Here is a 56,146-nt window from a genome sequence, read left to right as displayed (position 1 = left end):
CCGCCGCCAAGTACGGACTGCACGCCACCGCCGGATCCACCCTGATCGCCTCCGGCGAGCCCTGCGCCCTGTGCTACATGGCGTCGCTGTACTTCAGCGTCAGCCACATCGTCAACGTGGTCGACCGCAAGACGGCCGCGCGGTACGGCTTCGACTACACCAGCTCGTACTCGATCTTCGCCGAGGACCCGGAGACCTGGCCGATCAAGGTCACCTCGATCCAGATCCCGGAAGGCACGGCGCCGTTCGAGGACTTCCTCACCATGGAGCGGGGGCGGCCGTGAGCGGAACGGCAACCGGCAGGATCGGCATCAAGGTCTGGTCGGACTACGTCTGTCCCTTCTGCATGCTGGCCGAGGGCCCGCTGCACGAGGCCACCCGCGACCTCGACGTCGACATCGAGTGGATGCCGTTCGAGCTGCGGCCCCACCCCACCCCGACGCTGCGCCCGGAGGACGACTACCTGCCGGCGATCTGGGACCGAGCCGTCTACCCGATGGCCCGCCGCCTCGGCGTGGACATCACCCTCCCGACGGTCTCGCCGCAGCCCTACACCCGGCTGGCCTTCGAGGGCTACCGGTACGCGGCCGAGCACGGCCGGGCCGCGGAGTACACCCCCCGGGTGCTGCGGGCCTTCTTCCAGGAGAACCGGGACATCGGCGAGGTGGCCGTCCTCGCCGACATCGCCGCCGAACTCGGCCTGGACAGCGCCGACTTCGCCGAGGCACTGACCTCCGGCCGGTACACCGAGGCGCACCGGGCGGCGCTGCGGGACGCGGAGGCCAACCGGGTCTCCGTCGCGCCCACGATCATCATCGACGGACGCCACCGCATCGAGGGCGTGCCCTCCGTCGCCCAGATCCGCAAGGCCGTGCTCGACGCCCAGGCCGAGCAGGAGGCCCTCGGGGACGCTGCTCCCGCCTGCGGGATCGACGGCTGCTGAACCGGCCCTGACGCCCGGCTCCCCGCCTTCCCCCCCCGCGTTCCCCCCTGCGTTCCCTCTGCCTTCCCGCGTTCCCCCGCTTCCCCTGATCTACCGCTTCCCCCTGTTCTCCCTGTCTTCTCCCCGCTCCACCTCTCCCCGTCAACGCCGACCTCCCAAGAACGAAAGGACCAGCCATGCAGTGGTTCTACCTCGCGATCGCGGACATCTTCGAGATCGCCGTCGCCATCGCGGCCGGCAAGGCCGAAGGCTTCAAGAACCGTACGTGGACCGCCGTGACCCTGATCACCGGCGCCCTCGGCACCTTCTTCCTCAGCAAGGCACTGCTGACCTTCGACGTCGGTGTCGGCTACGCGATCTGGACCTCCGTCGCCGGCGTCGGCATCACCCTCCTCGGCGCCCTGCTCTTCGGCCAGCGCCTGAACTGGCGCAAGGCCGTCGGCATCGCCGTCATCATCGCCGGCGTCGTCGGCCTCCAGCTCAGCGGCGCTGCCTGATCCTCCCGCCCCCACCCGGCTCCACCTCCCGAAAGGACCCGTGCACATGTCCGACACCGGCCGCAACTCGGTCAACCCGTGGATCATGCTCCTGCTCGCCGGCGGCTTCGAAGTCGGCTACGCGCTCGCCGTCGGTGGAAGCCACGGCTTCACCCGGCTGACCTGGTCACTGGTCGCCGTCGTCTTCTTCCTGCTGACCCTCTGGGCCCTGAGCGCCGCGCTGCGCACCATCGACGTCAGCATCGGCTACGCCGTCTGGGCCGGCATCGGGTCGGTCGGCGCGGCCCTGCTGGGGCCCGTCGTCTTCGACGAGAGCCTCACCCCGGCCAAGGCGGTGTGGCTGGCCGTGATCATCGCCGGCGTGGTCTGGCTCAAGCTCGCCGACCGGCCGCAGAAGTCCGCCGAGACCGCCGCCGCGCCGCGTGAGGTCCAGACCGCGGACGCGTGACGGGCGCGCCGCCCCGGTGCGGGAAGCCGCCGCGCCGCTCGTGAGGCGCACCCCGGCCCGGTCCCGACCGGGTGGGGTGCGGAGCGGCCGGGGTGTGGTTCAGGGCCTCCTGGTGGCCGGTCGGATGTCGGAATCCGATCGGACGGCCAGGAGGCCCTTCTCGCGTTCCTCGTGCCGGGGGGCCGGTGTCAGAACAGCGAGGGGTACATCCCGGCCGTGGCGCCGCCCAGGAGCGGCACCGTCAGCACCAGCCATCCGCGGGTGCTGCGGGTCGGCACGCCCCGCTGCCCGACCATCAGCGCCACGGCCATTCCGGCCGTGGCGGGCAGCAGCACGCCGAGCATCGCCAGCGAGAGCAGGTCGGGAACCTCATGCCGGGTCACCGCCCATCCTGTCCCCAGGCCCAGGGCCGCTGCCGACAGCAGTTCCCTTGTGGGCGCGAGCAGTTCGTGCCGGGCCCGGGTCGCGCCCGCCATGCGGGTACGGTGGCGTACCGCGAGGAGCATCCATCCCACCCCGACGAGGACGAGGGCGGTCTCCGCCACGAGAACGATCTGTGCCAGGTGCATGGAGTCCCTCCTATTCGTCTTCGTCCCGTACCGCGGAGGCGCGGCGCCGCTGCCGCCGTCCGCCGAACCGTCCCGCGAGGCCTTCGTCCGTGACCACGGCCTCGGGGATCCGTTCGCGCGGGCGGCCGTCCGGGGGCAGGAGCCCGAGCCGCCGGCCGGTGCCGGGTGCGAGTACTTTCCGGACTACGGTGACAAAGGGGCGACCCGGCTGGCGGTGCACCGGTACTGCTTCCTCGGTGACCGGCTGGTCGAGGACACCGTGATCCCCACCGACATCCCCGTCCCGAGAGGCCCCGGATCGTGATACGCGTGCTGCTCGCCGACGACCAGGACCTGGTCCGGGCCGGCATCAGGCTCGTGCTCGGGTGCGCGGACGACATGGACGTGGTGGCGCAGGCCCGCGACGGCGACGAGGCGGTCCGGCTGGCCACCCGGATCCCGGTCGACGTGGCGCTGCTCGACATCAGGATGCCGGGCGCGGACGGCCTGACGGCGGCCGAACGGATCGCCGAGCTGGCCCCCGCGGTGAAGGTCGTCATGCTGACGACCTTCGGCAAGGAGGAGAACATCGCCCGGGCGCTCCGGGCGGGCGCGGCGGGCTTCCTGCTCAAGGACAGCCCCCCGGAGGAGCTCATCCAGGCGGTCCGGACGGTGGTGCGCGGTGAGCCGGTGGTGTCCCCGCGGGTCACCCGGCACCTCATCGACCGGTACCTCGCGGCGAGCGCGTCCGGCGACGAACCGGCTCCCGCGCGCCAGGGGGTCGACCGGCTCTCCGGCCTCACCGCCCGGGAACGCGACGTCCTCGCGCTGCTCGGGACCGGCGCCTCCAACGCCGACATCGGGGCGCGGCTGCACCTGGGGGGCGGGCACGGTGAAGACCCACGTGAGCAGCCTGCTGGCCAAGCTGGAGTGCGCCAACCGGGTGCAGGCCGCCGTCGTCGCCCGCGACGCGGGTCTGCTGCGCGGCGTCTGAACCGCCGTCGGGACGACTCCCGGGCCCGTCCCCGGCCGGCCGTCCGGCCGCTCCGGCCTCTGCCGAACGGCACGGTCGTTCCGGCCGGTCGGCCCGCGAAATCCCGTCCCCGCCGAACCTAGGATCGGGTTGGTCCGGATCAAGGCCGCCGTCCGGGTCGCGGGCCGGTGCACATGGTGCAACGAGGGCCGGACTTTTTGAATTGGTGTAGACCTCTGTTCGAATCTCGTGCACCGCGTTCCCCGGAACAGCCGACGCTCCCCGGGGCCGGTCGGTCGCGGCGGGGTGCACACCCCCGCGGTGAGGTGGGCGCGCGCGACTGACGGTCGGTCGTGCGCCGGGGCGGGACGGGGCCACTTCCACCACAGCCGGACCCCCGGCGCCACCTCTTGAGAACAGGAGTTCCCTGACCGTGCACATTCGGTTGAGCGGCGTTGTCATGGCCAGGCCGGAACGGGAGGCCTCCGCCCGGGAGCTGGCCGAACGGGCTTCGCCCGAACCGTACGCCGTGGTGACGGCGCGGGGGATCAACGGATCGAATGCCGCGATCCGCGCCTGGTCCACCCCTCCACCGGGATCCACCCACCACGTGCTGATCGAAGAGGGAGCCGTCCTCGGGAAGGACTTCCACGCGCGGGTCAGCGCGGCCGTGCGGGCCGCGCCGGAGGCCGCGCTCGTCCTGCACGCCCACCCCGACACGCCCGCCGCGGCCGCGGTGCGGATGGCCGCCCTGACGGGGCACCGCTGGGCGCCCGGTGTCGTGGGTGCCGTACCGACCACGGCGCTGGTCCTGCCGACCGGCCGGGCCGAAGGCTTCGTCCGCTACGCCACCCGCCGCACCCACCGGACCGGGCACGGTCCCGTCCTGGCCCGCTACCTGAGGACCTTCGGGGTGCCCACCTACCTGGCCACGGCGGAGCACGTCCGGTTCCCCCTGCCGTTCCACCCGGTCGACGACCCCGCGCCGTCGTCCCGGCCGCAGGACGCGGAGGTCGACACCGGCTGGAGCCGGGCACCAGGGCTCGCCGCACTGGACGCCGTCCCCTTCTTCGTCCGGGGCGGGGTCCACGTCGCGACCCGGATCAGGAGTGGCTGGGCGACCTCCCCGGCGCACCACTACCTCGCCCGGCTCGGCCTCGACCCGGCCCGCTACGACCGGCGGCTGCGACTGCTGTTCGGCCTCAACTCCGACGCCTCCACCGAACTGGTCGAGCGCATCGGCCCGGAACTGTCCACCAGGCACTGGCTGACCGCGTTCCTGATGGGCGTGGTCACCAGCGCCCGTCTCCCCCCGGACGAGTCGTCGCAGCGGAGCACCGACGGCGCCGCCACCGACCGGGGCCTGGCCACGGTGGGAGTCGGAGGCCTGTCCGCCGCCGTCGACTGGCTGACGCTCGCGGAGCTGCGGCCCAGCCTCCTGGAGGTCGCCCGCGAGGCCTACCGGGCCGGTCTCGCCCGCGGGGCCCGGCTGCCCCCGGACACCGGGGGCGGGGGACCGCGGCGCCGACGGCGGGCCCGACGACTGGTCCTCACCGGTGCCGACGAGCCGATCGGCACGGCGCTCGCCAGACGCCTCGCCGACGCCGGTTGGGAGGTCACCGCGGTCGCGCCCCGGCTGCTGGTCCACGACTACCCGGGCGTGCGCGAGTTGGCCGCAGACCCCGTGCGGCGGGAGGCCCTCGACCCGGTGCTCCCGGGCGCGAGCGCGGTCGTCCACCTGCTCTCCCCCGAGACCGCCGACTCCTGCGCCGCGGACATCGGCCGGCTCTGGGCCCGGGTGGAGAACGTCGTGGCGGGCGCGGCGAAGGCCGGGGTGCCGCAGGTGGTCTGCGTCGGCGATCCGACGAGCGTGGACCTGGCCCTGCGCTGGGGACCCGCCGCGGACCGCCCGCTGTGGCCGGCCGCCATGGCCCCGGACGGGGTGCGGACACCCGCCCCCACGGTCCACTGGCTCCGGCTGGGACTGGTCTTCGGCCCGGAGGTGCTCGACGGCTCCGTCGTGGAGCAGGCCCTGCGGCGCACCCTGCCGCCACGGGCCGACCGTACGGGGGACGAGACGACGGAGACCTGGCGGCCGGTCTACATCGACGACGTGGTCGACGCGGTCGACCGCACCCTCCAGGCGCCGCCCGTCCACCGGATCATGAACATCACCGGCGACGAGCGCCTCACCACCGAGGACATCGCCCTCGCCGCGGCGCGGCTCGACAGCGGCCGCCCGGTCATGGCCGCCACCACCGCGGCATCCCGCAACGGCGGACCGCGCCGCGGCGGTACGGCGCTCGGCTGGGCCCCGCGTACGGGCTTCGACCAGGGGCTCGCGGCCCTCGCCGAGTGGATGGAACTCCACGTCGACTGATCGGCACACGCCGCCGGGTACGGGGTCGTCCGGCGGCCCGGAGGCCCGGACGGGTCGTCCACCGGCCGGTGCGGCGGCGGACGACCCGTCCGGGTGCGGGGCGGTCAGTTGCCGAGGCGGAGGCTGCAGAGGGAGTAGCCGTAGGCGGTGCCGCGGTGGATGCCCTGCATCCTGACGTAGCGGGTGTCGGTGGGGGTGAAGGTGAGGGTGTCGGTGCCGGCGGTGGTGCGGCCGCGTTGCTGGGAGACGGTGGTCCAGGTGGTGCCGTCGGTGGAGACCTGGAGGTCGTAGTCCCGGGCGTAGGCGGCCTCCCACACCAGGGTGGCGGCGCTGACGGTGTTCACCGTGCCGAGGTCGACCTGGAGCCACTCCCCGTCGGTGCGCTTGCTCGACCAGCGGGTGTCGGCGAGCCCGTCGGTGGCGTTGGAGGCCTGCCACTTGGCCCCCTCGGTGGAGGACGCTGTGGTGGTGCGGCCGAGGGCGAGGTCGGCGGTGACGTCGTCGGACCCGAGGGTGTCGGGCAGGTAGCCGGTGCCGGGGCCCTGGCCGACGGCGCGGACGGTGTCCAGGAACGCCTGGTAGTCGGTACCGGCCCTGGTGCCGGACCACATCTTCTGGGCGAGGGCGGGCAGGCTCTTCTCGATCAGGCCGTGCACCTGGAGTTCCGTGTAGTCCTCGTGCACCAGGTCGTTCCAGACTCCCGGCATCGCACCGAGCAGGTGGGGGTCCTGCGGGGCGAGGCTCTGGTCGCCGGAGAAGACGTTGGGCTGCCAGCTGTCGAAGATCGCCCGCCCGTCCAGACCCTGGCCGTGGTAGTAGTTCGCGAACGGCACGACGTACAGCAGGTTGTCGTTGGAGTTGATGACCTTGGCGTAGCCGTCGGCGATGGCCTGCTGGGGGCCGTACCAGCCGTTGCTCCAGCTGTCGACGGTGATGTCCTTGTCGTAGCCGGCGCCGCCGCCGGAGATCCCCTTCTGACTGCCCCACATGGTGACCTGCTTGCCCAGGCTCCGGACGTAGGGGGCGATGGTGTTGACGTACCCCTTGAAGTCGGCGGCCGGGCCCTTGTACTCGTCGGCGCCGATGCCGACGGTCGGGCCCCGGAACCACGGGGTGAACTCGGCGTAGACGGACTTCATGAAGTCGGTGGCGGCGGGCTTCGAGAGGTCCAACTCGTCGGAGTCGCCCTTGTTCAGGCCGATCCCCGGTTTGAACCTGGTGAACGCCCGGGCGTGGGCCGGTGCGTCGATCTCCGGGATGATGGTGACGCCGACCGCGGCCGCGGTGTCCTCGAAGGAGTCCCAGTCCGCCTTGGTGTAGGAGCCGTCGGCGGCGGCCAGTCCGGCGAAGGCGGGGTTGTCGCTCCTGAGGCGGAACGCCGCTTGCGCGGTCGACCAGTTCGCCGGGGATATCTCGTTGTCGTTCAGGTGGAGTTGGAGCGTGTTGAGCTTCTGGTAGCCCATCCACTGGATGTACGAGCGGATGAACTCGGGGGTGAAGTAGCGCCGTCCGACGTCGAGCATCAGCCCGCGCAGGGCGTAGTTCGGGTAGTCCACGACGGATCCGACCGGGAGGCTGCGGTGGTCCGCGGAGCCGGCGAGCATCTGGAGCAGGGTCCGGGTGCCCTCGACGGCGCCCTGCTGCGCTGCCCCGGTGACGGTGACCAGTCCGCGGTCGGTGTCGATCCGGTAGGCCTCGGCCCTGAGTCGGGGCAGGGCCGCCCCGAAGTCCGCGTCCGGGTCGACCTGGATGACGATGTCACCGTCACCGCCGGCATCCACCACGGGATCGATCTGATGGTTCGTCATCTCAGCCGCTTCACCGGTGAATTGTCCTACCAGGTGGCGAAGTTCGGGGGAGGAGTCGACGGGGGTGGCGACCCGGGGGTGGTCGGCCAGCACCACCCGCCCCTTGCCGCCCGTCCATTGCTGAACGGCGGGGACGACGGCGGGCGCCGCGTTCACCGGGACGGGATCAGCGGCGGCAGTGGACGCCGTGGGGAGCAGCAGGGCGAGCGCGGAGACCAGTGGCAGGCAGACCGGTCTTCCGACGAGGAGAAGGGCTTTGAGCCGCATGGGGGTGACCTCGGGTGGGGTGGGGGGCGTGCACGGCGCGCGGGTGTGAGCCTCCGGCCGCCGGGTGGCACGATGTGCCGCCATGATGAGGCGCCCCGGCCGGGCCGCCAAGAGAGGTCTGGACCATTCGCTGAGATTTCGCGGTGCAGAACCGCCGGAACCGCCCGGATCGGGTGAGAGTGGACGGCGGGACGGCTCCGGACTCCGGAACGAACACGAAGAGGCCTCCGCCAGGTCAACTGCCTGGCGGAGGCCTGTTCATGGACGAAGTGCCGGGTGGTCGATCCTCCCCGCGTACGGGTCCGATCAGGAACGGCGTCGGCTGAGCCGCAGGGCCCCCACGCCGGCGGCGAGGAACGCGGCGGAGAGGCCGAGGAGGACCGGGGTCTTCGGGGCGCCGGTCTGGGCCAGCTCGCCGTGGTGGTGGTTGTAGTGGTGCTGCTCGCCGCCGCCGTGGTGGGCCGGCGTGTGCGGGTGCGACGGCACCTCCTTGGCGACGAGCTTGATCTTGTTCAGGTTGTACGCGGACTGCTGGTTGGCCTGGCTCTGGTGGTTGGAGAGGTTGTTGGCCTGCGAGGCCGACTGGTTGTTGAGCGCGGAGTTCTGGGCACTGTTGTGCGCGGAGTTGTTCGAATTGCTGGTGGCGCTGTTGTTGGCGCTGTTGTTCAGATTGTTGGCCACGGTGTTCTGCACGACGACGGTCACGGCGACGTGCTGGTCCTGGCCCTGGTTCTGCTGGGCGTTCTGGTCCTGACCCTGGCCCTGGTTCTGGCCTTGGTTCTGGTCCTGGCCCTGACCCTGGTTCTGCTGGCCGTTCTGGCCCTGGTTCTGCTCCGAGCTGCCGTGTTCCCCGTGCTCGCCGTGTTCCCCGTGCTCGCCGTGCTCGCCGTGCTCGCCGTGTTCCCCGTGTTCCCCGTGCTCGCCGTGCTCGCCGTGTTCCCCGTGCTCGCCGTGCTCGCCGTGCTCGCCGTGTTCCCCGTGCTCGCCGTGTTCCCCGTGCTCGCCGTGCTCGCCGTGCGGGGGAGCGCCGGGAGTCTCGGGCACGCAGATGCAGTCGGAGCCGCCGGGGCCGGGAACGTGGCCGTGGGTCTCGTGGCCGGGGGCCTGGTCGCAGGGCTTGCCGCCGTTGTCCCAGGCGCCTTCGGACAGGGCCGAATCCGGGGCCTTTTCCATCGGCTGGCCCTGCGCGCCGGGCCTGGTCGAGTCGTCCGGTTGCGCCGAACCCGGCGCCTGGCCGTCGAGCACGAGTCCCTCGGGCGTGATCCCCTCGGGGGCGATGCCCTCGGGCTCGGTGCCTTCGCCGGCGTCGGCGCGGTGGGCCGGGCGGACGACCTGCATCGACTGGAGGTCGCCGTTACTCCCGCTGCTCCAGGTGCCGTCCGATGGGACACCGCTCTCCTGGGCGAGCCGCAGCATGCTGTCGACCCATTCGCCCTGGGCCTGCGACGAGTCGACGGTCACGCTGTGGTCGATGGCGGGGGAGGCGTGGGCCACACCGCCGGCGCCCCAGAGGAGGGCGGACGACGTCAGGCCCGACAGGACCAGGGTGGTGATTCGAGTTCGCATGACGCTCCTGGATGATCCGCAAAACGGATCTTCTGAATACGCGCTTCTACCATCGGGAGGCGAAATGCGCCGCCGCGAGTTAACCGGCCTGGCCCAATGAATTGCTGAGAACGGGGGACTGCCGCCCGCGCTCCGCGCACCACCGCCCGCGCCGGCGCCCCGTCGCCGTCCCGGCCACGGATGCCCACCGTGACCGCACGGGCCCCGACGGTGACATGCGGGGATCGTGATTTGCCCTGAACATCCCTTACATGAGGATCTCAATCCCGGCAGCAGTCCTCGCCGGCTGCACCGCCACCCTGCTCTTCCAGCCCCCGGCCGTCGCTACGGACAGCTCGGTCGACCCGGCGCCGCGTACCTCCGCCGGAGGCGGCTCGGTCACCTCGGTGGCCCTCACCTCCGGCGGAGCCGTCGCGCCCCGGGCCACCCGCGCGTTCGACCTCCTCGGCGTGGTCTGGGACGGCCCCCCGACCGCCCTGGCCGGCGGCTCCGTACGAGTCCGCACCCGCGATGCCGCCACCGGCCGCTGGGGTGACTGGCACACCTTGGAGACCGGTGCCGACGGGCCCGACTCCGCCCAGCGCGGTTCCACCGCCCCGCTGTGGGTCGGACACAGCAACGGCGTCGCGGTCGACGTGCACCCCGGTCCGGCCGGTCTCCCGCGCGGACTGCGGGTCGACCTGGTCGACCCCGGCCAGGGAGCCGCGGCCGCCGATGACCAGCCCCTCACCGAACACGCGGCCGGGCCCGAGGCCCCCACGGCTCCGCGCCCCGGCATCGTCACCCGGAAGGGCTGGGGTGCGGACGAGTCCATCCGCGAAGCGGGCTTCGTGTACACCGGCTCGGCCCGGGTGGCCTTCGTCCACCACACCGACACCGCCACCGACTACGCCTGCTCCGACGCGCCCAAGGTGATCAGGGGCATCTACCTGTTCCACGTGCAGACCAACAAGTGGCGGGACATCGGCTACAACTTCCTGGTCGACCGCTGCGGCACCATCTACGAGGGCCGGGCCGGCGGCGTCAACCAGCCCGTGCTCGGTGCCCACACCCTCGGCTTCAACACCAACTCCTCCGGCATTGCTGCCATCGGGACGTTCAGCAAGGACGATCCGCCGCAGGAACTGCAGGACGGCATTGCCAAGATCGCCGCCTGGAAGCTCGACCTCGGCGGGTGGAAGGCCGACGGATCGGCCCAGCTCACCTCCGGCTCGGACGGCAGCCTCTACCCCAAGGGCACCGTCGTCGACTTCGCCTCCATCTCCGGCCACCGCGACGGCTTCGCCACCGAATGCCCCGGTGACGCCCTGTACCAGCGACTCCCCGACATCCGCGACACGGCGGCCCGCCTCCAGGGCTGACGAGCCGGCGGCCCGTCGACGCGGCTACCCGTCGGCGGACCGTACCCGTTCCACCAGGAGGACCACGGCGGCACCGTCCGACTCCCTCCCGGTGAAGGCCGTCAGATCCGCACACAGCAGGTCCGCGCGCTCCTCCGTCCCGCCCGCCCGCCACCCGCCTGTTCCGGTGAGTCGCGCCAGGCGTTCCGCGAGCGGGGGCCCGCGCCCCCGCATCCCCGGGCCTCGGCGACACCGTCGGAGCACACCACCAGGGTCTGCCCCAGGACGAAGGGCTCCTGACGCAAGAGCGGCTCGCCCAGGGTCAGTTCGGCCAGGCCCACGGGCGGGCCCGGCTCGCACGCCACGGTCCGCACGCCGTCGTCGTGGGCGACCAGCGGCAACGGCGCATGCCCGTACGACAGGAGCAGCACCTCCGCCGCGCCGGAGAACTCCGCGAACACGGCCGTCACGAGCACACCGGCCGCCACCGCCCGGACACGCACGACTCCGCCCTGGCCGCCACCCCGGCCAGGGACGGCTCGTACTGTGCGGCCTCCCGGATCTCCCCGGCCACCCTGGCGATCACCCGCACCGCCGCCGGCCGGCCGCCACCCCGGACATCGCCCATCACCATCCGGACCCCGAACGGCGTCTCCAGCACCTCGCACAGCACGCCCCGGTCCTGGCCGGGCTCGGCCGTCGACACCCGCCGAACCGTCACGGCCAGGTCCCCCACCCGGCCGGGCGGTCGGAGCACCCCGCGCCGCACCGGACCCACCGTCGGCCCCGGTGCCCGGCGGCGTGCCCTGCGCAGCCGGGCGACGCCCCCGAGGACCACGACGGCCGCCAGGCAGCTGACCGCCGGGCCCGTGAGCAGCCGTCCGCAACCTGCGGCGAGGTCCCGCCGCGGCTCCAGCACCGTCCGCACGGCGATCGATGCCAGATGGAGGACGAAGGCCGCCCACGGGACGGCCTGGAGCACCGATGACTCCAGGGCGGGCGCGAAAATCGCCAGGGCGGCGGAATGCGCCGACCTGCTGAGCAAATCCGTTCCCGCGAGTACCCCGAGCGCCGACACCGTCAGCACCAGGCCGCGTGTGGAGAAAGTCGGAGTCGACATGCCGCGACCTTAGAGGAACGGCGGATCCGATCGCTCCCCGCGCGCATTCGACACCCGGAGTACGGCCGGCCTCACGATCGCCTCGGACGCATCGGGCGCCTTGGACAAAGGGTTCTGAGGGTGAGGAAGAAATTCTCGGGGATATCGTCGATATGACTAGTATCATTTGCTGGGAATGCCCTCGGGCAGGCTCGGTGAGTCCGTCCGGAAAGGCCGCGTCGCGCTACCCTGTGTCAATATTTCCGACCCGACGGGAAAGCGCAGATGACCGCAGAGACATCATGGTTCGACGGCGCCGCGGGGATGCGCTGCGGAACGGCGGCGGAGCGGTGCCAGTACAAGAACCTCCCCCTGTGCGACCTCCCCCCGCTCGGTGTCGTCCGCCGCGCCCGGCTCGCCTTCGAGGACCTGCGCGAGAGCCGGAGCGGTCTTCCCGCACCCGGCCGGCCCTCCCGCTTCTCCGTGGGGGACTGGGTCCGGGTGAAGGACGAGGCGGCGGTGCGTGCCACCCTCGACGCCGAGGACCGGCATCGAGGGCTCTGGTTCACCCGTAGCCAATGGTCGTTCTGCGGTGGGGTCCACCGCGTCGAGCGCGTCGTGCGGCGCATGGTGGACGACCACTACCGCATGCGGCGCCTGGCGGACACCGTCACCCTGGCCGGCGCCACCTGTCACGGCGCCGACGGCACCCAGGGCTGCGGACTGGACTGCGCCCTGCTGTTCCGCGACGCATGGCTGGAGCCGGCCTCCGCGCCGCTCCCGCCCGCCCGGCCGGCCACGCGATGGGCCACCGTGCGGAGTCTCGCGGAGATCAGCGCGACCCTCGGGGCCGACGGCCGCCTGGACGGCGTGCCCTTCCAGCCCGGCATGGAACGCCACGTCGGCACCCGCCACGGAGCCTTCGAGCTGCGCCACCGGTCGCTCGCGTGGTGGCAACGGCCCGCCGGAGGACGGTGGTTCATCCTCCGGGGCCTCCGCTGCGGCGGCGAGCCGGTGGCCAACGGCTGCGACCGCCAGTGCGCACTGCTCTGGCACGAGTCCTGGCTGCGGCTGGAACCCGGCACCGCCGATTCCTGATCGCGTCGCGAGCTCCGGCTCCGCGGACACCCGTGGGCCGTCAACTGTGCGTTTTCAGCAGTGAGTTGTCAGCGCTGCCAGCGGTCGCGCGCCAGCTTGGCGATCATGCGCAGCGGCCCGTCCCGGTCGCCGATGTAGGCACGGGGAATCGCGTACCGCCCGCCGTGGGCTCCGGGGCTGACCGCGCACCCGTAGCTGTAGCCGGCTCCCGCCACCGCCGCCACGGCAGCGGCGTCGAGCGAGCCGTAGGGGTAGCAGAACCCCGCGACCTCCTGCCCCGTGAGGTCTTCCAGCGCACGGCGGCTGCCGGTGACCTGGGCCGCCAGATCCCGGGCGCCGAGGCCCGCCAGGCGCTGGTGCGTCAGTCCGTGCGAGCCGATCTCCAGTCCGGCGGCGACGACCTCACGGACCTGGAGTGCCGTCATCAGTGGTTTGCGCGGGCCCAGTTGGTCCCAGTCGTTGTACCCGCCCAGTCGGCTGGCCACCACGTAGACCGTCGCGGTGAAGCCGTACTCCACCAGTGCGGGCATGACCTCCTCGGTGAAGTCGCGGTACCCGTCGTCGAAACTGAGCCCGACCAACCCCCGAGCGGTGCCCTCCCGATGGCAGCGCAGCAGGGTTTCCACCGCCACCCCGCGCAGGCCCCACGAGGACAACCAGCGCAGCTGGCGACGAAAGCGCGCGGGGGAAACGGTGATCATATAGGGGTCGTCGCGTGCGATCGCCACGGAGTGGTACATCAGCGTCCACGGAAAATGCCCCGCCATTGTGCCGGTCGCCTGACCTGGAATGCTGCGTGGTCGGATGAATCGCACGTTCTGCTCCAGCTCCTGGGCGGCACCGCGTGTATCGGATGGAGTTCAAGGAAAATGAGATTCTGACAGCGATGGACCGGCTGTCCATCCGCGCCCGGCCAACCCGGAGCTTTTCACCCGAATGGCAGACCGGCCGGGGCGCTGTCGACCGCTGGGGGGCAGGGGCCCCCGGAGCTGTGGGGTGTGTCCTGCCCCGGGCCTGTCCGCGGGGGGTGCGGGCAGGCCCGGGGTTGGTGGGCGGTGGGGGCGGGTCAGGTGCGGGTGGCGCTGAGGAGGTGGTAGTCGAGGAGGCCGTGGCGCCAGGCGGGGAGGAAGTTGCGGGTCCAGTGGTCGTTGGGGACGGTGTCGGCGAGGTAGCGGTCGAGGCCGGGCCAGACGTCGGGGCCGATGGACTCGGTGCCGATGTCGGTGAAGCCGGCGTCGGTGAGGTCGCCGGTGAAGCCGTCGAGGGTGTGGGCGACGTCGAGTCCGTCGGCGAAGCTGGCGAGGAGGATCTTGAGGCGTTCGGCGATCTCGGGGCCGGGGGCGGCGAAGAAGGTGGTGACGACCAGGCGGCCGCCGGGGCGCAGCACCCGGGCGGCTTCGCGGGCGAAACCGCCGAGTTCGCGGAAGTGCTGGGCGGCCTCGACGGAGTAGACGCCGTCCAGGGTGGCGTCGGCGAAGGGGAGTTGGGCGGCGGAGCCGAGGGTGTAGGCGAGCCGGTCAGGGTAGGTGGCCAGGGCGCGGGCGTTGACGGCGCGGGCGCGCTCGATCTGGTCGGGGTGGATGTCGACACCGGTGACGGAGACGAAGCGGAACTCCCGTAGCGCGAGCGCCGCACCGAGGCCGCGGCCGCAGCCGACCTCCGCCAGGCGCAGCTGTCCGCGTGGCTCCGGGAAGGCGTTCAGCACCCGGCGGTAGAGCTGCTCCTGGCTGTGCACCCGGTCCTCGGCGGACGGGGCGGTCAGGTCGATGCCGTGCCAGTCACCGAAGTTGATGAATCCGCCCGCGAAGGACGGCGCGGTGCTGAGGTCGTCGGCACCGTAGGTGCGGCGCACTGTCGGGGGGATGTGGTTGTGGTCCATGGGCCGTCGGGTCTCCTGCTCGTGGGCGCCCGGCGGTCGGGCGCGCCGAGGTACGTACCCAAACCTGTGGTGGTCCGAACACGGTACGTGACGGGGCGGGTTCGGGGTTGACGGGGCGTGGAAACCCGGTGTCCGAGGGGGTGTGGGTTCGCTACAGTCCGCCGGTGGCCGATCGGACCGGCCCGATCCACCGGACACGCCCCAGGGCCAGAGCGCGAGGAGCACGACCCCGCATGAGCACCGACGACCGACCCGTACCCTCGTTGACCGGTGGCGAGCGCCAGATGCTGCGCGAGTTCCTGGACTTCCACCGGGCGACCCTCGCCATGAAGTGCGAGGGCCTGACCGACGAACAGCTGCGGCAGCGCTCCAGTCCGCCGTCCGAGCTGAGCCTGCTCGGGCTGGTGCGGCACATGGCCGAGGTGGAGCGCACCTGGTTCCGCCGGGTGATCGACGGCGAGGACGTCCCGCTGGTCTGGTCCCCCGACGGGGACTACCAGGTGGCCTACGACCCGACCGGGGCCACCCGTGCCGAGGCCTTCGCCGCCTGGCGGGCCGAGGTCGAGCACTCGCGCCGGATCGAGCTGGCGGCGCCCTCGCTGGACGTCACCGGCTACCAGGCGCGGTGGGGGGCCGAGGTGTCGCTGCGGCTGGTGATGCTGCACCTGATCCACGAGTACGCCCGGCACAACGGGCACGCGGACTTCCTGCGGGAGGCCATCGACGGCACGGTCGGGGCGTAGGCCCTGGGGGCGTAGGGGCCTGGGGCCGGGGTGGCGGGCTACCAGCCGAGCAGGTGGGTGCGGGCGGTGAGGGCCGCCAGCACCGACTTGGCGGTGGTCTCCGGCGTGAGGTCGGTGGTGTCCAGCTCGTGCGGGGTGGCGGGGGCCGCGCCGGTGAGGACGACGTAGTGCAGGGCCGCGCCGGTGGTGCGGCTCTCGCGGCGGAAGGTGTCCAGGGCCGCCGGGGCGTCGGCGCACTCGACGACGACCTGGTAGCCGCCGGTGGCGTAGGCGAAGGCGGCCTGGGCGGTGGCCGCGAGCGCGGTGGCCTGCTGCCGGTCGGCCCCGGGCAGCTGCGGCGGGACCTGGCCGTTGCGGATGACCCGGAGGAAGTCGTCCGTCCGCAGGTGGACGCTCGGGCGCAGCTCCTGGACGAGCAGCCCCGCGACCGGGCTGCCGCCCCCTGCTCCACCGGCGGCCCCGGCGGGATCGGCGGCCCCGGCGGGGTCGACGAGGACGAGGACGCCTCCGGCGCCCCGGCCGCCCCCGAGCTCCGGCCCACCTACGGTCGTACGGTTCACAGCTGCTGATCCCTTCGCGGGCCGGGGACGGGACGGGTACGGACGGGCAGCCGGGGCGAGACGGTGGGCGTGCGGAGGAGCCGGTCGCCCCGGATACGGACAGCCGACCGCCTCGTCCCTACGACTGATGCGTTTCGGGGATCAACCTAGTCCAAACGGGTGCCCCGAGTCGTCCCCCTCCCGGCCGGTGGGCGGGTCGCCGGACCCGTTCAGCGCTCCTCGGCGCGCAGCACGATCGGGTTGGTGAGGGCCGCCATCGGCCCCCACGGCAGGTCCGGACCCATCGCGTTGCCCTTGCCGGGCGTCCCGTCCGCCCTCGGGTGGCGCACCTCGGCGCGGACGTAGGCGGCCAGCGAGGCCGTGGTGCGCCAGACGACCGTGCCGGAGCCGTCGGCGGGCAGCGACTCCTGGTGCAGCTGCCCCTCGTCGGTGATCAGCCGGACGGTGCCGCCGGGCACGCCGGAGACGGCGAGCCGGACGTCCACCGGGGCGTCGGCCGGGACGGTCAGCTCCTCACCGATGCCCGCCCGGCGGCCGTGGCCGGTGGCGGTGAGGTCGAGCCGGACGGCGGCGGACTCGGCCAGCCAGCTGCGCCCGGCGCGCAGCCCGTCGAGGACGGCGTCGCGGGTGAGGTCCTCGGCGAGGACGACGTTGTGCGGCAGGCCGATGACCTGGGGCGCGCTGTGGGCGTCGCTGTTGCCCATCGCGGGCCGCCAGGAGCGGCCGCCCCGCAGGGCCACCGCGAGCTCGGAGTCCCAGGTGTCGACGGCCGACTCGTCGTCGTAGGTCCACGGCCCGTTCCACACCTCGACGGCGTCGGCCTGCTCGTAGCCGAACTTCCACTGGCAGGCGACGTACGGGCAGTACGGGTGCGCGGGCACCACCAGGCCGCCGGAGCGGTGGACCTGGCGGACGAAGCGCGGGAACTCCTCGTCGCGCGAGCGGTAGCGCCAGTCGACGAACTGGCCGGCCTCCAGGCCCAGGGCCAGCCAGTGGCCGTTGCGGGTGGTGACCTCCTCGCCGGGCACGATCAGCAGGTCCGGGCCGGCCAGCGGACCCCAGACGGCGTGCGAGGAGCTGGTGTTGTGGTCGGTGGAGACGATGAAGTCCAGGCCCGCGGCGCGGGCCCCGGCGGCCACCTCCTCGGGCAGGCGGCGGCCGTCGGAGTGCACGGTGTGCAGGTGGCAGTCGCCCCGGTACCAGGCCCGGCCGCGGCCGCGGGCCCGCTCCGGCGGGTAGTGCGGGGTGAACTCCGGCCCCGGCTCGCCGAACCGGAGGGTCACCTCGACGTGGTACTCCAGGCCCTGCGGGGCGACCTGGTACGGGCCCAGGACGAGGTGCCAGGTGCCCGGGTTGATCGGGCCGGGGAGGTAGCCGGGGGTGGCGGAGCCGCGGGCGAGCGCGAACTCGGTGCGGAAGCCGCCGGACCAGCCGCGGAAGCCGTCGCCGCCGAGGTCGGTGCCGCGCTCGTCGAAGATGCCGATGTCGCAGGAGTTGCCGGGGGTGCCGGCCGGGACCGGCGGCTTGTCGTAGCCGTAGGAGACGGCGATCTCGCGGACGCCCTCGGGGACTTCGAGCGGGAGGTAGACGAAGTCGGGGCAGCCGGTGGGGAGGTGGCCGGTGAGGGTGAGGGTGCGGTCGGTCCGGTCCGCGTCCTGGTTCGTGTCGCGGTTCGGGGCGGCCGAGGCGGTGCCCGCGGCACCGGTCGTGGCGGCCAGGCCGAGGGCGGTGGCGGCGCCGGTGGCGAGGCCGGTGCGGAGCAGGTCGCGGCGGGCGGGGTGCGGGGGAGCGGCGGGGTGCGCGGGCCGGGCGGGGGGTGTCGGGTCGGCGGGAGGTGTGGGGTCGGCGGGCATCGGGGCCTCCGGGCTGGGGTGGGCTGGTCCGTCCGTTCGCCTACCCCCGGGGGTGAACCCGGGGTGAGGCGGGACCCACCGGGGTGGGGCGGGCCGGTGAAAGAGGGGCCCGGCCAGGGCGGGGCGAGTTGCGGGGAGTGACGGATGACCGGTTCATAGTCATGTGGTGGTTCGTACGGAAGGTGACGACGGGGCGGTCGGGAGGCAGGCGTGGCACTGAGTCGGCGGACGCTGCTGGCGGCGGTGGTGGGCGGCGGTGCGCTGGCGGGGTGCGGGTCGGGGCGCGGCGCGGAGGGGGGCAGGGCGGCCGTCGGCTCGACGGGGACTCCGGCGGGGACCTCTTCGCCGAGTCCTTCGGCGACCTCTACGCCGAGCCCTTCGGCGGCGCCCTCGGGGAGTCCCGCGGGCACGGCGTCGGCCGCACCCTCCGCTGCCGCGACCCCCCGGGAGCCGGGCCGGGCCGAGCTGGTCCAGCGCTACGCGGCCGTGGCGCCGACCGCCTGGGGCCTGGACCTCCCCGGGGTGGTCACCGGGCTGCCGGAGGGTCAGCAGGCCACGGCGCTCACCTTCGACGCCTGCGGGGGGCCCGGCGGGAGCCGCTACGACGCCGAGCTGATCGACTTCCTGCGCGCCCACGAGGTCCCGGCCACGCTGTTCCTGAACGCCCGCTGGATCGACGCCAATCCGCGCACCTTCGAACAGCTCGCCGCCGACCCGCTGTTCGAGATCGGCAACCACGGCACCGTGCACCGCCCGCTCTCCGTGACCGGCCGTTCGGCCGAGGGGATCGCCGGCACGGGCGGGGTCGGCGAGGTGTACGACGAGGTGGCGGGCAACGCCCACAAGCTGACCGAGCTGCTCGGGCACCCGCCGCGGTTCTTCCGCTCCGGCACCGCGTACTACGACGACGTCGCCGTCCGGGTGGTCGCCGACCTGGGCGAACGGATCGCCGGGTTCACCGTGAACGCGGACGGCGGGGCGACCCTCCCGGCCGCTGAGGTGCGGCAGGAGGTGGCGTCGGCGCCGCCGGGGGCGATCGTCATCGGGCACATGAACCAGCCCGGTCACGGCACCGCCCGCGGGGTGGCGGCGGCGCTGCCGGGGCTGCTGGCGGCGGGGCGGCGGTTCGTCCGGTTGTCCGACGTGCTGTGAGCCCGAGGGTCAGGCCAGGCGGAGGCCGCCCGGGTGCCGCTCCTCGATGATGTCGACCAGCCAGTCGAAGACCGTCGGGCCCTTGCCCGCCCGGGCGGCGGCCAGCTCGGCCGCGACCCGTTCGCGGTTGGTGGGGTGGACCCGGGGGAGCTGCCGCTCCAGCTGGCGGACCGTCTCCGGGTAGCCGAGGGCGCGGCGGGAGGCCTCGTGGTCGCGCCACTCGATGACGTAGTCGTCGTCGTCCGGCGTGCCGAAGCCGCCGCTGAGGCAGTCGGCGAAGGCGTCCAGGTTGCGGCCGAAGTAGCCGTCGGCGCCGATCTTCCGACCGACCTCCGCCCAGAAGTCCTCCAGATTGCCGATCTTCCCGCCGTCGAGCACATAGGTCACCGTCACGGGGACGAGGATATGCCCGGGCGGCGAACCGCCGGGTGGCGGCCGGTTACGGGTGGACGGCGATCGCGGTGGCGAGCAGGCCGTCGCGCACCGCCCAGCGGCCCTCGAAGCCGTCCAGGCGGCGGCCGCCGACCACCGGGCCGGGGACCAGCAGCCGGGCGGTGAAGGTGCCGTCGGGGGAGAGGTCGAGCTCGGCCTCGTGGAAGTCCAGCCACAGCCGGGTGAGCGGGAACCAGGCCTTGTAGACCGACTCCTTGGCGCTGAACAGGATGCGGTCCCACGGCGTGTCCGGGTGTTCGGCGGCGAGCTTCGCCAGCCGTTCCTGCTCGACCGGCAGGGCGACGGAGTCCAGCACGCCCTCGGGGAGCGGCAGTGCCGGCTCGGCGTCGATGCCCACCGAGGCCAGGGTGCCGGCCCGGGTGACGGCGGCCGCGCGGAAGCCGTCGCAGTGGGTGAGGCTGCCGATCACGCCGTCCGGCCAGCTCGGCGCCCCGCGCAGGCCCGGGACGAGCGGGCGGTACGGGACACCGAGGCGGGCCAGCGCGGTGCGGGCGCAGTGGCGGACGGTGGTGAACTCGCGCCGGCGCTTGTCCACGGCGCGGGCGACGGCGGCCTCCTCGGCGGGCTCCAGCCGGGCCTCGGGCGGGTCGTCGTAGGCCACCTCGGTCACCACGACGTCCGGCAGCAGGTCCCCGATCATGCGTTCCCCCCTGGGTCGGCGAGCGCGGGCGGCGGGCCGCGCGGAGCGAGCCTAACGTGGGCGGGCGGGCCCGGTCCGTGATCTTCGGCAAATCGGGGCCGCTCGCGCAGCGGCGGGAGCCCGGACCGGGGCCGCCCGCCCGGCGGCGGTCATTGGAAGGCCGTCACTGGGGGCGGCGGTCACTCGAAGGCGGCCGCCGCCTCGCGCAGGGCCCGGGCGATCGTCTCCGGGTCGTACGGCGGTGAAGGAGCGGAGGGAGATCAGCCGGGAGGAGCGGTAGCGTTCCAGCTCGGGGGTGCCGGGCAGCAGGGTGACCGGGCGGCGGGGTGGCGGTCCGATGGCGGGAGTGCGGCTGTCGGGGTCGGGTGCTGCCCGGGTGCGGGGCGGTGGTGACTGCCCGTCACTGTCCGAGCAGGTGGGCGAAGTCCAGTCCGAGGCTGCCGAGGACGGGCAGTGCGCCGAGGTCGGTCACGCCGCCGACCGGGATGCTGTAGCCCTGGTTCACCTCGCGGGTCGCGGGTGCGGCGGCGGGCGAGGGGGCGGCGAGGGCCGGTGCGGCGAGGGCCGGGGTCAGGGCGGCGCCGAGGAGCAGGGCGGCGAGGGCGGTGCGCATGGGGGCGGGCCTCCGGGGCGGGCGGTCGTGACGGCCTGTCAACACCCTGTGTGGTGAGGCGGTCACGCATCTTCGCCCCTTCGGCCGCATTGGTAAAGATCCTTGCCTTGTGTTCATGGCAACACCGGGGAGGTCTGGACCATGCCGAGGACGGGCACATACGTTCCTTTCACCGGGTGGGCATCGGATCGTCGGATCGTTCGCCGAACTGCACTGTGGCCTCGGTGACTTCTGGCTGTCATGCCCATGACCTTTCCCGGGATCGTCGAACCGGAGGGAACGAACCATGCGCGCCATCGGCAAGAACCTCAGGATCCTCGCGGGCGTCCCGCTCGCCGCCGCCGCCCTCATCGCCCTGACGGCCGGCTCCGCCAGCGCCGCGATACCGATCAACAAGCCGATGACCGGCAAGGCCACGTACTACACCGACGCGGGCTACGGCGCCTGCGGCACCCAGATCAACGCCTCCAACCAGATGCTGGTCGCCGTCTCGCACACCTGGTGGACCACCGCGAACCCCAACAACGACCCGGTGTGCAAGGGCATCTCGGTCAAGGTCACGTACCAGGGCAAGACCATCACCGTCCCGGTGAAGGACCAGTGTCCGTCCTGCGACTCCACCCACATCGACCTCAGCCAGCCCGCCTTCGCCAAGCTGGCCCCGCTCGACAAGGGCGTGATCAGCGGCCTCACCTGGCAGTTCGTCAAGGCCGGGCTGAACGGCAGGACCGTCGAGCTGTCCGAGCCCGTCACCGGCTCGACCATCGGCTGACGGCCGCCCACCCCGCCGGGCCCACCTCGGCCGCTCGCGCGCGTGCCCACGGGCTCGTGCGCGTGCGTACGGGGGTGGGCCCGGCGGTCTCAACTGCCAGGCGGGGAAGCCGCTGTGGCGCCGAGCCGTGGGGCCATGGCGAGCAGCAGCTGGACCGCCGGGGAGGCCGTCCGGGGGTTGTGGGCCAGGCCCAGTGAGACCGTCGGCACCGGGCGGGCCAGGCGGCGCAGGCTGACACCGGGGATCCGGAAGACCCGGGCCCGGCCCTCCGGGATCGGCGCGATGCCGTGGCCCGCCGCCACCGCGAGCAGCAGCTGCTCGTCGTCCGGCTCCTCGCGGACGATCCGGGGCGGCCGGTCGGGCCAGAGCTGGCCGGTGATCGACGCGTGCATCCCGGGCCCGTTGTCGCGCGGCCACAGCACCACCGGCTCGTCCCGGATCGCGCCCCGGTCGAGCCGGCCGCGGCCCCGGGCGAGCGGGTGGCCGCTCGGCACCGCGAGCAGCAGTTCCTCCTCGGCGATGACCCGGCAGGCCAGCTCGGGGACGTCCAGCGGCGGACGGACGAAGGCCGCGTCCAGCCGCCCGGCGAGCAGCTCGTCGACGTTGAGGGCGGTCCAGCCGGTCTGCAGGGCGACGTCCACCCGGGGGTAGCGACTGCGGAACTCGCCCATCAGGGTGTCCGAGACGCCGCCGCGGGCCGAGCGGGTGTACGCCACCCTCAGGCTGCCCTGCTGCCCCCGGGCCACCGCCGCGATCCGCCGGTCGGCCTCGGCCACCCGGTGCAGCAGCTGCCGGGCCTCCTCGGCGACCGCGCCGCCGATCGGGGTCAACGTGCATCCCCTGCTGGTGCGTTCGACCAGCTGCACGCCGAGCTGCCGCTCCAGCGCCTTGATCTGCTGGCTCAGTGCGGGCTGGGCCACCCGCAGTCGGCGGGCGGCCCGGGTGAAGTTCAACTCCTCGGCCAGGACCGCGAAGTAACGCATGCGACGGAGGTCCACCGGGCGATGATAGGCCCGCCGCGGTGGACCGGCGCCGGGCCCGCGCACCGCCCACCGGCGGCGATAAGGGCGCCTTATCGCCGGAGGACGCAACCGGTCTTGGACGCCTCGCCGCCCGCCCCGCTTTCCTGGAGTCCGGACGCCGCGGCCGGATCGGCCGGCGGGGAGTCGGTGGGAGGGGGGCACCGTGGGTGTGGGCGTTGCTACGGGTGTTGGTACGGGTGTTGGTACGGGCGTGGATGCGGATGCGGACCTGGGCGTGGGCCTGGACGTGGTCGTGATCGGCAGCGGGATCATCGGGCTCACCACGGCCCTGCGCCTCCAGGAGCGGGGCCTGCGGGTCGGGGTGGTGACGGCGGACGGGCTGCTGTCCACGGTCTCGGCCGTGGCCGCAGCCGTCTGGTACCCGGTGGGTGTGGAGGCGGGCGGGCAGGTGGCCGCCTGGTCGGCCGCCACCTACGCCGAACTCGCCCGGCAGGCCCGGGCCGGCGTGCCCGGCGTCGTCCTGCGCGACACCTGGATGCCCGCGCTCCGGCGTCAGGACGGCGGCACCCCCTGGTGGGGCGCCGGCGTCCCCGACCTGCGCCGACTGGAGCCGGCCGACCTCGCCCCGGCCTACGCGGACGGCTGGCGGTTCACCGCCCCCACGGTCGAGATGCCGCGCTACCTGCCCTGGCTGCTCGGCCGCTTCCGCGAGGGCGGCGGCAAGGTGCTCCACCGGCGGCTCGACACCCTCCGGCAGGCCGGCGCCTGGGCGCCCGTGGTGGTCAACGCGGCCGGCCTCGGCGCCCGGCTGCTGTGCGGCGACGACGCGGTGCGGCCGGTGCGGGGACAGCTCGCCCTGGTGCGCAACCCCGGTCTGCGGGCCTCGCTGCGGATCCAGGACGAACCGGCCGGGTACACCTACGTCCACCCGCGCAGCCGGGACGTCGTCCTCGGCGGCACCTTCGAGGAGGGCAGCTGGGACCTCCGCGGCGACCGGGCGGCGGCCGAGGCGATCCTGGCCCGGTGCGCGGTGCACGTCCCCGAGCTGCGCGGAGCCGAACTCATCGGCTGCCCGGTCGGCCTGCGGCCCGACCGCAGGGGCGGGGTGCGGCTGGCGGTCGAGGAGTCGGCCGATGGGGAAGCGGTGGGCGGGGAGGCGGCGGCCGGGCTCCGGATCGTGCACAACTACGGGCACGGCGGCGCGGGCGTGACGCTGAGCTGGGGGTGTGCGGACGCGGTGGTGGAGCTGGTCGGGGCGGGTGCCCGGATCCGATGATTCGTCCTGCGGGGTGCGGCCGTCGGTGACTAGAATCCCGGTCCGTCGTGCGGTCGTTCCGCCCCGAAGTCCATTCCTGCGGAGGAGTCTTGGCCTCGATCACCCTCGACGCCGAGCGCCGCGTCCGCGCCGACGCCGGACGCGTCCGGATCGCCGCCGTCGACGCGCTGCGCTCGCTCGGCTTCCAGGTCACCTCGGAGCAGGCCACCGTGGTGGAGGCCCGGCGCGGCTCGGTCGTGCGCTCCGCCATGCTGCTGCCCGACGAAGTCCCGCTCGCGGCGCGGCTCCAGTTCGCCGCCGCTGCCGCGGCCGACGGGAACGGCACCACGGTTGCGGTGCACCTCACCGACCGGGCCGTCTCGGTGGTCGCCCTCGGTGTGCAGTCCCCGTACGTGACGGCGTACCAGAACGCGCTGTTCGCCCTCGACCGGGCGCTGACCGCCCTCGACCCCGACGCGGCGACGGACTTCCCGCAGCCCCGCTGGTGGACCAGCGCACCCCAGGCCGAGACGCTGGCCCGGCACCACCAGACCGGGCAACGGGTGGTCGGCGGTGTCACCGCCATGATCAACGACCGGCTCTCCGGCACCCCCCGGCGCACCGGGCCCTCGCTCTGGAGCGGGGTGCAGGGCGCCGTCTTCCACTCCCGCGCGGGCGTACTCGGCCTGGACCACTCCGCCCTGGCCGCCCTGCTGGCGATACCGGTGATGATGAGCAGCCGGCCGGACGGCGTACCGGAACAACTCGGCGCCGGAGTGGCCCGGTTGGCCGCCGAGGTGGAGGGCTGCCTGGCGGCGGTCGGGTTCGGTGTGGTGGACGTGCGGATCGGCAGCGAACAGCGCCCCGTCTTCGAGTTCCTGTACCGCCAGTTCGGCATCCGCTCCCAGTTGCCGGTCCGCACCCTGTGCACCTGCCGGGACTGCCGGCAGACCAAGGTGGTGAACCTGGACCTCCAGCGGATGCGGGAACGGCGGAGGCGGCTCAAGCTCATCACCACCGTCGTCCGGGCCGGCCACGGCAAGAACGGTGAGATCAACCCCTTCGCGATGATCGGGGCGTTCCTCCAACAGGGCAAGGTCGAGCCCGACTTCATCTGCTCGCGCTGCGAGAGCACGGCGGCCGACGAACACCCGGTGACCTTCTGCCCGGGCTGCGGGGACATGCGTACGGAGGGGGCGCTGATCAGCTGCGGCGAGTGCGGGTACGACTTCGAGGCGCTGGTGGCGGGGCTGGCGGTGTGGGGCGCGGCGCCGCCTCCGGTGCCGCCGGTGGCGCCGGTCGCGCCCCCACCACCGGTGGCGCCGCCGCGCCCGGCCGTGCCGCCGATGCCGGCCGTGGCCCCGATGCCGGCGCCGCCCACGGAGCCGCCCGTTGCCCCGCCCGTTGCCCCGCCCGCCGCGTCGCCCGCCGCGCCGCCCGGCTTCGGCCCGCCGCCCGAGGGCTTCACCCCGCCGCCGCCCCCGACCTGCGGCATCTGCGGCGGCAGCTACCCCGTGTTGTGGTCCGTCCAGGTCCTGGACGGCGCCAACCCCCGTCCGCTCACCGTCTGCCGCACCTCCCCGCACTGCTCCCCGCCCTCGGTGATCGCCCCGGTGCGGATGCCGTCCTGAGGCGGGTGGTGCGACCCGCGTTCCGCGCAGGGCTGATACCGGGCCACGGCCGCCACCGAGTGCTCTCGGTGGCGGCCTTGGCGGTTCTCCGGGCAGGTGGGGATGCCGTCAGTGGGCGGTTCCGTGGGTCAGGAAGGGAGCGATCCTCGGCGTTCCGGTGCCGATCCCGTTGACGATGTCGCTGATGCTGCTGTAGTTACGGCCGTCGATCCTGACGGTGGGGCGCTGGGAGTCACCGTTCTGCTCCCGGTAGACGAGGCGCGACAGCTCGTCCCAGCTGTTCTCCAGGCCGGCTCCGAAGGGGCCCAGGTTGTCGTAGCGCTGGGCGCCGTCCTGCTGTCCGCCGGTCTCGATCGAGGCGGCGATGCGGTTCTCGATCCAACCGAAACGGGCCGCCCCGGAGGTCGCTCCGATCATGGCGGCGAGTGGGGCGCGGGCTTGGTCCCGGGAGCCTTCGGAGACCCCGAAGAGCGTGCTGAGGAAGCCGTAGAAGGCCGCTCCGCTGTAGCGCTGGGCACCGCGGGCCTCGGGGCTGGCGAGGTCGGAGTAGTGGGAGGAGTACCGGAGGTTCTCGAGGAGGCCGTCCCGCGGGTAGGCGGCGGCGAACCGGGTGCTGAGGTACGTCGGAGCGTCGCTGAACCGCCAGTTCCGCCCCGAGGCGGTGAAGCCGTCGAGGTACAGGTTGTCGAGGCGCAGGTAGAGCGAGAGCCGGTGCGTGTTGATCGGGTCGCTGTAGTCGTTCACGCTGATCTCGATGTACCGCCCGGTGGCCGTGGTGGTCCGTGCCAGGCGGGGGCGATGCTGGTTCCGGAGAGCTCCCTGAGCTGCCTGATCATGCTCCGGTAGCTCGCCGCGGGACGGCTGCCCCCAGCGGCGAGTCCGGTGATGTCCCAGGTGACGACCGACCAGTAGTTGCTGGTGTCGGCCTTGGCGGTCGGGGCGGCCTTGAACTGGGCCACGGAGAACAGGGCGACGAGTGAGAGCAGGAGCGCCGTCAGGCGCTTCGAGCCGCCGAGGGAGCGGTTTGCTGCGGGCATGGACCAGGGGGCCTTTCTGGGCGTGCATGACATGGTGTGCTGCGGTGGTGCTTCGGGCAGGGCCTGACGCGTACGGCGATGCATACTCCGTATGTACGGAACCATGGGCCGACGATGCCCGCGGGTTCAGCTGGTGGACAACGGCTTCGGAGGCCTCCCCGCCGGGGTGTCCTGGGTGGGACCGCCGAGCTGTCCGACCCGGACATCGCTGCGGTCAAGGCCATGGACAAGTAGCCTGACCAGTGGCGCAACGGTGCAACGGCGCAACGGGTTCGAGGCGGGGGACGGGCAGGGTGCAGGGGATCAGCTTCCGGGCATGGCGGGGTCGGCACTACGTCACGTTGGCCGAACTGCTCGGGCACCTGGGCGACTTCGGGAAGGGCCTGCGCTGGCGGGTCGAGTGCGAGGAGCACTGGGAGCTCACGGCGGAGCTGGAGCGCCGCTCGGCCGGCGAGGGCATGGACACCGCGACGCTGCTCGCCCTGGTCTCCCCGGCCGTGCAGTTCGTCGACGCCGAGGCGACCGGCTCGGCCGACAGCGCGCCGGTGGTGGTGCTCACGGAGTTCGACAGCTCGCTGTGGGAGGTCAGGTCCGTCGACGAGCGTGTGCTCGGTGAGTTCCGGCGACACTATCCGGACGCCGTCGGCCTCTGACCGGACTTGACGTCCAGTGGGCCCGGCCCCGGCGTGGTGGTACTGGGTTCACCAGGGATGCGGATACAAGATCCATAGCGGGCCCGTGTCGGGGTGCTCTAACGTCGAGCCATGACGATTCCACCCCGGTTGGGGCGCCTGGCGCGGCGGGCGCGGCGGGACACCGGCTTCCTGGCCACGGGTGTCCCGCTGCACCTGGCGCTGGTGCCCGTGTGGGCCTGGAGCGCGGCGACCATTGCCAGGACGGGGGACTGGGCGCTCGTGCTCCCGGTGTCCGTCGCCCTGGTCCTGAGCGGCGTCCCGGTGCTGACGATGGTTCAGCGGTACCGGCACCGGGCGCTGCTCGGGGTGGACATCCGTCGCCCGGCGCCCGTGCCGCAGCGGTGGTCGCCCGCCACGGCCCTGCGGTGGCTCGCCTCGCCGCGCGCCTGGCGACAGGTCGGGTACCACCTGGTGCTGGGCCCGCCGGCGGCCCTGGCGGAGCTGTTGGTGCTGGTGGCGGCGGCGGTGGGTCTGGCGGGCGCCACCGGGTACGGCTGGGTGTGGGCGCTGCCGGTCGGGGCGCGGCGCGTATGGTTCGGCTGGGCGACGCTGATGCCGTGCTACACCGTGCTCGGCCTCCTGCTGCTGTCCCTCCTGCCCTGGCTCGCCGGGGTGGTGGCCCGGGCGGAGTCGCGCTCCGCCGCGGCGCTGCTCGGACCCAGCCGGGCCGATCGGCTCCAGGAGCGGGTCGCGTACCTGGCGACCAGCCGCACCGATCTGATCGAGGCGGTCGATGCCGAGCGCCGCCGGATCGAGCGCGACCTGCACGACGGCACCCAGCAGCGGCTGGTCTCGCTGGCGGTCAACCTGGGACTGGCCATGGCCACCAGCCCCGACCTGCCGGGCGAGACCCGTGCGATGCTGGCGGAAGCGCACCTGGAGGCGAAGGCGGCGATCGCCGAACTCGGCGATATGGTACGCGGGTTGCATCCGGCGGTGCTCGAGGACCGGGGCCTGGATGCGGCGTTGTCCGGACTGGCCGCCCGCGTTCCGCTGCCGGTGCGCCTGCGGGTCGAGCTGCCGGAACGGGCGGCGCCCGCCGTGGAGTCGGTTGCGTACTTCGTGATCTCCGAGGCGCTGGCGAACGTGACCAAGCACGCCGGCGCCTCGCGGGTCGAGGTGACGGTCCGACGGGTCGGGACGGTCCTGCGGTTGAACGTCACCGACGACGGGCTGGGCGGCGCCGACCCCTCCGGTGGTACGGGGTTGAGCGGGCTGGCCAAGCGGGTGGGCTCCGTCGACGGCGTCCTCCGGCTCAGCAGCCCCGTCGGGGGACCGACGACCGTGACGGTGGAGCTGCCGTGCGCGCGGTGATCGCCGAGGACTCGGTGCTGTTGCGGGTCGGCCTGGTCAAGGTACTGGAGATGGGCGGCTTCCAGGTCGTCGCCGAAGTCGGCGATGCGGAGGCGCTGTTGGCCGCCGTCGAGGAGCACCGGCCCGAACTCGCCCTGGTGGACGTCCGGATGCCGCCCACCTTCACCGACGAGGGCGTGCGGGCGGCCACGGCGATCCGCCGCAGCCGGCCGCGCACGGCGGTGGTCCTGCTCTCGCAGTACGTGGAGGAGCGGTACGCCGCTGACCTGTTGGCGAACAACACGAGCGGAGTGGGCTACCTGCTCAAGCAACGCGTGGCCGATGTCCAGGACTTCGCGGCAGCGGTACGGCGGGTGGCCGAAGGGGGGACGGCGCTGGACCCCCAGGTCGTCGCCCAACTCCTGCTCCGCCGCGGCGACCCGCTGGCCGCCCTGACCCCGCGCGAGCGGGAGGTGCTGGCCCTGATGGCGGAGGGCCGGTCCAATGCCGGCATCGCCGAGGCGCTGACGGTCGGTGAGAGCGCGGTGGCCAAGCACATCAACAACATCCTCGCCAAACTCGACCTGCCGGTGGCCGATGCGGACCACCGCCGGGTGCTCGCCGTGCTGCGCTTCCTGGGCGCGTCCAGGGACTGAGCCCCGGGAGCGGGGGCGGGCCCCCTGGTGCGCGTCCAGTCCCGTCGTGGTCCTCGGGCACCCGTGCGGCCGCGCGCACGGTGGCGTCAGGCGTGGATCGGACGCAGCACCGCGTAGTACGCGAACGGCGGACCGTACAGCCGGGCGACCCGCAGCCCGGCTCCCTCCGCCAGGCTGATCAGCGAGGACGGCCGGATCTGGTGCCGGTCGAAGAACTCGCCGACCACCAACCGCCCGAACGGCTTCAACGTCCGGCGCAGCTCGGCCAGCGTGCGCGCCGGATCCGGGATCTCGCCCAGCGCCGTCACCAGGTAGGCCGCATCGAACGAGCCGTCCGCAAAAGGAAGTTCATGTGCGTCGGCGCAGGTCGGCACGATGGTGCCGACACCCTGCTCCTTGGCCCGGCGGCCCACGTGGTCGAGCATCTCCTGCTGGATGTCCACGATGTCCAGCTGCCCGTCCGGGCCCAGCTGCGGTGCGACGTGCAGCGACTGCAGGCCGGTTCCGGGGCCGATCTCCAGGATCCTCTCGCCCTCCCGGGCCTGCAGCACGTGGTCCAGACGCTTCAAGGTCAGGAACGGCAGTGGCAGGTCGAGCAGCCAGTGCTGGGAGTACGGGTACGGCGCGGAGTCGGTGAACCACCAGGTGGCGACGGCGGCGGCAGCGCCCGCGCCGATCAATGCTCGTGAATTCCTCATCATTCCTCCATAAATGTCCGACTAGGGCCATCGAGAGCAGTTCTGATGGTTAGTCAGGTGTGTTTGTGTGCACTCGGCTTGCGCCGGCGCTGCGGACCGGACCGCAGGCGCGCCGATCACGTCACGAGCTGTTCCGCTCAGCGGCCCGGCCGAGGGAAGGTCCGGGTCGCGAGAACCGCGCAGGCCAGCGCCAGCGGCACCTCGGCGAAGGCCGCCATGAGCGCCGCCTGCGTGAAGTCCGAACCCGGGGCGGCCGTCATGGTGTCGAACCAGGCGTCGACCAGCAGCAGGGCCGAGGTCGCGGCGGAGGCCAGGCAGGCCCGGCGGTCGCCGCGCCTGAGGAGCAGTCCGGTGGAGAGCAGGCCGAGCGCCTCAAGGCCGTCCAGACCCGTCCACGTCCAGGCCCAGTGCGAGGCCCGAGCGGTGGCCGGCAGTCCGGTGTGCAGGAAGACCAGCCAGGGAATCATCGCCAGCCCGAGCGCGGTGAGGACCGTGGCCCCCCGGCGAAGCAGCAGGGGGAGCGCCGAAGCGGCCGCGGCCTTCGGAAGGATCCGCCGGGCACCGGCGTCCGAACCGGCGTCCCCGCCGACCGGACGGAGCGAATGAACGCCGGTCGGCTGAGTGCTCGCCATGACACCTGACTCCCTCCCGTGCCCGTTCCTCGGGCACGGCATCAGCATGTCGTTCGCGCGCGCCGGAGGCAGTAGCGCTCCTATCCGAGTTGATGGTGGTGCTAGGTACCGTCCGTCAGGGCGGCCATGACCGACTTCGCGGCGACCGCTTCTCGCGCGGCGGCCGCGCGACCAACTCCGGCGACGCGGCGCGGGTCTGCGCCCGCGCCCGCGCCTGCGGACTCGCAGGCGCGGGCGGGAGGGTCAGAGGTGGCGTTCGACGGCCTCGAAGATGTCGGCGTCGGTCTCCTGCTGCCACTTGGGGAGGTCGTCCCAGTCGGCGGTGTAGGCGGGTTTGGGGGCGGCGATGTGGTGGTGGATCTGGGCGATCCAGCAGAGGGCGACGAAGCGGCCCTTCTGCTCGCGGGTGAGCTTCGAGGTGCTCCCGCCGCTGACGGTGATGAAATCGCGGACCTGGCCGAACACGGCGGCTGCGGCAGCCCGTTCCCAGTCGGGCGTCTCCTCCCAGGGGGAGACGTAGCCGGGCTTGGGATCGCCGGGGAAGTGCTTGCGCACCCCGGCGATCCAGGCCTCGCGGAAGATCCGGCCGTCCTCGGTCATGGGGGATTCCTTCTCGGTGGTGGGATCAATCCCGTTGTGCAGGTACCGGGTTCGGCCGTCGGCGAGCGAGTGCAGGGCGGCCTGGAACCGGCGGCGTTGACGGGGGCGGAGCCTGGCGGCGGCCTCGGCGGCGGGGAGGAAGATGGCCTCGGAGAGTTCGTCGTCGTGCGGGCGCACGGCGGCGGCGAGGGCGGGAGCGAGGACGCCGGCGTCGAAGACGAAGGCGAGTTGATCGTCCCAGGGGCCGTGCGGGGCGACCCAGTCGACGACGAGGAGGCGGTGGACGGTGATGTTCAGGCCGAGTTCCTCCCGCAGTTCCCGGACGGCTGCACGGTCGGGCGGCTCGTTGGCCTCCGCCATGCCACCGGGCAGGTCCCAGGCCGGTTTGTAGGTCGGGTTGACGGTGAGGATCCGGCCGACGTCGTCGCGCAGGATGACGTCCGCCGAGACGCGCTTGCGCGCCTGTCGCGCGTTGCCCTCGGCGAGGTGGGCGTTCCAGGCCTCGGTGTCGGTGGTGGTCGGCCTCATGATGGACCTCTCCGGGGCGACGGGATGATGTCGGCGAGCAGGAGGAGTCTGATTCTGCTCGCCCTTCGATGACTTCGCTCGGGTCTGGTTGACGCGCCACCGCTCGCTCTCCTGAAGGCTGGGCCAATAGTACGGCTACGGAGAGTGTGGTGACTCCGACTCGGAGTCATGGGATCGGAGGGGCGCCGGGGGCGGGCGTTGGGGGGCCTCGGTGGAGGTGTGCGGGAAGATCGTGCATGCGGATCTGGTGGTGGGCTGCTAGGTAAGAGAGGGGCGTGCGGGTGATGCCGATGCTCTATGTGGTGGTGTGTGCGGCCGGAGTGGCCAATGGCGTGCCGGAGTTGGTCTCCGCCGCGCAGGGGCGGGGGTGGTCCGTCGGGGTGGTGGCGACTCCGTTGGCGATGGGGTTCATCGACGTGGAAGGGCTTGAGGAGCAGGCGGGTTTCCCGATCCGGTCCGCCTGGCGGAAGCCCGGGGATCCCCGTCCGCTGCCCGACCCGGACGCGCTGGTGGTCTCGCCGGCCACCTTCAACACGATCAACAAGTGGAGCGCCGGGATCTCGGACACCCTCGCGCTGGGCATCCTCTGCGAGTCCTACGGCTGGGGCATCCCCGTCGCCGTCCAGCCCTGTCTGAGCGCGGCCCAGGCGGCGCACCCGGCGTACGGGGAGAGCCTGGAGCGGCTGCGGCGGATGGGCGTGCGGATCGCGGAGTTCACGCCCGGGTCGTACAGCTGGACCCGGGCGCTGGACCTGCTGGGGGACTGACAGGGTGGCTGGTCCGGCGGCCCGATCCTGGCAGTGTGCGGGTGTTGCCCCGTGAGCGGCCCGGAGTAGCGTCCGGGCAGGTCGGCGACGGTGTGGGAGGTTCCGGTGGCAGCGGTCAACGGCGAGGTGTCGTTCTGGTACGCGGCGGAGGGGGTTCCGCTGTCGGGCCCTGCCCTGCCGGGAGACCGGGACGTGGACGTCTGCGTCGTCGGCGGCGGGTACACCGGACTGTGGACCGCCTACTACGTGAAGAAGGCCGAACCCGCTCTGAGGGTAGCCCTGTTGGAGCGCCGATTCTGCGGCTACGGCGCCTCGGGGCGCAACGGCGGGTGGCTGTACAACGGCTTCGCCGGCCGCGGGGCCTTCGCCAGGACGTACGGCCGGGGCCGGGCGGCGGCGATGCAGCGGGTGATGGACGCAGCGGTCGGCGAGGTCGTGGAGACCGCGGCCGCGGAGGGGATCGAGGCGGACGTCGTCCGGGGCGGGGTGCTCGAAGTGGCCCGGAGCGGGCCGCAGTTGGAGCGGTTGAAGGCCTTCGTCGAAACCGAGCGGGGCTACGGAGAGGGCCGGGTGGAAGAGCTCTCCGCGAAGGAGGCCGGCGGGCGCGTCAATGCCGCGGGCGTCCTCGGCGGGGCGTGGTCCCCGTACGGGGCCCGGATCCAGCCGGCCAAGCTCGTGCGCGGCCTGGCGCGGGTGGTACGGGAGTTGGGGGTCGAGGTGTACGAGGGCACACCCGTCACCGGGATCGTCCCCGGCGGCGACGGCCGCCGTCCGCGCGCCGTGACGCCGTACGGCACCGTCACCGCCGACCGCGTGCTGCGCGCCACCGAGGGGTTCACCGCCGGGCTGCGCGGCGAGCGGCGGACCTGGCTGCCGATGAACTCGGCGATGGTGGCCACCGAGCCGCTGCCCGCGGAGTTCTGGGCGGAGGCCGGCTGGCAGGGCCGGGAGGTGCTCGGGGACTTCGCGCATGCCTACATGTACGCCCAGCGGACCGCCGACGACCGGATCGCCCTCGGCGGGCGGGGCGTGCCGTACCGCTTCGGCTCGCGGACGGACTCGGACGGCAGTACCCAGGTGGAGACGGTGCGCCAGCTGCGCCGGATCCTGAACGACTTCTTCCCCGCCGCCGCGCACGCCCGGATCGACCACGCCTGGGCCGGGGTGCTGGGCGTCCCCCGGGACTGGTGCGCGACGGTGGAGCTGGACCGGGCGAGCGGGCTCGGCTGGGCGGGCGGGTACGTCGGCAGCGGGGTGACCACCACCAACCTGGCCGGCCGCACCCTGCGCGACCTGGTGCTGGGGCGGGACACCGAACTCACCGCGCTGCCCTGGGTGGGGCACACCGTGCGGCGCTGGGAGCCGGAGCCGCTGCGCTGGCTGGGGGTGCAGGCGATGTACGCCGCGTACCACGCCGCCGACCGGCAGGAGGCGGCCGGACGGGCCACCACCTCGCCGATCGCCCGGGTCGCGGACCTGGTCTCCGGGCGAATCTGACGGGCCGTTCGGCCGAGGCGCGCGGCTGGTCCGCCGGGTGCCGCGCCGTGCGCCGTGCACCGTTGGGGCGTGCTGAGGAGAACCCTGCCGGCCCTGTGCCTCGCCCTGCTGCTCTGCGTGCCCGCGGGCCGCGCGTATGCCGCCCGTGCCGCGTCCGTTGCCCATGGCGCGTCCGTCACCCGCGCCGCGTCCGCCGCACCGGACACCGCGCAGGACGGGGAGGTGGCCGCCGTGGACCAGGCGTCCCGCCGCGTCCTCGTGCTGCGGGGGGTCGAGGAGCTGACGGGGTACCAGGGCGTCGACCGTCCGCCCGTGGTGTGGTCCTGGGCGGCCGACCGGGCGTCCGACCTCGGCGACCTGGACCCCGAGCAGAGCTGGACCGACCCGGACGAGGCGAAGGGCCGGACCCTGGAGGGCCGGCACTACCTGCTGACCACGGCCTCCGGCGGGCTCGTCGCCGTCGTCGACACCGCCACCGGCGCCAGCCGCTGGGCGGCGGACCTCGGCGGGGACGTCAATCCGCACAGCATCGAGCTGCTCCCGGACGGCAACGTCGCGGTCGCCGCGAGCGCCGGCGGGTGGGTACGGCTGTACGCCGCCTCGCAGGGCTCCCGGGCCACCGCCCATGCGACGTTCCGGCTCTCCGGCGCGCACGGGGTGCACTGGGACGAGCGGTCCGGCCTGCTCTGGGTGCTCGGCGACGGAGAGCTGACCGGGCTGCGGGTCGGCGGGGACCCGGACGCGCCCGCCCTGACGGCGGTCCGCAGCGCCCCGCTGCCCGACCAGGGCGGTCATGACCTCGCGCCCGTCCTGGGCTCGCCGGGCCGGTTCTGGGTGAGCACCCTGAACGGCCTCTGGCAGTACGACCCCGCCGCCGACGGGTTCACCGCCGTCCATCTGGCCGATCCCGCCGATCCCGCCCGTTCCGCAGATCCGGCCGAGGAGCGGGACGTCAAGAGCATCGGTGACGAGCCCGGCACCGGGCGGCTGCTCACGGTGGTCCCGGACCACTCCCCGGCCTGCGACTGGTGCACCTCGGTGATCCGCCTGCACCGCCCCGAGAGGACGTGGAAGTTGACCGGCACGCAGCTGTACAAGGCGCGCTGGTGGGGTGGCTGGTAGCAGATCCGTGACGGACAGTAGTCGATCTTGGTCGGCGGGTCGGCGATACCACCCGTTCTGCTTACCGCGTTCGGCTGATGGGGCATATTGTGTACCCCGGCAAACTACTCCAATGGAAGTCAGTTTCCCCTCAGCGTCCGAAAACCATCTGCGGACCTGCGCCGACTGGGATAGCGTCGAAGCCGTCGGGGGGCCGACACCGATCGGGTGTATTCGAACGTCAGCTACCGGGCCGTAACGGCCCGAATTGGTCCTGGAGAAAAGCATGCGGAATTCCCCGGAGGAAAGCCGGTCGGACGTCATCGACGATCTGCAGCTCGCGGTCGACTCGCTGGCGGCATTTCCGGCCCGGAATGCGGCCGGAACGGCGGACGTGACCGAGCGACTCGCGGCGGTCGCCGCACTCTGCCGGTCGGTCGACACGGTGCTCGACAGCCTGGTCGTGCAGGCCGCCGCGGAGGCGGCCGAGGAGGGCTGGACCGCGGCCCGGATGGCGGCCGAACAGTCCGGCTACTACGCCAGGTTGCAGCGGGCGCTGCTCCCCACCGTCGCCGGCGCCGGGCTGACGGAGCAGTGAGCGCCCTGCGTCCGGGCGTGCACGTGCTGTCCTGCCCCACCCGGTGGAGCGACGTCGACGAGAACGGGCACATCAACAACGCCCGGCTGGTCGGCTACGTCCAGGAGGGGATTTACGACCTGTTCCGCCACCACGCGACCGCCGTCCGGCAATCGCTGTTCCCGTCCGGATTCATTATCGCCCGGCACGAGATCGATTACCTGGAACAGTTGCACCACCGCCCCGAGCCTTTGTCGGTGCGGCTGACGGTGGAACACCTCGGGCGGAGTTCCGCGCACGTCGAGGTGAATGTCTGCCGGGAACCGCTCACGTTTATGCGGGCGCGGACCGTGGTGGTCGCACGGGACCCGGAATCCGGGCGTTCGCGCAAACTCAGCCAGAACGAGCGGCGCTTTCTGGCGGCGTTTATGTCGGTCTCGGCGGCCGGCCCGGCGCCGGACACGGCGCGTGGCGACCGCCGGGCGGGCGGCCTTCCCGCTGCCGCTGCCGCTGGTGCCGCTGCGGCGGCCCGGGCGCAGGCGTCGGTGCAGGCGCCGGTCCCGGCCTCGGAGTCGGACCCGGTGCGCTGGGCGCCGGCCCGGCTGGGTGGCGGGGTGGGCTCGCCGCGCGGTCCGCGTCGGCGGTGTCGTACCTCGGCGGGCTGAACCGCCCGCCGAACCGCCCGCTGAGCCGCCCGGCGACTGAGCCGCCCGGCGACCGTGGGCTCCCGTGCCGGTGACGGCGCGGGCCGGCGGCGTGATCGACAACGGCGTCGATCCGTCGGTCCGGCCCCTCCCGTCCGGCCCCTCCCGGACCGCTTCCGCCGCACCGCAAGGGCACGGCGTCAGGGTTCCGTTCAGGACCGCCGCCCCACCCGCAGCGGCGGGTCCGCCCGGTCCGGAGCGCAGTACGCTGAGCAGCACGGGAACCGGTACGTCCCCCGGCGGTGACGGGCTGCGACCAGCAGCCTCCCTGGACCATCGGCCGCCGACCCGGCCCGGTCCCGCCGACCGGAAGGAGGACGCGATGACCATCTCCTGGGAGGACTTCCTCGCCCGTGTCGTGGAGCGCGGCGAGTACCGGGGCGAGGCGGAGGCGGACCACGCCGTCCGGGTCGTGCTCTGCCTGCTGGGTGAGCACTTGGTGGGTTCGGAGCGCGGCGAACTCGCCGGGGCGCTGCCCGCCACGTACGCGACGCTGCTCCGGGACGCCTGGCCCGCCGCCGAGCCGCTGACCGCCGAGCGCTTCGTCGAGGCCGTGGTGGGCTGGATCGACGGCGCCACGACCGCGACCGCGCAGTGGGACATCGGGGCGGTGCTGAGCACCCTGGCCGAGCTCGTCCCGGGGGAGCTGGTCGACCGGGTGGTCGAGCAGCTGCCGGACGGCTACGACCTGCTCTTCGGCCACCCGCTGCCCGCGTGAACAACCCCGCGTGAACAACCCCGCGTGCACAACCCTGCGGGTCAGGGCGCCCAGGACGCGCCCCAGCGGCCGGTGGTGGCCCGGAACAGCTCCGCGCCCGGCCCGGTCAGCTTGACCGGCCCGGCGCCCGGGGGCAGGTACGCCGAGGCGCCCCGGGGCAGGTCGAGGCCGGGGTGTCCGGGGGCGTGCAGCCGGGCGCTGCCCGCGGTGCAGAGCAGGATCTGCGGGGTGGGCAGCTCGATCCGGACGGGGGCGGCCGACGGGTGCAGTCGGGAGAGCCGGAACTCTTCGGCAGGGGACGGGAATTCGGCCTCGACGGCGGTCAGTGGGCGGGCTTCGAGGACGGCGGGCGCGGCCGCCCGGAAGTCGGTGACGGCCAGCAGTCCGGCCACGTCGACGTGCTTGCCGGTGAGCCCGCCGCGCAGCACGTTGTCCGAGTTGGCCATCAACTCGACGCCCACGCCCCGGAGGTACGCGTGCGGCACCCCGGCGGCGAGGTAGAGCGCCTGGCCGGCGGTGAGCCGGACGTGGTTGAGCAGCAGCGCGGCGAGCAGGCCAGGGTCGCCGGGGTACTCCTCGGCGAGCCGGGCGTAGGCCGCGCAGGTGTCCGCGTGGGGGCCGCCGGAGGCGGCGGTGCGGCGCAGCGCCCCGGCCACGGTGGTGAGTTGGGGAGCGTCGGCGGCCAGTGCCCGGCGCAGCAGTGCGGGCAGTGCCTCGGCGGCGGGCCGCTCGCGCAGGGTGGCCGCCCAGGGGGCGAGCACGCCGAGGGCGTCCAGCAGCCGGGCCGTGGCGGCGGTCGGGCGGAAGCCGCAGAGGGCCTCGAAGTCACCGAGGGCGCCCAGCAGTTCGGGCTTGTGGGAGCGGTCCTTGTACACCCGCTCCGGGGCGGTGGGCGGGATGCCCCGGGCCTCTTCGGCGGCGTACCCGGCCTCGGCCTGGGCGCGGGTGGGGTGGACCTGCAGGGAGAGCGCCCGGTCGGCGGCCAGCACCTTGAACAGGAAGGGCAGTTCCGGGCCGAACCGCCGTACGGTGTCCGGCCCGAGCAGGCCGTCCGGGTCGGCGGCGATCAGTGCGTCGAGCGCCCGGCCGCCGGCCCGGGAGGGCGCGGAGGGGTGGGCGCCCATCCACAGTTCGGCCTGCGGGGTGCCGTCGGGGGCGGTGCCGGTGAGGGCGGGGATGGCGGTGGGGGAGCCCCAGGGGTAGTGGCGGACCGGGTTGTCGAGCAGGGTGTAGGGCGGCATGCCAGGGGTCTCCCGGGGCTGTCAGCGGCAGAGCGCGGCGGCGCCGATCAGCCCGGCGTCGGTGCCGAGCTCGGCGCGGCGCACGTCCAGGCCTCGGACGTAGGACAGGGCGGCGTAGCGGTCCAGGTGGCGGGCGAGCGGGGCGAACAGCACCTCCCCGGCGGTGGCGACGCCGCCGCCGACCACCACCCGGTGGAGGTCGACCAGGGCGGCGGTGGCGGCGATCCCGGCGGCCAGGGCCTGGGCGGCCCGGTCGAAGGAGGCCAGCGCGACCGGGTCGCCCGCGGCGGCGGAGGCGGCCACGGCGCGGGCGGTGGCGTCCTCGCCGGGCGGGCGCCAGCCCTCGGCGAGGGCCCGGCGGGCGATCGCGGTGCCGCTGGCGAGGCCCTCCAGGCAGCCGCGGGAGCCGCACGGGCAGGGCTCGCCGTCCAGGTCGACGGTGATGTGCCCGAGGTGGCCGGCGTTGCCGCTGGGGCCGGGGCGCACGGCGCCGTCCAGCACCAGTCCGGCGCCGACGCCGGTGGACACCACGAGGCAGAGCGCGTTGGCGGCGCCCCGGGCGGCGCCCTGCCAGTGCTCGGCGGCGGCCATCGCGACGCCGTCGCCCGCCAGGCGGACCGGGAGTCCGGCCACCGCCGGGTGCGCGGCGACCTCGGCGACCAGCGGGAAGCCCCGCCAGCCGGGGATGTTGACCGGGCTGACGGTGCCGTCGGCGAGGTCGACCGGGCCGGCGCTGCCGATGCCGACGGCCGTCACGGCGGCCCAGTCGGGGGTGCCGGCCAGCTGGTCCAGCACCTTGTGCACGACGGCGAGCACGGCCGGGCCCGGCTCCCGGGCGGGGGTGGGCAGTTGCAGCCGGTGCCGCAGCCGGCCGGTGCCGTCGACCAGGGCGCCGGCGATCTTGGTGCCGCCGACGTCGACGGCGGCGAACAGGGGGGTGAGCGGCATGGCGGGCTCCAGGAGGGGTCGGCGGCGCCCCGGCCGGGCGGGCCGGGGCGCCTTCACCGTACGTCGGTCAGCGGGCGGGGGTGAGGCGCAGCGTGACGAGTTCGAACGGGCGCAGCGCGAGGTGCACCGCGCCGTCCTCGACCGTCACCTCGCCGCGGGTGCCGTCCCAGGGCCGTTCCAGCAGGTCGCAGGGGACGGCGCCGGCCAGCGGGAAGGAGGTGCTGAGCCGGCCCCGGGCGCGGCCGCCGCCGGCCTCGTAGACCCGGACGACCAGGTCGCCGCTGCGGTCGTCGGCGAGCTTGACGGCGCTGACCACCAGGGCGTCGTGGTCCACCTCGACCAGCGGCGCGACCCGCTCGGCGGTGCCGGTGACCCGCCGCTCGGGCAGGCCGATCCGGTAGCCCTCGCGGACGGCGTCGCCGATCGCGGCGCCGGGGACCAGCGCGTGCCGGAAGCGGTGCAGCCCCTGGTCGGTCTTCGGGTCGGGGAAGCGCGGGGCGCGCAGCAGCGAGAAGCGGACCGTGGTGGTGGTGCCGCCGTCGTCGGCGCGCACGGTGCGGGTGACGTCGTGGCCGTAGGTGGAGGCGGTCACCAGCGCGACGCCCCAGCCGGGCTCGTCCAGGTGGACGAAGCGGTGGTTGCAGGCCTCGAACTTGGCGGCGTCCCAGCTGGTGTTGGTGTGGGTGGGCCGGTAGAGGTGGCCGAACTGGGTCTCGGCGGCGTACCGCTCGGTGTGGACGTCCAGCGGGAAGGCGGCCTTGAGGAACTTCTCGGTCTCGTGCCAGTCGACCTCGGTGTCGATGTCGAGCCGCTGCTCGCCCGGGTGCAGGGTGAGGGTCTGGACGACGGTGGAGGAGCCGAAGGAGCGGGCGATCCTGACCTCGGCCCGGCCGTCGGCGGCCGTGGCGGTGAGGGAGTCGACGCCGGTCAGGTCGGTGACGGTGTTGCGGTAGAACTGGTCCACGTCCCAGGCGTCCCACATGTTGGGGAAGTCGGGGTGCAGCTGGAGCAGGTTGGCCCGGCTGCCGGGGGCGACGGTCTCCCGGCCGGTGGCGAGCTCGACGGCCGAGCCGATCAGGCCGTCGGCGTCGACCACCACCTCCAGCAGGCCGTTGCGCAGCGTGAACCCGCCGCCGTCGAGCGCAGTGACGGTGGCGGCCGGGGCGTCCGTGGTGGCGACGGCCGCGCCGCCCGCCGGGACGGCCGAACGGGCGTGCGGAGCGGAGTTGAACACCAACTCCCGCCCGCCGTCGGCGGATCCGGCCAGTGCCTGCTGGGCCGCGTCGATCAGCTCCGCCAGCTCCCGGGCCAGCGCCGCGTAGGTGGCCTCGGCCTCGCGGTGCACCCAGGCGATCGAGGAGCCGGGCAGGATGTCGTGGAACTGGTGCAGCAGCACCGTCTTCCAGATCCGGTCCAACTGCTCGTACGGGTACGCGTACGGCTGCTCGGCGCCCGCGCGCAACGCGGCGGTGGAGCACCAGAGTTCGGCCTCGCGCAGCAGGTTCTCGCTGCGCCGGTTGCCCTGCTTGGTCTTCGCCTGGCTGGTCAGGGTGGCCCGGTGCAGCTCCAGGTAGAGCTCGCCGACCCAGACCGGCGGGTCGGGGTACTCGGCCTCGGCCTTGGCGAAGAACTCGGCGGGGTTCTCCCAGCGGACGGTGGCCGAGCCCTCCAAGTCCCGCATCCGGGCGGCCTTGCCGACCATCTCGCGGGTCGTCCCGCCGCCGCCGTCGCCCCAGCCGGTCGGGGCGATCGAGTGCCGGGCCACCCCCTTGTCCTTGAAGTTCCGTGCCGCGTGGGCGATCTCGCTGCCCTTCATGGAGCAGTTGTAGGTGTCCACGGGCGGGAAGTGGGTGAAGATGCGGGTCCCGTCGATGCCCTCCCAGAGGAAGGTGTGGTGCGGGAACCTGTTCACCTGGCTCCAGGAGATCTTCTGGGTCAGCAGCCACTTGGAGCCGGCGTTGCGGATGATCTGCGGCAGGCCGCCGGTGAAGCCGAAGGTGTCGGGCAGCCAGGCCTCGTGGTTCTCGACCCCGAACTCCTCCAGGAAGAACCGCTTGCCGTGCACGAACTGCCGGGCCATCGCCTCCGAGCTCGGCATGTTGGTGTCGGACTCCACCCACATGCCGCCCGCCGGGACGAACCGGCCCTCGGCGACGGCCTTGCGCACCCGGGCGTACACCTCCGGGCGGTGCTCCTTGATCCAGGCGTACTGCTGCGCCTGGGACATGGTGTAGCGGAACTCCGGCTCGTCCTCCAGCAGGGCGGTCATGTTGGCGGTGGTCCGGGCCACCTTGCGCACCGTCTCGCGCAGCGGCCACAGCCAGGCGGAGTCGATGTGGGCGTGGCCGATCGCGCTGATCCGGTGCGCGGACGGCACGGCGGGCGCGGCCAGGACGGCGGTCAGCTCCGAACGGGCCGCGGCGGCCGTGCCGTTGACGTCCTGGAGGTCGATCGCGTCCAGTGCGCGCTCGACCGCGCGCAGCACCTCCCAGCGGCGGGCGCCGTCCACCGGGAGCTCGGCCATCAGCTCGCCGAGCACCTCCAGGTCCAGCGACAGCTGCCAGACGGTGTCGTCGAAGACGGCGAGGTCCATCCGGGCGAGCTTGTACTGCGGACGGTCCCCGGCCGTCTCCTTGTCGCCCAACTCGGTCGGCAGGAAGGGGTGGTAGTCCAGGATCACCGGGTTGGCGGCGGCCTCGACGTGCAGCAGCACCTGCTCGCCGCCGGCCGCCGGGGCGGCGATCCGCACCCACTGGTTGCGCGGGTTGAGGCCCTTCACCGGGCTGCCGTCCGGGCGGTAGACCAGGCCCTCGCACTGGAAGCCGGGCATGTTGGCGTCGAAGCCGAGGTCGATCAGTGCCTCGACCGTCCGTCCGGCCCAGGCCTGCGGCACCGTGCCGGACACCGTCAGCCAACTGGTGCCCCAGGGCGCGCCCCAGGCGTCGCCGACGGCGATCGGGGTGCGCGGCGCGGCCAGGCCCTCGGCGACCGGGACGGGCTCGCCGGGGGCGGTCCAGATGCCGACCTCCAGCGGGACGGACTCCGGGTACACGGCCGGGAGGATGCGCTCCTCCAGGACGCGCTTGAGGCGGGACTCGACGAGGGTGCGGTCATCGTGCATGGCGGCAGGCTCCGTTGCGTGCGGGAGGGCAGTTGCTGGGGGAGGGTGGCTTCAAGCGGGGACGGCTTCAAGGGGGGACGGCTACAGCGGGGTACGGCTACAGAGAACCTACGTCGGCGGGGTGGACCACCTCGGTGATACCGCGCGCCGCCAGGTGCGCCGCGTCCCCGGCGCGTTCGGCGAGCACGGTGGTCGGGCGGGCGCCGGCCTCGGCGAGGCGCATGAAGGCCTCGTACACCGGGCCGCCGGGGCCGCAGTCCGCGCGGCGCGGGGAGGTGACCTCGTCACCGGTGGCGACCACCACGGCGGTGCCGCGCGGCTTGGGCGGCTGCCAGCTGCGGCGGGCGTCGGCTGCGGCCTCGGCGAGCCGGGCGCCGGCCGGTTTGACCGTCCGGTCGGTGGTCAACAGGCCGAGGCTGTACTCCAGTTCGGGGAAGTCGACGAGCGAGCGGTCCACATCGTGGGAGCACCACCAGGTGACGCCCCAGAGGTCCGGGCAGTCCAGCACGGCCTCGACGGTGGCGCCGGTGAACCGGGCCGCGTCCGCGGCGGTGATGTGCGGGGCGGGCGCGCCGACCTCCTGCAGCCAGACCGGGCGGGCCGGGTCGTCCGCCCAGGCCTTGGACAGCTCGACCAGGTACGCGGCGTGCTGGGCGGTGGCGGTGGAGTGGGCGCCGTAGCGCTGGGCGGTGCCGTTGAAGACCCAGGAGTGCACGGCGGTGGCGCCGCCGAGGCGGGCCGAGTGCCAGGGTGTGAAGGGGTGTTCGTCCAGGTACCAGGCCGCGTCGTAGGAGGCGTGCAGGTGCAGCCGCCCGGGCGCGCCGTCCTCGCAGGCGGTGAGCATCCGGCGCAGCCAGGCCTCCGCCTCGGCGGGGGTGCAGCGGTCGGGGTCGGGGTGCGGGGCGCCGGAGAACTGGTTGATCTCGTTGCCGAGCGTCATCCCGAGGAAGTTCGGGCGTTCGCGCAGGGCCCCGGCGAGGGTGCGCAGGTAGGCGGCCTGGCCGTCCAGGACCCCGGGGTCGGTGAACAGGTTGCGGCGGTGCCAGGTCTGCGTCCAGGCGGGCAGGAAGTCGAAGCTGGACAGGTGGCCCTGGAGGCCGTCCACCGCGACGTCCAGGCCGCGTTCGCCGGCCGCGTCCACGAGTGCGGTCAGCTGTTCGACGGCGCGCGGGCGGATCAGGGTGCGGTTGGGCTGGAACAGCGGCCAGAGCGGGAAGACCCGGACGTGGTCCAGGCCGAGGGCGGCGACGGAGTCGAAGTCGGCGCGCACGGCGTCCAGGTCGAAGTCGAGCCAGTGGTGGAACCAGCCCTTGCTGGGGGTGTAGTTGACGCCGAAGCGCGGGGCCTTCGGAGTGGTGGAAGCGGTGGAAGCGGCGGAATCGGTGGTCACGGGGGTCACGGGTGGGCTACCTCAACTGGGTCGGGGCGTACGGACGGTGTTCTCGTCCTCGGGGGCTCAGCCCTTGACGGCTCCCTCCTCGACGCCCTGGAAGAAGAAGCGCTGGCAGACGGCGAACACCACGACGATCGGCAGGAACGCGATCATGGTGCCGGCCGCGATCAGCCGGGGATTGGCGGAGAAGGTGCCGTTGAGGTACTGGAGCCCGACGGTCAGGGTGTACTTCTGCGGGTCGTTGAGCACGATCAGCGGCCAGAGGAAGTCGTCCCAGGCACCGATGAAGGTGAAGATGACGATCACGCTGAGCATGCCGCGCACGTTCGGCAGACCGATGTACCACAGCCGCTGCCAGACGTTGGCGCCGTCCACCAGCGCCGCCTGGTCGAGCTCGGCCGGTACGGCGGCGAAGGCGGTGCGCATCAGCAGCACGTTGAGCATCGCGATCGCCCCGGGCAGGGCCACCCCGGCCAGGCTGTCGGCCAGGCCGAGGCCGCGCACCAGCACGTACTGGGAGACGATGGTGACCTCGCCGGGCAGCACCAGGGTGGCCAGGAAGAGGCCGAGGAGCAGCCGGGCGCCGCGGAAGCGCAGTCGGGCCAGGGCGTAGCCGGCCAGAGTGCAGCCGACCACGTTGCCGGCGATGCAGACGGCCGCGACGGTCAGCGAGTTGAGGGCGTACGTCCACACCGGGATGGTGTCGGCGACCTTGCCGAAGTTGCCTAGGGTGGGCTGGTCGGGCAGGAAGCTCGGGGTGCGGGTGTAGACGTCCTCGGTGGGGCCCTTGAGGGCGGTGGACAGCTGCCAGAGGAAGGGGCCGATCACCAGCAGCAGGACGAGCAGCAGGAGCAGGTAACGGGAGGCGGTCCGGGCGCGGGAGGGGGTGTTGAAGCCGCGGGCGCCGCCCTTGGCCTCCTTGGCCCCCTTGGTCCTCCTGCCCCCCTCGGCGCTCGGGTCGGGCTTGCGGCGGGGGTCGGTGGTCGCGGTGGTCACGGGTTCAGGCCGCCTTCCGGTTCAGCCGCAGCAGGAACAGCATCGGGCCGAGGGTGACGACGAACAGCAGCAGGCTGAGCGCGGAGGCGTAGCCCAGGTGGCCGTTGAAGCCGCGGCTGTACATCTGGATCAGCATCACCACCGACATGTCGCGGCCGCCGGGGCCGCCCAGTCCGTTGGAGAGCACGTACAACTCGGAGAAGACGCGCAGCGAACTCACCGAGATGAGCGCGGAGATGAGCACCATGGTCGGGCGCACCCCCGGCAGGGTGATGTGCCAGAAGCGGCGCAGCGGGCTCGCGCCGTCCACGGCCGCCGCCTCGTGCAGCTCGTGCGGGACGTTGGCGAGGGCGGAGAGGTAGATCACCATGTAGTAGCCGAGCCCCTTCCAGACGGTCAGGGCGATCGCGCTGAACAGCAGCAGCCAGCGGTCGGTGAGGAAGGGGACCGGGGAGTCGGCCAGGCCGCCCTCCTGGAGCAGGCCGTTGACCAGGCCCCGGTCGTCCAGCACCCAGCCCCAGATCAGTGCCACCACGACGGCGGAGGCGATCACCGGGGTGTAGAAGGCGGTGCGGAAGAAGGTGATGCCGGGGATCCGGCGCTGCACCAGCAGGGCGAGCAGCAGCGGCAGGACGGTCAGCAGGGGGAGGCAGACCAGCATGAACACGATGCTGTTGAGCAGGGCGTCGGCGAGCTGGGCGTCGTCCAGCAGCCGGCCGTAGTTCTCCAGGCCGGTGAACCGGCCGCCGCCGATGGGCTTGGCGTTGGTGAAGGAGAGGATCACCGTGTTGACGGCCGGCCAGAGGTTGAAGACGGCCAGCCAGAGTATCGCGGGGCCGGCGAGCAGCCAGGGAGTGAACCAGCGCCGGTGGGTCATGCGGATGCCTTCCTGGGGCTGGGCCTTCCGGGGCCCGGGGTGGTACAGGCCCCGGGGGTGTGCGAGGCCCGGGGCGGCGGGTGTGGGGGAGGACCCGCCGCTTCGCCGGTAGGGGGTACGGGACTGCGGTTCGTCGGGACGTCGGGACGGTGAGGCCGCGGCTGCGGGGGATCAGCCCTTGAGCAGCTTGTTGCACTGCTCCACGGCGGTGTCCAGGGCCTGCTGGGAGCTGCTCTGGCCGCTGATGGCGAGGGCGAACTGCTGCTTGACGACGGTGCCCATCGCGTCGTCCACCTCGACCGGCTGGATCAGCTCGGCCTTGGCGAGCGAGGTGAAGGCGATCACCTTGGCGTCGCCCGCGTTGGTGCCGTCGCTCTTGCTGAAGAACGGGTCGCTCGCGGAGGCCTTGGTGGACGGGAAGACGCTGGTCAGGTGGGCGAAGGCGGCCTGGTTCTCCGGGCTGGTGACCCAGCGGGCCAGGGCGACCGCGGCGGCCGGGTTCTTGGTGTTCTTCGGGATGGACAGGCCCTGGACGTACAGCGGCGGGGTGCCCATCGCGGGGGACGGGACGACCTTCGGCGCCAGGGTGGGGTTGTCGGTGGCGAGGCTGGTGATGAAGTTGCCGCCGCCGGTGGTCCAGGCCGCGGTCCCGGCGCTGAACAGCTTGGAGTTGCCGGCGTAGGTGTCGGTGAGCACCCCGTTCGGCATCAGGCCCTCCTTGAAGGCGTCGCGGTACTTGTCGAGCAGTGCAGCGGCCTCCGGGGTGTTGAAGGTGAAGGACTTGCCGTCGTCGGCCATGATCTTGACGCCGATGTTGTAGAGGTCGCCGAGGCCGGGCTTGCGGCTCATCAGGTAGGCCTGGCCGCCGGACTTCTCCTTCATCACCCGGGCCTGGGCGATCAGCTCGTCCAGGGTGGTCGGGGGCTTCTTCGGGTCCAGCCCGTCCTTCGTCAGGAGGTCGGAACTCCAGTAGTTCACATCGGTGTTGAGGTACCAGGGGTAGCCGAAGGTGCCCTGGTAGCCGCGGTAGCGGTAGGCGCTCACGCCGCCGGCCACGTACTCGTCCGCGAGCTTCGGGTCGGCCTTGGCGACGTCCAGCAGGACGTCCTTCTTGGCCAGCGGGAAGGCGAAGTCCGGCGGGAGGTTGACCACGTCGGGCAGGGTGCCGGAGGCGGCCTGGCTGAGCACCTTGTCGGAGTAGCCCTCGCCGGGCTGGTCCAGCCAGTCGACCTCGACGCCGGGGTACTTCTTCTTGAAGCCGTCGATCACGCCCTGCATGTAGTCGGTGAACTTCGGCTTGAGCGCCCAGGTCTGGATCGAGACCTTGCCCTTGACCTCACCGGTGGCGGCCGCACTCGCCACGTTGTCGCTGCTCTTGGTGTCTCCGGAGCCGAGTCCGCAGCCGGTGAGGGCCGCCGCGGTGAGGGCCGTGGTGGTCAGTGCCGCCCAGATTCTTCGCATGAGGGTCTCCCGGTGGTCCTGGGGTTCTGGGATGGGTGGTGGTGTGTCAGAACCTGCTTAACTAAACCGGTCTAGCTCTGGCAGGGACTATGCTCCCGCCTAAACTTGACTGTCAAGAGAGGAGTCGGATCCTGTGGGCAGACCGACGATCGCCGACATCGCGCGCCAGGCCGGCGTCTCCAAGGGCGCGGTCTCCTTCGCGCTCAACGGCCGCCCCGGTGTCAGCGAGGCGACCAGGGACCGGATCCTGCGGGTCGCCGAGGAGATGAACTGGCGCCCGCACAGCGCCGCCCGCGCCCTCGGCGGCGCCCGCTCCGACGCCGTCGGCCTGGTGATCGCCCGCCCGGCCCGCACCATCGGCGTCGAGCCGTTCTTCAGCCAACTGCTCTCCGGCCTCCAGGCCGTGCTCTCGGCCAGCTCGGTCGCCCTGCACCTGATGGTGGTCGAGGACACCGCCGCCGAGATCGGGGTCTACCGGCGCTGGGCCTCCGAGCACCGGGTGGACGGGTTCATCGTGGTGGACCTCCAGGTCAAGGACCCGCGGCTGCCCGTCCTGGACGAACTCGGGCTGCCCGCCGTCGTCCTGGGCGGGCCCGGCAAGGGCGGCAACCAGCTGCGGATCTGGGCCGACGACCGGGAGGCGATGCTCTCCATCGTCGACTACCTGGCCGCCATCGGGCACCGCCGGATCGCCCACCTCGCCGGGCTGCCGCACTTCCAGCACACCCAGCGCCGGATCCGCGCGCTGCGCGACGCCTCGCGCCGGCTCGGACTGGAGGAGGCGCTGTCGGTGCCCACCGACTTCAGCGACGCCGAGGGCGCGGCGGCCACCCGCACCCTGCTCTCCCGGCCCGGGCGGCCCACCGCGATCGTCTACGACAGCGACGTGATGGCCGTCGCCGGGCTGGGCGTGGCGGGGGAGATGGGCGTCTCGGTGCCCGGGGAGCTGTCCATCGTCTCCTTCGACGACTCGGTGCTCGCCCGGATCGTCCACCCGCCGCTGACCGCGCTCAGCCGGGACACCTTCGCGCTCGGCGAGCAGGTCGCGCGCAGCCTGCTGGAGGCCCTGGACGGCGCCGGGCCCGACCGCGACCTCCAGATGCCGACGCCCCGGCTGACGGTGCGGGAGTCCACCTCCCCGCCGGGCAGCGGTTCCTGACTCCCTCGGTGCCGGGCCCTGACTCCTCCGGGCGCCGGGCCCTGACTCCTCCGGGTGCCGGTTCCTGACTCCGTCGGGTGGTTGTTGTCCGGGTCGTTGACACCCGTTCTGAACCGGTTTAGCCTCGCTGCGCCGAGAGGGTCCGCTCCTGCTGCCCGTTCCTGTGGCCTCCGGCTCCCCTCGGTTCAGCACCGGCACGCCCGCATGCGGCCGGCCCCCGTCCGCGACGGCGGGCCCGCCCCCACCCCTCCGCCCGATCGGAGCCCCCGCATGTCACGACGCCTACCCCTGCTGCTCAGCGCAGTCCTCGCGACGGCCGCACTCACCGCCACGCCCTCCGCCTGGGCCGCACCCGTGACGGCCGCCGCGCCGCCGCCCACGGCTGCCGCGCCGCTGCCCACGGCACCCGCCGGCCCGGGCAGCCAGCCGTACGCCTCCTACTGGTACCCCAGCACGATCCTCAGCTGGGATCCGGCCACCGACCCGGATGCCCGGTTCAACCGCTCCCGCGTCCCGCTCCAGCCCCGCACCAGCGACCCTGCCCTGGCCGCCAACCCCAACGCCCGCGCCGGCGAAGGGAAGATCGCCTCACTGGTCTCCTTCGGCCCCACCTCCAACAACCCCTCCCAGGGCTCCGCCGACCCCAACTACTACGCCTTCGGCTACTGGCAGTACGTCGACAAGCTGGTGTTCTGGGGCGGCTCGGCCGGGGAAGGCCTGATCCTCGCGCCCAACCCGACGGTGATCGACGCCGCCCACCGCAACGGCGTCAAGGTCTACGGCACCGTCTTCTTCCCGCCCGCCGCGTACGGCGGCCAGCTCCAGTGGGTGCGCGACTTCGTCCAGAAGTCCGGCAACCGCTACCCCGTCGCCGACAAGCTCGCCCAGGCCGCCCAGTACTACGGCTTCGACGGCTGGTTCATCAACCAGGAGACCGGCGGCGGGGATTCGGGCCTGGCCGGCGAGGTGCGCAACCTGATGCAGTACACCAAGGCGCAGAGCGGTACCGACTTCATGTGGTACGACGCGATGACCACCTCCGGTGCGGTCGACTGGCAGAACGCCCTCACCTCCGCCAACTCACCCTTCCTGCAAGACGGTTCGAAGAGAACCTCGGACTCGATGTTCCTCAACTTCGGCTGGAGCCAGGACGGCCTGGAATCCTCCCGCACCCTGGCCCGGCAACTCGGCCGCAGCGAGTACGAGTTGTACTCGGGCATCGACACCGAGGCGAACGGCTACAACACCTCCGTCGACTGGAACACCCTCTTCCCGTCCGGGCAGCCGCACACCACCTCGCTCGGCCTCTACCGCCCCGAGTGGACCTGGAAGTCCGCCACCGACCGGGCCGACTTCTACGCCAAGGACGCCCGCTACTGGGTCGGCGCCAACAACGACCCGTCCAAGGTCGACCTCTCGTCCGGATGGCCCGGCCTGGCGGGCTACGTCGCCGAGTCCTCGCCGATCACCGCCAAGCCCTTCGTCACCAACTTCGACACCGGCCAGGGCGACTTCTACAACGCGGCCGGCACCCGGGTCGCCACCGGAGGGTGGAACAACCTCTCGCTGCAGGACGTCCCGCCGACCTACCGCTGGGTGGTCGACTCCACCGGCAGCAGGCTCAGCCCGTCCGTCGACTTCACCGACGCCTACCAGGGCGGCTCCTCGCTGCGGCTGACCGGCACCCTGGACGCCACCAACACCGTCCGGCTCTACCAGACCCGGCTGCCGGTCGCCGCGAACACCAAGCTCGACCTGGTGGTCAAGACCCCGGCCGCCGGCCCGACCAAGCTCAAGGCCGCCGTCTCCTTCACCGACGCCCCGGGCAGCTTCACCACCGTGGACGTCGGGAGCAACACCGGGACGGGCTGGGAGCGGCACACCCTCGACCTCTCCCGGTACGCCGGCCGCACCATCGCCCAGCTCGCCCTCCAGGTCACCGGCAACGACCCGGCCTACGACCTGCGGGTCGGCCAAGTCGCCCTCTACGACGGCACGGTGGAGAGCCCGGCCGCGCCGAGCGGGCTGACCGTGCTCGGCGCGAGCGACGTGACGGCCGGCGCGAGCCAGTCGCTGCGACTGTCCTGGACGGCGGCCCCCGGCGGCAACGTCCACCACTACGAGGTGTACCGGCGCAACCCGGACGGCAGCCGGACCTTCCTGGGGGCCACCCCCAACGATGCCTACTACGTCGGGCGGTTGGACCGGGCCGGCACCGAGGCCGCCACCACGCTGGACGTGGAGGCGGTGTCCACCACCTACGGGCACTCGGCCGTCGCCTCGACCACCGTGGGCTGGAACGCCACCCCGCCGACCGGCTCGACCGACCTCGCGCTCAACCGCCCCGCCACCGCCTCCGGCCAGTGCAACGCCAACGAGGGCCCGGCCAAAGCCGTCAACGGCAGCGTCAACGGCGGCACGAGTGACAAGTGGTGCACGCTGACGGCCGCCAAGTGGCTGGAGGTGGACCTCGGTTCGGGGAAGAAGCTGAACAGGTTCGTGGTCCGGCACGCCCAGGCGGGCGGGGAGAGCGCCGCGTACAACACCCGGGACTTCTCCCTCCAGACCCGCGTGAAGAGCACCGACCCGTGGACGACCGTCGCCACCGTGACCGGCAACACCGCGGGCACCACCACCCATCCGGTGGACACCACCGCCCGCTACGTCCGGCTGGTCGTCACCAAGCCCACCCAGAACGGCGATCCGGCCGCCCGGATCTACGAGTTCGAGGCCTGGGGCCAGTAGGCGTCCGCACCGCATCTCCGTACCGGGTAGGCCTCCGTCACCGCGTAGGCCTCCGTACCGAAAGGACCACCCCCCGTGCCGGTCACCACCATCACCGCCGTCGAGAGCACCGACCTGTTCGTCGGCCCCGAGGACGCCCCGCGCCAGATCCTGCGGGTGACGGTCGAGGGGCCGGCCGCCCCGATCACCGTCAGCGGGACGGGCGTCCGCGGCGAGGCGACCGGCACGGGGCTGGTCGACGTCCCCCTGGAGATCACCGGAGCGTCCGTCGGCGCGCAACTTCCCGTCACCGTAAGGGCCGAGGGCAGCGAGGCGGCCGGTGTCGTGGAGGTCGCCGAGCCCGGCTGGACGATGTTCCTGGTCTCCCACTTCCACTACGACCCGGTCTGGTGGAACACCCAGGCCGCCTACACCTCGCCGTGGGAACTGCTCGGCGCCGACGCCACCACCCGGCCGCTCTGGGAGCGCAACGGCTTCGCCCTCGTCGACGCCCACCTCGACCTGGCCCTGCGGGACCCGGTGTACAAGTTCGTGCTGGCCGAGGTCGACTACCTGAAACCGTACTTCGACCAGCACCCGGAGCGGCGCGCGGTGCTCCGCACGCTGCTGGAGCGTGGGCAGGTCGAGCTCGTCGGCGGCACCTACAACGAGCCCAACACCAACCTCACCGGCGCCGAGACGACCATCCGCAACATCGTCCACGGCATCGGCTACCAGCGCGACATCCTCGGCGGCGACCCGCAGACCGCCTGGCAGCTCGACGTGTTCGGCCACGACCCGCAGTTCCCCGGCCACCTCGCCGCGGCCGGCCTCACCGGCAGCGCGTGGGCCCGCGGGCCGTTCCACCAGTGGGGCCCGATCCAGAAGAACTTCCGCCAGGGCAAGGACGACGCCCGGGTGATGCAGTTCCCCAGCGAGTTCGAGTGGATCGCGCCCGGCGGGGAGGGCGTGCTCACCCACTACATGCCGCACCACTACTCGGCCGGCTGGTGGATGGACTCCTCGCCCGACCTCCCCGCCGCCGAACAAGCGGTGTACGAGCTGTACCGCAAGCTCAAGCCGGTCGGCGCGACCAGGAACCTGCTGCTGCCGGTCGGCACGGACTACACCCCGCCGAACAAGTGGGTCACCGCGATCCACCGCTCCTGGCCCGAGAAGTACCTGTGGCCGCGCTTCGTCTGCGCCACCCCCCGCGACTTCCTGGACGCCGTCCGGGCCGAACTCGCCGCCACCGGGCGCCGGCCCAGCCCGCAGACCCGCGACATGAACCCGGTGTACACCGGCAAGGACGTCTCCTACATCGACACCAAGCAGGCCCAGCGGGCGGGCGAGGTCGCGGCGGTGGACGCGGAGAAGCTCGCCGCGCTGGCCGTCGTCAACGGGCTCGGCGCCTACCCGGCCGCCGCGCTCGACAAGGTGTGGCGCCAACTCGCCTACGGGGCCCACCACGACGCGATCACCGGCTCGGAGTCGGACCAGGTGTACCTGGACCTGCTGGGCGGCTGGCGGGAGGCGTACGACCTGGCCTCGGCGGTCCGGGACGCGGCGCTGGACGCGCTGACGGCGCGGATCTCCACGGTGGGCATCTCCACGGTGGGCGTCGGCTCGGCGGGCACCTCCACGGCGGGCGTCGGCTCGGCTCTGGTGGTGACCAACACGCTGTCCTTCGACCGGACGGATCTGGTCTCGGTCGAACTCCCGTCCGGTGAAAGGTCGGTGCGGGTCGTGGACGAAACCGGCGCGGCCGTGCCGAGCGCCGTGGACCGGGGCGTGCTGCGGTTCCTGGCCGCCGACGTGCCCGCGCTCGGCTGGCGCACCTGGCGGTTGCTGCCCGGGGAGCCCTCGGCCCCGGCGTGGGCCGAGGCCGAGGGCGTGGTGATCGCCAACGAGCGGTACCGGGTGACGGCCGACCCGGCGCGCGGCGGCGGGCTCGGATCGGTGTACGACCTGCTGCACGAGCGGGAGTTGATCCAGGAGGGTCGGATCGGCAACGAACTGCGGGTGTACGAGGAGTACCCGCAGCACCCCGACTTCGGCGAGGGCCCGTGGCACCTGGTGCCGAGCGGGCCGGTGGTCGGCTCCGGGGACGGCGCCGGTTCCGTGCGCCGCGAGACCGGGCCGCTCGGCGAGCGGCTGGTGATCGCGGGGACGGTCGACGGCCTGCGCTACGAGCAGACGGTCACGCTGTGGCGCGGGCTGGACCGGGTCGACTGCCGCACCAGGGCGGTCGACTACTCCGGCGCCGACCGGCTGCTGCGACTGCGCTACCCGGTGGACGTCCCCGGCGGGCTGCCGGTCAGCGAGGTCGCCGGCGCGGTCGTCGGGCGCGGCTTCGCGATGCCGGACGTGGACTCGGCGGAGGCGCCGTGGACGCTGGACAACCCGGCCAACACCTGGTTCGGGCTGGGCGCCACCGCGCGGGCGGAGCTCACCTCGGCCTCCGGCGAGGTCATCGGCTCGCGCGCGCTCGGCGTCGCCGAGGTGGTCGTCCCGACCCTGGACGACGCCGCCGACGCCCGTCCGCTGCTGGTCGCGCTGGCCCGGGTCGGCGTCACCGCCACCACCTCGGGGGCGGACTGGGCGCGGTACGGCTGGCTGGACGTCGACTCCAACCTGCCGGACTTCCGGATCGTCGTCGGCGGCCCGGAAGTCAACGACGCGGCAAAGGAGTTGATCGACCGGACGGGCGAGGAGTACGCGGCCGCGCTCAAGGCGCACGGCGCGGTGTGGGTGCCCGCGCTGACACCGCTGGCCGAGGTGTGGCGGCCCGACGCGGACCTGCGGGACCTGCGCTCCCTGCCCGCCCTGGTGGTCGCCGATGTGCCGGCCCTGGTGGACGACCTCGCCGACGCCCGGATCACCGCCGTCTGCCCGATGACGGTGTCGGAGCCGGTGTCGGAGTCGGTGTCGGTGTCGGTGTCGGTGCCGGTGTCGGTGCCTGTGCCGGAGTCGGAGGAACTCGCCGACCACACCGTGGCCTTGCTCAGCTTCGGCCTGCCAGGCTTCGCGGTGGACGCCACCGGCGCGCTGCACCTGTCGCTGATGCGCTCCTGCACCGGCTGGCCGTCCGGGGTGTGGATCGACCCGCCCCGGCGCACCCTGCCCGACGGCGCCGCCTTCCAACTCCAGCACTGGACCCACGAGTTCGGCTATGCCCTGGTCGGCGGTGACGGTGACTGGCGGGCGCAGGCACTGCCCGCGCGGGGGCAGGAGTTCAACCACCCGCTGTACGCGCGGATCCTGGCCGCGCCGCAGGACGGCCCGCTGCCCGCCACGCTGTCCTGGCTGCGGGTCGAACCGCAGCGCGAGGTGCTGCTCGGCGCACTCAAGCCGGCCGGGAACCCGATCGCCCACGGCTCGGCGGCGCCCGTCGGACCCGAGCTGACCGTGCGGCTGGTCGAATCCACCGGCCTCGGCCGGACGGCGGCACTCGGCGGTGCGCTCGGGCTGACCGACCTGCGGGCGGCCGACCTGCTGGAGCGCCCCCTCGGCCCGGCCGAGCTGGACCTGCCCGGCTCGTCGATCACCACCCTGCTCGCCGCGCCCGGCGTCTCGGCCCGGCCCGGGGGCACGGCCGGGGGTACGGTACTCGGCCCGGTCGCCGAACCCGCCCAGCCCGTCCATGCCCGCTACTGGCTGCACAACCGGGGCCCGGCGCCGCTCGGCTACCTGCCGGTGTCGGTCGGCGCCTCGCCCGGGCTGCTGCGGACGGCGGGGGAGCCGGTGACGCTCTCGGTCGCCCTCTCCTCCCAGCTGCGGGACGCCGCCGTCGAGGGCACGGCCGTCGTGCTGCCGCCGGAGGGCTGGGCGACCAGCCTCGGCAGCCGCCCGTACCGGCTCGCCCCCGACGGCCACCTGCGCTTCCCGGTCACCCTCACCCCGCCGGCCGACGCCCGGCCCGGGCTGCACTTCGCCGCCGTCCGGATCGAGCACGACGGACAGGCGGTCGAGGACGTGGTCACCATCGCCGTCGGCGACCTCCCCGCGCTGCTGCCGGTCCCCGGCGAGGCCCCGGAGGACTGGACGGCCGCCCAGGGCACCAAGGCGACGACCGGCCGCGACACCGGGCTGTCCGTGGACGTCTGTGCCGAGACCCTGCGGGTGGCGCCCGGCGGCCGGGCCACCCTCGGGCTCACCCTCACCAATCGCACCAGCGGCGAGATCCGCGGCGAGCTGCAACTGGTCTCCCCGTGGGGGACGTGGGAGGCCGTCGCCGACCCGGTGCGCGGCTTCGCCGTCCCCGCCGACTCGGCCCTCACCGTCGACTTCGCCGTCACCGCCCCCGAGTCCCTCGACCCCGGCGCGTACTGGGCCCTCGCCAAGGTCATGTGGTTCGGCCGCTGCCAGTACGCCCCCACCGTCGCCCTGGTGGTGGAGGCATGACCCTCGGCCTGCTCGACGGACGCCCCCTCCCGCGCACCGCCCTCGACGCCCGCCTCGCCGCCCTGCGCGGCGGCCCGCGATCCACCGCCCTCCCCCTGCCCGGCAGTTCGGAGGACCGCCAGCTCACCCGGTGGGTCGCCCAGGTGCTGCTGACCGAGGCCCTCTGCGAGACGGTCGCCGCCGAACGCGGCCTCCCGGTCGTCGCCCCCGGCCCGTCCCGCCTCGACCAACAGGCCGCCGTCGAACTCGGCTCCATCACGGCGGCCGCCTACGAGGGCAGCGCGGCCGTCCGTGCCGTCTACGCATCCGTGACCGCCGGCATCGAGCCGTCCGCCGCCGACGTCGCCCACTACCGCGCCGTGACCGCCCGCCCACCGACCACCCGCTGGCACCTCGCCCTCCCCGACGGCGGCTTCGAAGCCGACCCCGACACCCTCCCGGAGGCCCTCGCCGAGGCGCTTCGGGAGGCCCCACCGGGTGAGTGGGTCACCGTCGGCCCCTGGACGGCGATGCTCCTCGCCACCCTGGCCGTCCCCCGGAACCCCGACCCCACCCCGGCCCTCCGGGAGGCCGCGCGAAGGGCGGAGTTCGTCCGCTGGCTGGACCACGAGCGGGCCCAACGCCTCACCCTGGTCGAAGGATTGGAACACCCCGGCGACCCGGCCCAACCCGACAACCACCACCGCCACTGAGCGGCCCCGGCGTGCCCGCCACGCTCGCCCCGAGCACCCCGGGCCCGCCCGCGGCGGGGAGTTTTTGGCGTGGCTGAAATGCGGGTGTTTCAGGCTTTAGGCGGAGGTGTGCGCGGTGGGTGTTTT

General features: G+C 73.3%; 51 protein-coding genes and 2 pseudogenes (1 of these 53 running past the window's edge). 27 read left to right on the top strand and 26 right to left on the bottom strand.

Annotated features, from left to right (window positions below):
- The 4 genes from ACFXPX_RS10665 to ACFXPX_RS10650 form a co-directional block, all read left to right on the top strand.
- On the top strand, positions 1-284 hold the 3' portion of the coding sequence (locus tag ACFXPX_RS10665; protein WP_375894890.1) for a nucleoside deaminase. Its footprint begins 205 nt before the window's first position; 284 of the gene's 489 nt are visible here — the last part of the coding sequence; the start codon falls outside the window, past its left edge; the stop codon is at positions 282-284.
- On the top strand, positions 281-943 hold the full coding sequence (locus ACFXPX_RS10660; RefSeq protein ID WP_380640570.1) for a DsbA family protein: 663 nt from the start codon (positions 281-283) through the stop codon (positions 941-943). The genes ACFXPX_RS10665 and ACFXPX_RS10660 overlap by 4 nt, the downstream gene beginning before the upstream one ends.
- Before the next feature lie 176 nt (positions 944-1,119).
- Positions 1,120-1,440 (top strand): SMR family transporter, encoded by a 321-nt coding sequence (locus ACFXPX_RS10655; RefSeq protein WP_360235350.1) that lies wholly within the window; start codon positions 1,120-1,122, stop codon positions 1,438-1,440.
- Between the two features lie 46 nt (positions 1,441-1,486).
- Positions 1,487-1,888, top strand: a complete 402-nt coding sequence (locus ACFXPX_RS10650; protein WP_375894884.1) for a DMT family transporter — start codon at positions 1,487-1,489, stop codon at positions 1,886-1,888.
- Between the two features lie 188 nt (positions 1,889-2,076).
- Here ACFXPX_RS10650 and ACFXPX_RS10645 read toward each other — a convergent pair whose 3' ends face one another.
- A complete protein-coding gene (locus ACFXPX_RS10645; RefSeq protein WP_380588982.1) occupies positions 2,077-2,457 on the bottom strand; it encodes a hypothetical protein in 381 nt (126 codons plus the stop codon).
- Between ACFXPX_RS10645 and ACFXPX_RS10640 the strand changes: the two genes are divergently transcribed.
- The 3 genes and pseudogenes from ACFXPX_RS10640 (at position 2,456) to ACFXPX_RS10630 (ending at position 5,789) form a co-directional block, all read left to right on the top strand.
- Positions 2,456-2,761: a hypothetical protein gene (locus tag ACFXPX_RS10640; RefSeq protein WP_380640568.1), complete on the top strand. Its 306-nt coding sequence runs from the start codon at positions 2,456-2,458 to the stop codon at positions 2,759-2,761. The two genes, ACFXPX_RS10645 and ACFXPX_RS10640, sit on opposite strands and share 2 nt — an antisense overlap.
- Positions 2,758-3,430 (top strand): annotated as a pseudogene (locus tag ACFXPX_RS10635) (response regulator). The gene ACFXPX_RS10640 and the pseudogene ACFXPX_RS10635 overlap by 4 nt, the downstream one beginning before the upstream one ends.
- A 439-nt stretch (positions 3,431-3,869) precedes the next feature.
- Positions 3,870-5,789, top strand: coding sequence for an NAD-dependent epimerase/dehydratase family protein (locus tag ACFXPX_RS10630; RefSeq protein WP_380640566.1), 1,920 nt, complete (start codon positions 3,870-3,872; stop codon positions 5,787-5,789).
- Positions 5,790-5,893: 104 nt separating this feature from the next.
- Here the strand turns inward: ACFXPX_RS10630 and ACFXPX_RS10625 are convergent, their stop codons facing one another.
- Together ACFXPX_RS10625 and ACFXPX_RS10620 are read right to left on the bottom strand one after the other, a co-directional pair.
- Positions 5,894-7,864 carry a family 20 glycosylhydrolase gene (locus ACFXPX_RS10625; RefSeq protein WP_380640564.1) on the bottom strand — a complete coding sequence of 657 codons (1,971 nt, stop codon included), beginning with the start codon at positions 7,862-7,864 and terminating at the stop codon, positions 5,894-5,896.
- 306 nt (positions 7,865-8,170) lie between these two features.
- Entirely contained in the window at positions 8,171-9,430 is a 1,260-nt protein-coding gene (locus tag ACFXPX_RS10620) for a hypothetical protein (protein WP_380640562.1), read from the bottom strand.
- A 251-nt stretch (positions 9,431-9,681) separates the two neighbouring features.
- On the opposite strand from ACFXPX_RS10620, the gene ACFXPX_RS10615 reads away from it, so the two are divergent.
- The gene (locus ACFXPX_RS10615; RefSeq protein WP_380525418.1) at positions 9,682-10,791 is read left to right on the top strand and encodes a peptidoglycan recognition protein; all 1,110 of its coding nucleotides are present in this window, start codon (positions 9,682-9,684) and stop codon (positions 10,789-10,791) included.
- Between the two features lie 101 nt (positions 10,792-10,892).
- On the opposite strand, the gene ACFXPX_RS10610 is transcribed toward ACFXPX_RS10615, so the two are convergent.
- Entirely contained in the window at positions 10,893-11,240 is a 348-nt protein-coding gene (locus ACFXPX_RS10610; protein WP_380640560.1) for a SpoIIE family protein phosphatase, read from the bottom strand.
- Positions 11,237-11,890: a hypothetical protein gene (locus ACFXPX_RS10605; RefSeq protein WP_380640558.1), complete on the bottom strand. Its 654-nt coding sequence runs from the start codon at positions 11,888-11,890 to the stop codon at positions 11,237-11,239. Before ACFXPX_RS10605 ends, ACFXPX_RS10610 begins: the two co-directional genes overlap by 4 nt.
- Before the next feature lie 264 nt (positions 11,891-12,154).
- Between ACFXPX_RS10605 and ACFXPX_RS10600 the strand changes: the two genes are divergently transcribed.
- Positions 12,155-12,967 carry a hypothetical protein gene (locus tag ACFXPX_RS10600; protein WP_380640556.1) on the top strand — a complete coding sequence of 271 codons (813 nt, stop codon included), beginning with the start codon at positions 12,155-12,157 and terminating at the stop codon, positions 12,965-12,967.
- 68 nt (positions 12,968-13,035) lie between these two features.
- On the opposite strand, the gene ACFXPX_RS10595 is transcribed toward ACFXPX_RS10600, so the two are convergent.
- On the bottom strand, positions 13,036-13,668 hold the full coding sequence (locus tag ACFXPX_RS10595) for a polysaccharide deacetylase family protein (protein ID WP_380640554.1): 633 nt from the start codon (positions 13,666-13,668) through the stop codon (positions 13,036-13,038).
- A 365-nt stretch (positions 13,669-14,033) separates the two neighbouring features.
- Positions 14,034-14,846, bottom strand: a complete 813-nt coding sequence (locus ACFXPX_RS10590; protein ID WP_380640552.1) for a class I SAM-dependent methyltransferase — start codon at positions 14,844-14,846, stop codon at positions 14,034-14,036.
- Between the two features lie 233 nt (positions 14,847-15,079).
- On the opposite strand from ACFXPX_RS10590, the gene ACFXPX_RS10585 reads away from it, so the two are divergent.
- Positions 15,080-15,589 (top strand): DinB family protein, encoded by a 510-nt coding sequence (locus ACFXPX_RS10585; RefSeq protein WP_380525413.1) that lies wholly within the window; start codon positions 15,080-15,082, stop codon positions 15,587-15,589.
- A gap of 38 nt (positions 15,590-15,627) precedes the next feature.
- Here the strand turns inward: ACFXPX_RS10585 and ACFXPX_RS10580 are convergent, their stop codons facing one another.
- Positions 15,628-16,149, bottom strand: coding sequence for a hypothetical protein (locus ACFXPX_RS10580; RefSeq protein ID WP_380525412.1), 522 nt, complete (start codon positions 16,147-16,149; stop codon positions 15,628-15,630).
- A 209-nt stretch (positions 16,150-16,358) separates the two neighbouring features.
- On the bottom strand, positions 16,359-18,002 hold the full coding sequence (locus tag ACFXPX_RS10575) for a CehA/McbA family metallohydrolase (RefSeq protein ID WP_380640550.1): 1,644 nt from the start codon (positions 18,000-18,002) through the stop codon (positions 16,359-16,361).
- 486 nt (positions 18,003-18,488) lie between these two features.
- On the opposite strand from ACFXPX_RS10575, the gene ACFXPX_RS10570 reads away from it, so the two are divergent.
- A complete protein-coding gene (locus ACFXPX_RS10570) occupies positions 18,489-19,154 on the top strand; it encodes a polysaccharide deacetylase family protein (protein WP_375894848.1) in 666 nt (221 codons plus the stop codon).
- A 9-nt stretch (positions 19,155-19,163) separates the two neighbouring features.
- Here the strand turns inward: ACFXPX_RS10570 and ACFXPX_RS10565 are convergent, their stop codons facing one another.
- From ACFXPX_RS10565 to ACFXPX_RS10555, 3 genes are all read right to left on the bottom strand, one after another.
- Positions 19,164-19,547, bottom strand: a complete 384-nt coding sequence (locus ACFXPX_RS10565) for a barstar family protein (RefSeq protein ID WP_375894846.1) — start codon at positions 19,545-19,547, stop codon at positions 19,164-19,166.
- A 46-nt stretch (positions 19,548-19,593) separates the two neighbouring features.
- Positions 19,594-20,247 (bottom strand): 4'-phosphopantetheinyl transferase, encoded by a 654-nt coding sequence (locus ACFXPX_RS10560; RefSeq protein WP_375894844.1) that lies wholly within the window; start codon positions 20,245-20,247, stop codon positions 19,594-19,596.
- A gap of 400 nt (positions 20,248-20,647) precedes the next feature.
- A complete protein-coding gene (locus tag ACFXPX_RS10555) occupies positions 20,648-20,860 on the bottom strand; it encodes a hypothetical protein (RefSeq protein WP_380589014.1) in 213 nt (70 codons plus the stop codon).
- 286 nt (positions 20,861-21,146) lie between these two features.
- On the opposite strand from ACFXPX_RS10555, the gene ACFXPX_RS10550 reads away from it, so the two are divergent.
- Positions 21,147-21,632, top strand: coding sequence for a cysteine/serine endopeptidase inhibitor (locus ACFXPX_RS10550; RefSeq protein WP_380640548.1), 486 nt, complete (start codon positions 21,147-21,149; stop codon positions 21,630-21,632).
- 89 nt (positions 21,633-21,721) lie between these two features.
- Here the strand turns inward: ACFXPX_RS10550 and ACFXPX_RS10545 are convergent, their stop codons facing one another.
- Positions 21,722-22,630 (bottom strand): LysR family transcriptional regulator, encoded by a 909-nt coding sequence (locus ACFXPX_RS10545; RefSeq protein ID WP_380640546.1) that lies wholly within the window; start codon positions 22,628-22,630, stop codon positions 21,722-21,724.
- Positions 22,631-22,865: 235 nt separating this feature from the next.
- Here ACFXPX_RS10545 and ACFXPX_RS10540 point away from each other — a divergent pair, with 235 nt between their 5' ends.
- Positions 22,866-23,891 carry an FAD-dependent oxidoreductase gene (locus ACFXPX_RS10540; RefSeq protein WP_380640544.1) on the top strand — a complete coding sequence of 342 codons (1,026 nt, stop codon included), beginning with the start codon at positions 22,866-22,868 and terminating at the stop codon, positions 23,889-23,891.
- Positions 23,892-23,980: 89 nt separating this feature from the next.
- Entirely contained in the window at positions 23,981-25,501 is a 1,521-nt protein-coding gene (locus ACFXPX_RS10535) for a hypothetical protein (protein WP_380640542.1), read from the top strand.
- A 108-nt stretch (positions 25,502-25,609) separates the two neighbouring features.
- Here ACFXPX_RS10535 and ACFXPX_RS10530 read toward each other — a convergent pair whose 3' ends face one another.
- Both ACFXPX_RS10530 and ACFXPX_RS10525 read right to left on the bottom strand, forming a co-directional pair.
- Positions 25,610-26,245 (bottom strand): ribosome-inactivating family protein, encoded by a 636-nt coding sequence (locus ACFXPX_RS10530; protein WP_380640540.1) that lies wholly within the window; start codon positions 26,243-26,245, stop codon positions 25,610-25,612.
- Entirely contained in the window at positions 26,242-26,538 is a 297-nt protein-coding gene (locus ACFXPX_RS10525; RefSeq protein WP_380525404.1) for a hypothetical protein, read from the bottom strand. The genes ACFXPX_RS10530 and ACFXPX_RS10525 overlap by 4 nt, the downstream gene beginning before the upstream one ends.
- Positions 26,539-26,831: 293 nt before the next feature.
- On the opposite strand from ACFXPX_RS10525, the gene ACFXPX_RS10520 reads away from it, so the two are divergent.
- The 3 genes from ACFXPX_RS10520 to ACFXPX_RS10510 all read left to right on the top strand — a co-directional run bounded on the left by ACFXPX_RS10520 (position 26,832) and on the right by ACFXPX_RS10510 (position 29,182).
- Entirely contained in the window at positions 26,832-27,191 is a 360-nt protein-coding gene (locus tag ACFXPX_RS10520) for a hypothetical protein (protein WP_380640538.1), read from the top strand.
- Positions 27,192-27,302: 111 nt separating this feature from the next.
- Positions 27,303-28,547, top strand: a complete 1,245-nt coding sequence (locus ACFXPX_RS10515) for a sensor histidine kinase (RefSeq protein WP_380525402.1) — start codon at positions 27,303-27,305, stop codon at positions 28,545-28,547.
- Positions 28,535-29,182 carry a response regulator gene (locus ACFXPX_RS10510; RefSeq protein WP_380525401.1) on the top strand — a complete coding sequence of 216 codons (648 nt, stop codon included), beginning with the start codon at positions 28,535-28,537 and terminating at the stop codon, positions 29,180-29,182. Before ACFXPX_RS10515 ends, ACFXPX_RS10510 begins: the two co-directional genes overlap by 13 nt.
- 86 nt (positions 29,183-29,268) lie before the next feature.
- Here ACFXPX_RS10510 and ACFXPX_RS10505 read toward each other — a convergent pair whose 3' ends face one another.
- From ACFXPX_RS10505 to ACFXPX_RS10490, 4 genes and pseudogenes are all read right to left on the bottom strand, one after another.
- On the bottom strand, positions 29,269-29,880 hold the full coding sequence (locus ACFXPX_RS10505) for a class I SAM-dependent methyltransferase (RefSeq protein ID WP_375894825.1): 612 nt from the start codon (positions 29,878-29,880) through the stop codon (positions 29,269-29,271).
- A 137-nt stretch (positions 29,881-30,017) separates the two neighbouring features.
- Positions 30,018-30,512, bottom strand: coding sequence for a hypothetical protein (locus tag ACFXPX_RS10500; protein ID WP_380525400.1), 495 nt, complete (start codon positions 30,510-30,512; stop codon positions 30,018-30,020).
- A 243-nt stretch (positions 30,513-30,755) separates the two neighbouring features.
- Complete coding sequence (locus tag ACFXPX_RS10495; protein WP_375894442.1) at positions 30,756-31,112, bottom strand: hypothetical protein; 357 nt, start codon at positions 31,110-31,112, stop codon at positions 30,756-30,758.
- A 30-nt stretch (positions 31,113-31,142) separates the two neighbouring features.
- Positions 31,143-31,640 (bottom strand): annotated as a pseudogene (locus tag ACFXPX_RS10490) (NUDIX domain-containing protein); the annotation flags it as partial.
- Positions 31,641-31,924: 284 nt separating this feature from the next.
- Between ACFXPX_RS10490 and ACFXPX_RS10485 the strand changes: the two are divergent.
- From ACFXPX_RS10485 to ACFXPX_RS10460, 6 genes are all read left to right on the top strand, one after another.
- On the top strand, positions 31,925-32,407 hold the full coding sequence (locus tag ACFXPX_RS10485; RefSeq protein WP_380640536.1) for a flavoprotein: 483 nt from the start codon (positions 31,925-31,927) through the stop codon (positions 32,405-32,407).
- Positions 32,408-32,512: 105 nt separating this feature from the next.
- Positions 32,513-33,904, top strand: a complete 1,392-nt coding sequence (locus ACFXPX_RS10480) for an NAD(P)/FAD-dependent oxidoreductase (RefSeq protein WP_380640534.1) — start codon at positions 32,513-32,515, stop codon at positions 33,902-33,904.
- Positions 33,905-33,973: 69 nt separating this feature from the next.
- The gene (locus ACFXPX_RS10475) at positions 33,974-35,026 is read left to right on the top strand and encodes a DUF6528 family protein (RefSeq protein WP_380640532.1); all 1,053 of its coding nucleotides are present in this window, start codon (positions 33,974-33,976) and stop codon (positions 35,024-35,026) included.
- Positions 35,027-35,399: 373 nt separating this feature from the next.
- Complete coding sequence (locus ACFXPX_RS10470; RefSeq protein WP_380640530.1) at positions 35,400-35,603, top strand: hypothetical protein; 204 nt, start codon at positions 35,400-35,402, stop codon at positions 35,601-35,603.
- The gene (locus tag ACFXPX_RS10465; protein ID WP_380589047.1) at positions 35,600-36,247 is read left to right on the top strand and encodes an acyl-CoA thioesterase; all 648 of its coding nucleotides are present in this window, start codon (positions 35,600-35,602) and stop codon (positions 36,245-36,247) included. The genes ACFXPX_RS10470 and ACFXPX_RS10465 overlap by 4 nt, the downstream gene beginning before the upstream one ends.
- Positions 36,248-36,608: 361 nt before the next feature.
- The gene (locus tag ACFXPX_RS10460; RefSeq protein WP_380640528.1) at positions 36,609-37,004 is read left to right on the top strand and encodes a DUF2267 domain-containing protein; all 396 of its coding nucleotides are present in this window, start codon (positions 36,609-36,611) and stop codon (positions 37,002-37,004) included.
- A 41-nt stretch (positions 37,005-37,045) separates the two neighbouring features.
- Here ACFXPX_RS10460 and manA read toward each other — a convergent pair whose 3' ends face one another.
- From manA to ACFXPX_RS10425, 7 genes are all read right to left on the bottom strand, one after another.
- Positions 37,046-38,245 carry a mannose-6-phosphate isomerase, class I gene (manA, locus tag ACFXPX_RS10455; protein WP_380640526.1) on the bottom strand — a complete coding sequence of 400 codons (1,200 nt, stop codon included), beginning with the start codon at positions 38,243-38,245 and terminating at the stop codon, positions 37,046-37,048.
- A 21-nt stretch (positions 38,246-38,266) separates the two neighbouring features.
- Positions 38,267-39,193, bottom strand: a complete 927-nt coding sequence (locus ACFXPX_RS10450; RefSeq protein ID WP_380640524.1) for an ROK family protein — start codon at positions 39,191-39,193, stop codon at positions 38,267-38,269.
- 67 nt (positions 39,194-39,260) lie between these two features.
- Positions 39,261-42,314, bottom strand: coding sequence for an alpha-mannosidase (locus ACFXPX_RS10445; protein WP_380640522.1), 3,054 nt, complete (start codon positions 42,312-42,314; stop codon positions 39,261-39,263).
- 97 nt (positions 42,315-42,411) lie between these two features.
- Positions 42,412-43,704 (bottom strand): glycosyl hydrolase, encoded by a 1,293-nt coding sequence (locus tag ACFXPX_RS10440; protein ID WP_380640520.1) that lies wholly within the window; start codon positions 43,702-43,704, stop codon positions 42,412-42,414.
- A gap of 66 nt (positions 43,705-43,770) precedes the next feature.
- A complete protein-coding gene (locus ACFXPX_RS10435) occupies positions 43,771-44,703 on the bottom strand; it encodes a carbohydrate ABC transporter permease (protein WP_380525388.1) in 933 nt (310 codons plus the stop codon).
- A 4-nt stretch (positions 44,704-44,707) separates the two neighbouring features.
- Positions 44,708-45,580 (bottom strand): carbohydrate ABC transporter permease, encoded by an 873-nt coding sequence (locus tag ACFXPX_RS10430; RefSeq protein WP_375894380.1) that lies wholly within the window; start codon positions 45,578-45,580, stop codon positions 44,708-44,710.
- Positions 45,581-45,751: 171 nt separating this feature from the next.
- Entirely contained in the window at positions 45,752-47,041 is a 1,290-nt protein-coding gene (locus ACFXPX_RS10425) for an ABC transporter substrate-binding protein (protein ID WP_380525387.1), read from the bottom strand.
- 133 nt (positions 47,042-47,174) lie between these two features.
- Between ACFXPX_RS10425 and ACFXPX_RS10420 the strand changes: the two genes are divergently transcribed.
- From ACFXPX_RS10420 to ACFXPX_RS10405, 4 genes are all read left to right on the top strand, one after another.
- Positions 47,175-48,200 carry a LacI family DNA-binding transcriptional regulator gene (locus tag ACFXPX_RS10420; RefSeq protein WP_375894386.1) on the top strand — a complete coding sequence of 342 codons (1,026 nt, stop codon included), beginning with the start codon at positions 47,175-47,177 and terminating at the stop codon, positions 48,198-48,200.
- Between the two features lie 270 nt (positions 48,201-48,470).
- The gene (locus ACFXPX_RS10415; protein ID WP_380640518.1) at positions 48,471-50,945 is read left to right on the top strand and encodes a discoidin domain-containing protein; all 2,475 of its coding nucleotides are present in this window, start codon (positions 48,471-48,473) and stop codon (positions 50,943-50,945) included.
- A gap of 75 nt (positions 50,946-51,020) precedes the next feature.
- Entirely contained in the window at positions 51,021-55,328 is a 4,308-nt protein-coding gene (locus tag ACFXPX_RS10410) for an NEW3 domain-containing protein (protein WP_380640516.1), read from the top strand.
- A complete protein-coding gene (locus tag ACFXPX_RS10405) occupies positions 55,325-56,020 on the top strand; it encodes a hypothetical protein (protein ID WP_380525384.1) in 696 nt (231 codons plus the stop codon). The genes ACFXPX_RS10410 and ACFXPX_RS10405 overlap by 4 nt, the downstream gene beginning before the upstream one ends.
- The last annotated feature ends 126 nt before the right edge of the window (positions 56,021-56,146 follow it).

The sequence above is a fragment of the Kitasatospora sp. NPDC059146 genome (assembly GCF_042786665.1).
Classification (GTDB): Bacteria; Actinomycetota; Actinomycetes; order Streptomycetales; family Streptomycetaceae; genus Kitasatospora.
The sequence above is the reverse complement of the archived record's forward strand: the minus strand, read 5'-3'. Positions and strand labels throughout refer to the sequence as shown.

Coding starts and splice junctions, on each gene's coding strand:
- ACFXPX_RS10640 (WP_380640568.1), top strand. CDS start 2,456: ATGGAGTCCCTCCTATTCGTCTTCGTCCCGTACCGCGGAGGCGCGGCG.
- ACFXPX_RS10430 (WP_375894380.1), bottom strand. CDS start 45,580: ATGACCCACCGGCGCTGGTTCACTCCCTGGCTGCTCGCCGGCCCCGCG.
- ACFXPX_RS10595 (WP_380640554.1), bottom strand. CDS start 13,668: ATGATCACCGTTTCCCCCGCGCGCTTTCGTCGCCAGCTGCGCTGGTTG.
- ACFXPX_RS10500 (WP_380525400.1), bottom strand. CDS start 30,512: ATGGCGAGCACTCAGCCGACCGGCGTTCATTCGCTCCGTCCGGTCGGC.
- ACFXPX_RS10600 (WP_380640556.1), top strand. CDS start 12,155: ATGACCGCAGAGACATCATGGTTCGACGGCGCCGCGGGGATGCGCTGC.
- ACFXPX_RS10445 (WP_380640522.1), bottom strand. CDS start 42,314: ATGCACGATGACCGCACCCTCGTCGAGTCCCGCCTCAAGCGCGTCCTG.
- ACFXPX_RS10655 (WP_360235350.1), top strand. CDS start 1,120: ATGCAGTGGTTCTACCTCGCGATCGCGGACATCTTCGAGATCGCCGTC.
- ACFXPX_RS10585 (WP_380525413.1), top strand. CDS start 15,080: ATGAGCACCGACGACCGACCCGTACCCTCGTTGACCGGTGGCGAGCGC.
- ACFXPX_RS10450 (WP_380640524.1), bottom strand. CDS start 39,193: ATGCCGCTCACCCCCCTGTTCGCCGCCGTCGACGTCGGCGGCACCAAG.
- ACFXPX_RS10525 (WP_380525404.1), bottom strand. CDS start 26,538: ATGCCCGCAGCAAACCGCTCCCTCGGCGGCTCGAAGCGCCTGACGGCG.
- ACFXPX_RS10605 (WP_380640558.1), bottom strand. CDS start 11,890: ATGTCGACTCCGACTTTCTCCACACGCGGCCTGGTGCTGACGGTGTCG.
- ACFXPX_RS10505 (WP_375894825.1), bottom strand. CDS start 29,880: ATGAGGAATTCACGAGCATTGATCGGCGCGGGCGCTGCCGCCGCCGTC.
- manA (WP_380640526.1), bottom strand. CDS start 38,245: ATGCCGCCCTACACCCTGCTCGACAACCCGGTCCGCCACTACCCCTGG.
- ACFXPX_RS10495 (WP_375894442.1), bottom strand. CDS start 31,112: ATGACCGAGGACGGCCGGATCTTCCGCGAGGCCTGGATCGCCGGGGTG.
- ACFXPX_RS10650 (WP_375894884.1), top strand. CDS start 1,487: ATGTCCGACACCGGCCGCAACTCGGTCAACCCGTGGATCATGCTCCTG.
- ACFXPX_RS10645 (WP_380588982.1), bottom strand. CDS start 2,457: ATGCACCTGGCACAGATCGTTCTCGTGGCGGAGACCGCCCTCGTCCTC.
- ACFXPX_RS10555 (WP_380589014.1), bottom strand. CDS start 20,860: ATGCGCACCGCCCTCGCCGCCCTGCTCCTCGGCGCCGCCCTGACCCCG.
- ACFXPX_RS10425 (WP_380525387.1), bottom strand. CDS start 47,041: ATGCGAAGAATCTGGGCGGCACTGACCACCACGGCCCTCACCGCGGCG.
- ACFXPX_RS10550 (WP_380640548.1), top strand. CDS start 21,147: ATGCGCGCCATCGGCAAGAACCTCAGGATCCTCGCGGGCGTCCCGCTC.
- ACFXPX_RS10560 (WP_375894844.1), bottom strand. CDS start 20,247: ATGATCGGGGACCTGCTGCCGGACGTCGTGGTGACCGAGGTGGCCTAC.
- ACFXPX_RS10590 (WP_380640552.1), bottom strand. CDS start 14,846: ATGGACCACAACCACATCCCCCCGACAGTGCGCCGCACCTACGGTGCC.
- ACFXPX_RS10460 (WP_380640528.1), top strand. CDS start 36,609: ATGACCATCTCCTGGGAGGACTTCCTCGCCCGTGTCGTGGAGCGCGGC.
- ACFXPX_RS10630 (WP_380640566.1), top strand. CDS start 3,870: ATGGCCAGGCCGGAACGGGAGGCCTCCGCCCGGGAGCTGGCCGAACGG.
- ACFXPX_RS10575 (WP_380640550.1), bottom strand. CDS start 18,002: ATGCCCGCCGACCCCACACCTCCCGCCGACCCGACACCCCCCGCCCGG.
- ACFXPX_RS10625 (WP_380640564.1), bottom strand. CDS start 7,864: ATGCGGCTCAAAGCCCTTCTCCTCGTCGGAAGACCGGTCTGCCTGCCA.
- ACFXPX_RS10405 (WP_380525384.1), top strand. CDS start 55,325: ATGACCCTCGGCCTGCTCGACGGACGCCCCCTCCCGCGCACCGCCCTC.
- ACFXPX_RS10620 (WP_380640562.1), bottom strand. CDS start 9,430: ATGCGAACTCGAATCACCACCCTGGTCCTGTCGGGCCTGACGTCGTCC.
- ACFXPX_RS10415 (WP_380640518.1), top strand. CDS start 48,471: ATGTCACGACGCCTACCCCTGCTGCTCAGCGCAGTCCTCGCGACGGCC.
- ACFXPX_RS10515 (WP_380525402.1), top strand. CDS start 27,303: ATGACGATTCCACCCCGGTTGGGGCGCCTGGCGCGGCGGGCGCGGCGG.
- ACFXPX_RS10615 (WP_380525418.1), top strand. CDS start 9,682: ATGAGGATCTCAATCCCGGCAGCAGTCCTCGCCGGCTGCACCGCCACC.
- ACFXPX_RS10485 (WP_380640536.1), top strand. CDS start 31,925: ATGCCGATGCTCTATGTGGTGGTGTGTGCGGCCGGAGTGGCCAATGGC.